The sequence below is a fragment of the Pirellulales bacterium genome, from assembly GCA_035546535.1.
Classification (GTDB): Bacteria; Planctomycetota; Planctomycetia; order Pirellulales; family JACPPG01; genus JACPPG01.
Window position 1 is genome coordinate 1 of record DASZWQ010000088.1, and the last position, 53,454, is coordinate 53,454.

A 53,454-nucleotide genomic window follows, 5' to 3' on the forward strand; every position below is an offset into this window, starting at 1 on the left:
CAACGGGCTGCGACATCGCAGGGATGCGATGGCAAAATATCGACGTAAGTCGTTATTTTGCGAGCCGTGCGAAGCTTTGCTTCGCACTTGGCGAGGTTGAAAAAAGCCACGAGGGCTTTTTTCAACAGGCTGCTAGACCGATCGACGTGGCGGTCGGGCCTACCGCGAAGCCGCCGTCTGGGCACGCTCCATCACGGATTGCAGCGTCACGGGTTTGCCTCCCTGGCGCTTGCTTTCGTCGGCCGCTTCCATCATGGCGTAGATCTCCAAAGTCTCGGCGGCACTGACCGGTGGCTGGCCACTTTTGAAGAATTTCGCGATCTCGACGACCAGCGGCTGGTATCCGGCGTACGAACCGCTCGGCACGATCGCCTTGCTGCCGAACACGAGCGCGCCGTAATCGGTCTTGCCCGCCCGAATCCCGCGGAACGTGCCGATGCGACCTCCCTTCCACACACCCACGACAAGCTCACCGTCGGGCGTCTGGGTGCGCGACACCGATTCGCAGCCCGTCCCCATGATGGTGCAGAGGATTTCCATGCCGTGGATGCCGTACCAGAAGAGGTCGGGGTGATGCTCTTCGAGGGCGCACGGTCCGAAGGCATCGCAGCCCAAGACGTCTCCCACGCGGTCGTCGTGGCGCATGCCCAGGATGCCAGGGCTGAAGCGCAGCGAGGAGCTGGAAAAGCAAGGCACCTTGTGCTCTTCAGCCAGCTTGTAAATTGCGACGGCGTCGGCCAGGGAGCCGGCCACGGGCTTGTCGATGAACAGCGGCTTACCGGCCTTGATCACGGGAATCGCCTGTTGCAGATGCGGCCGGCCGTCGACGCTTTCCAGCATCACGGCATCCACTTTCGGCAGTAGCTCGTCGATCGAACCGACGATCTCGACCCCTGCGTCGCGCAGCTCCTTGGTATAGCCCTCGACACGATCGTGACTGGCGGGAATGTCGGGGCTGCCACCGGGATAGGCGGCAACGACCTCGACCGCGGCCAGATCGCCCGTTGCGTTTTTGTCGTTCATGGCCTTGGTGAAGGCGCTAACGTGCGACGTATCGAGCCCGATGATTCCGACCTTGATCGGTTTGGCGTCCTGGGCGTGCGCAGCGGAGGCAAGCGACATGAAAATCGTGGCTCCTAAAAGGATCGGGCGTATTGCGTGTGCGATATTCACGGAGTTTCTCCAGCGGTCGCTTTGAGAGTCGGCCTGCTCGCGGCAAACCCAAACTGAGGGGCATTATAGTCACCGGTTTCGTGACGTGCCGCGCAAACCCGAGTCGTGGAAATCGCCGGGGCTGCGGCGATCACCTGTGCCGGCGGTCCGCGGGTCGCGCTAGCGGGACAGCGGACTAAGAGACTCCGCGCCGCGACAGGCCGCGGCAGAATCGCTACGAACGAGCCAATCGTTCAATTGCCGGCGTTTCTCCTGCGGCCACGGCACGAAGCTCGTTTTCGCTGCGGCCTAATCTTTGACAGGGCCACGACAGCCTTTCTCGGTGTAGGCAGCCGCGGCCGAAGGTTTATATCATCAACGAGACTCGTGTGGGTGTGCGCTCATGCTGAAAGCTGTTGCTATGTCGGAAATGGCAAGCGATCCGCTGCACAATCATCTGGTCTATCCAGCCGATCGTCGCCCCTGGTTTTCTGTCCGCTGGCCGTACCTGGTCGCTGGCGTAGTACTCGCGCTGGGGCCGGTGATCGCCGCGTGGATCTACTATTTCGCATTCGGGTTGCCCGAGCTGCCGGCGAGCCCGCGTGTGGTCGAGCCGTACGCGAGCAATCCGCACGGGTTTCCGTTGTGGCTGCGCGCGTCGCATTTCATCAATCTGTTTTTGATGGTGCTGCTGGTACGCAGCGGCCTGCAGATTTTGCACGACCATCCGCGGCTGTATTGGAATGATCACAGCACCCCGGGCTCGGATTGGTTGCGCGTCACGCCGCTTGACGTGCCGCGCGACCGCGTCTGGACCGCCAAGGATGACAGCCGGTACTTGAGCCCCTGGATTGGACTGCCCGGTTTTCGCCACACGATCGGGCTGGCGCGGCATTGGCATTTCCTCTGCGCGGCCTTCTGGCTCGCCAATGGCCTGATCTTCGTGGGACTGCTTTTTGGCACTGGCCAATGGCGCCGCCTGATTCCCACGGACCTGATCATCTTCCGCCATGCCTGGGCCGTGATGGTGCATTACGCGACGTTTCACCTGCCGCTGGAGCCCGATGGCTTTTACCATTACAACCCGCTCCAGCAATTGGCCTATGCGGGCGTTGTTTTATTGATCGCGCCCGTGACGTTGCTGACGGGTCTGGCGATGTCGCCGGCGATCGATAGCCGGTTCCTGTGGTATCCGCGGCTGTTCGGCGGGCGGCAGAAGGCCCGGTCGCTTCATTTTCTTGCGTTGTGCGGCTATGCCGCGTTCCTGGTGCCGCACGTCACGATGGTCGTAATCACGGGCTTGCGACAGAACATGAACCATATCGTTGTCGGCACGGATGACCGGCAATCGACAGGACTGATTTGGGGGCTGGTCGGATTGTCCGGCGTTGCCGTCGCGTGCTATGCGGCGCATTGGATTTCGTGGCATCGACCGCGGTGGCTGCAAATGACCTTCCGCCGCGTGCTCGGGCCGTTCCAGAAGAACGTGGTCAACCGCCTGCGCAGCCGCTATCGGTTTACGAAGGATGACATTTCGCCTTACTTCTGGCCAAACGGCAAGATGCCGACCTCCTCCGAATGGTCTGCGCTGGGCAACGGCCGCCGCGAGAGCTTTTCACTGCCGGTTACCGGCCTGGTGCAAAATCCGGTCACGCTTTCGATCGACGATATGCACGCTCTCGGTCGCCAAGAGCAGATCACGATGCACCATTGCATCCAGGGATGGTCCGGCATCGCGCAATGGGCCGGATTGCCGATGGCTCGCCTGATCGAACTGGTGCAGCCGCTGCCCGAGGCGGGGGCGGTCGTCTTTCATTCGTTCGGCGAAGGGCACTACGGCGGCCCGTACTACGACACGCTTACCATGCAGAATGCACTGCATCCCGAGACGCTCTTGGCCTACGAGATGAACTACGAGCCGCTGCCGGACTTGCACGGAGCGCCGTTGCGTCTGCGCGTGGAAAACCAGCTCGGCTACAAAATGGTGAAGTGGATCCGCGCCATCGAGTTCGTCGCCTCGGAAAAAGATGTAGGGCGCGGCTACGGCGGCAAGAACGAGGATGACGAGTATTATCCCGTCGTCGCCAACATCTGAACGCGGCTCAGCCCAAGATGCACGGCAGCTTTCGGCCGGTGAGCCAGAATCCCGATCGCGCGAAGGTCGAACGTAGCGGCTCGCATCTTGTCCGGTAGGCGGTCACTCGGCGATACTACAAGCGGCCGTTGGCGGGAACAACCGTCGCACGTCGATCGGACGGGCCGAAGGCCGCACGTGCGGAATGGGTACTGCCGACGACTGTGCCGCGCGCAAGTCCGCGGCGTACATTTCCATGATGGTCCAAGTCAGCCGGGCGACAGCTTCCGACGCAGCTCCTTCGCGGATCACACTGCGCGAGCTGGAGCGTGCCGTGCGCGCGGCGGATCCGGCGGCCGTTCTGGTCGCAGCGCGAATCCTGCGGCGCGTGATCAAGCAGCATGCCCGGCTCCCCGGCTTCGGCCTGCGCGTGCCGCACCGCAAAAGCTACATCATTTCGCGCGCCGATTTGCTCACGATCGTCGACCCGGACGAGCTCGATCTTAGTTCCCGCGACGAACTGCCCGAGACCGTGATATTGCTCGCGCGCCCGGCAGCCGAACGTCTGGTGGTCAACACCGCGGCCGACAACCTGACCATCTGCTGGCGGCTGCTGTTTCACGCCCGGCTCCATCAAGCCTTCGACCGACAGATCACCACGGGGCAACTCGACGCAAGGGCAATTCGCGAGCGGATCGCGCGACTCGGGGCCAGCGAATTCGCTGAAGCTCGCGCGGTGCTCAAACAAGAGAACTTCCTGATCCCGCCGGCCAGCGACGAGTCGATCTACGTCGAGTTCGCGGCGCTTTATCTGGAACTGCGTTATTTCGCCGAGGCGTTTGTCGGATCGTACTTTCCGGGGCTGGAAAACTTCAAGCGCATCGACGACCTGCTGGCCGAGGATGTCGACGCCGCGGCGCTGTTCGAAGCCACGCGCCCCCCTGGCGCCCCCGAGCGCCCTGCCCGGCGTGACACGACGTCGGAAGAAACGGCGGCGCCGCTGGCCGAACCGCTGGCCGCCGCGTACGCGACGCCGTCGATCCGCGCGATGCGCCGGCTGCTCGACCGCGCGGCGCGCGTCAGCGTGCGCGGCAACCTGGTGCGGGCGGCCATCCTGCGCGTCTCGGCCGCCGCGCGCGGCAATGCCGAGCAAAGCCGTCTGGCACGCTCCGAAGCGCGCGCCGATATGGACCGGCTGGCCGAACGCTTACAAGGAGCGCTTGGATTCGATGACGAGGAGCGCGAGGACTGGGCGCGGCTCCTGGCCTCGCTGACGACGCCCGCGGCGCGCGGCTTTTGGACCGCCGAGGCGCGGCTCCTGTACGATCTGCAAAAGGTGTGCGTCGACCATGAACGCGGCGTCTTCACGTTCGACGTCCGCCGCTGGATCGGCTCTGGCTTTCGCGCACCCTTGAAGCGCGTCCTTCCCGGCCAGAGAAACGTCCTCTTTTCGAAACATTTGCGCAGCGCCGCTGGCCGACTGGCGGCGATCCGCGTTTCGGAGCGTGTGCGCGCCCGCATGGCCGCGTTACTGCAAACGGCGGTGCTGCGCGCCGAAGAGAATCTGCGCAGCCGCTTTCGCCCGACGATCGCCTCGGCGCTCGATCGCGTGCAGCTACGCCCGCAGAACTTGCCGGAGCGCGTGGCCCGCGAGAAGTTGATCGACGAGCTATTGGACCGGGTCGTGGAGCGTGGGTTTCTCACGATGGGCGATTTGCGCGACGCGCTCTCGCGCAACAACCTGAAGATGCCCGACGTCGCCAGCATCAAGCAGCTCGTGCTGGGCGACCAGTTGCTGCAAACGAATCGGCAATTGGCCGAGCGCATGGACGGCGTCTACCATCGCGGAGAAATTTATCTGACCCTGCCCCAGCGACTCAGCTCGCTGGCCTTTGGCACGCCGCTGGGACGGTTTCTGACGCAGTACGTGGTGCTGCCGTTTGGCGGCGCGTTTTTGATTCAGAAGGGGGTGCAGCACATCATCGCGCCGCACTCCGAGCAATCGGCGTTCGATCCCTGGAACCTGTCGGCGCTTGTATACATGGGCTTGTTCCTGCTCGGACTGTTGCACATTCATCGCTTTCGCATGATCTGCCTCGACGTCGTCTGGCTGGCGGGCCGCACGGCGCGCACGATCTTTATCGACTTGCCGACCCGACTCGTGCAGCTGCCCGTGGTACAGGCGATCGTACACAGCGTTTATTTCCGCTTGCTGCAACAAGGCTTGTTCAAGCCGCTGCTGGTGACGGCCCTGATCGCGCCGGTGGCTTCGTACCTTTTCCGATTCTCGATCACGACCTGGCGTGGCGTGTTGCTGTTCCTGGCCGTGAACCTGGTTCTCAATACGCGCATCGGCCGCGATGTCGATGAGCTGGTAACCGACTGGCTGACGCAGACGTGGCATCGCTTTCGCATCCACGTGCTGGCCACGTTCTTGCGCTTCATCATGGACGTCTTCAGCCGGTTGCTGCAGAACATCGAGCGCATGCTGTACACCGTCGATGAATGGCTGCGGTTTCGCACGGGCGAAAGACCCTTGTCCGTGGCGGCAAAGGCCGTGCTGGGTGGCCTGTGGTTCTTTGTCAATTACTTCATTCGCTTTTGCGTAACGCTGCTGATCGAGCCGCAAATCAATCCGATCAAGCACTTCCCCGTCGTTACGGTTTCTCACAAGATCCTGCTGCCGCTGACGGTGCCGTTCATTCACTTTCTGCGCGGCCCCCTGGGCAATGTATGGGCCGACACGATTGCGCCGACCGTGGTGCTGTTGCTGCCGGGCGTGTTCGGCTTTTTGGTGTGGGAATTGAAAGAGAACTGGCGGCTGTACGCGGACAACCGTCCGAAGCTGGTGAGTCCGGTCACGATCGGCCATCATGGCGAGGCGATGTTGCAGTTCATGCGCGTCGGCTTCCGTTCCGGCACGCTGCCCAAGCTGTTCGCCAAGCTGCGCCGCGCGAATCGCAAGGCGTATTGGACCGGCAAGTGGAAGACCGTAAGCAAGCACCTGGCCGGTTTGCGCCACGCCGAAGAGGAGCTGCGGCGGTTCGTCGATCGCGACCTTCTCCTGCTCTTGGCGCATAGCCGTGGCTGGAAGGATCGGCCGATCGAAAGTGGCCATGTGGTGCTTGCCACCAACCGCGTGCTGTTCGAGCTGCGTTCGCCCGAAGCGCCGGGCGGCAGCCTGTGGCTCGCCTTCACCGAGCGCTCGGGATGGCTCATTGCCCAGGTCCATCGCCGCGGCTGGCTCGACACGTTGCAAGCGACTCAACGCACGACACTCGATAATGCCCTGGCCGGCTTTTACAAAATGGCGGGCGTGGACCTGGTGCGCGAGCAAGTCGACCGTGAGCTCGATCCTCGCGAGGTGGATTACGCTGTTGATGAGAACGGCTTGCAGGTCTGGCCCGTACGATTGCCTGAGGATCTGACGCGTGTGTCGTTGCGCGATTGGCCGCCGCAGCAAGAGCAACGATTGCCGGCCATGCTGCCGGCCGTGCCTCTCTCGCGACCCGAGCGGTTGGTCTTTGCACGTGCCCCGATCTCGTGGCAGCGCTGGGTCACGATCTGGGATCATGATCAATCACACGTCGGCACGAGCGAACATGCCCTTCATGGCGTGTCGCAGTTACCGCCACGCGAGGCTACGTAGCCGGCCGCGCAGCGAGGAGAGGAGCCCCAGCGCGGGGCTGGCGGTCGCCCGCCGGCCTGCTTATTCTGGTCTTCTGCCCGCGCATCTTTCCTCGCCCTGACGGACATTCCTGCCATGCACTCTTCAAGGCCTGCGTTGTGTAGTTCACTTCTGGTAACCGCTTTCACATTCGCATGCGCGACTGCGGCGAAAGCCGACGAGGCCGTCGATCTGTCGCGAGCCGTGATCGTCGTCGCGAGCGACGCCACGCCGCGCGAGCGCAAGGCGGTACAGATGTTCGTCGAGGAGGTCGGCAAGCGCACGAACCTGCGCCTGCAAGTCGACAAGGCCTGGCCGCAGAAGGGGACGCCGGTGATCGCGGTCGGCCAGGAGACGGCGCTCAAGGGACTGTCCGGACGCTTTGCCGCGACGCTCTCTGACGATCCGGCGGCCGTTGGCGGCAAGGAAGGATATCGCATCCGCGTTCGCCAGGATGCGGGTGGTGACGCCGTCTTCGTTCTCGGCAACGACGAGCGCGGCGTGCTCTTCGGCCTGGGGCGCCTGATGCTCGCCCTGCACATGAACCCGGGCAAGGCCACGCTGGAGCGCGACTTCGACGTGGCCACCGCGCCCGCCTATCCCCTGCGCGGTCATCAGTTGGGATATCGTCCCAAGACCAACAGTTACGACGCCTGGGACCTGAAGCAGTGGGAGCAATACTATCGCGACCTGGCCGTCTTTGGCAGCAATGCCGTCGAGCTGGTGCCGCCGCGCACCGACGACGCGCCCGACAGCCCTCATTTCCCGTTGCCACAATTGGAAATGATGACCGGCATGTCGAAGCTGGCCGACGATTACGGCCTGGACGTGTGGATCTGGTATCCGGCCATGGATCGCAACTACGCCGACGAAAACACGGTGGAGTATTCGCTGCAAAAATGGGCTTACGTATTTCAACACTTGCCACGCATCGATGCCGTGTTCGTGCCGGGCGGTGACCCAGGGCACACGCAGCCGAAATACTTGATGGCGTTGCTCGAGAAACAGGCCGACATCCTGCACCGTACACATCCGCAGGCGCAGATGTGGGTTTCGCCGCAGAGCTTCAACGACGTGTGGTTCGCCGAGTTCATCGAGATTTTGCGCCGCGATCAGCCGAGCTGGCTATCGGGCGTCGTGTTTGGCCCGCAGGTGCGCGTCAGTCTGCCCGCCTTGCGCGAGGCAGTGCCCGAGCGTTACCCGATCCGCCATTACCCGGACATTACCCACAGCCGGCAGTGCCAATACCCGGTGCCGAACTGGGATGCCTCTTACGCGGTGAGCGAAGCGCGCGAGTGCATCAATCCGCGTCCGCTTGACGAGGCGGCGATCTTCCGCCTTTTGCAGCCGTACACGATCGGCTTCCTTACGTACTCCGAAGGCTGCAACGATGACGTCAATAAGTTCATCTGGAGCGGGCTGGGATGGGATCCGCAAGCGCCGGTGATCGATATTCTGCGTGACTATGCCGGCTACTTCATCGGCGACGAGTATCGCGACAGCTTTGCCCAGGCGCTTATGGCCTTGGAGCGCAATTGGCGCGGACCGCTCGTCGCGAACGAAGGCGTCGACACGACGCTCGCACAGTTTCGCACGATGGAACGGGACGCCACGCCGAGCGTGCTCGGCAACTGGCGTTTTCAACAGGCGCTCTATCGGGCGTACTACGACGCCTACATCCGCGAGCGACTGATCGCCGAAAACACGGCCGAGGATCGGGCGCTCGATCGCTTGCGCGCGGCAAAATCGGGCGAGACCGAGCAGGCCATGAAGGAAGCCGAGGCCATTCTCGATGCCGCCGAGGCCCCTAAGTTCGCCCTCGACTTGCGGAAGCGCGTGTTCGAGCTCGGCGAGGACTTGTACAAGAGCATTCGCATGCAACAGAGCGTGCCGCTTTATAAAGCGATCGCCGTCGACCGCGGGGCATCGCTCGATACGATCGATTACCCGCTGAACAATCGGGCCTGGTTGAAAAATCGCTTCGCCACGATTCGCAAGAAAGCGGACGAAGCAGCCCGGCTGGCCGACTTGCGCGAAATCGTCGAATGGACCAATCCCGGGCCCGGCGGTTTTTACGACGACCTGGGCAACACGGCGCGGCAACCGCACCTCGTCCTGGGCGAGCCGTTCGACCGCGATCCGGCATCGCTCGCGTCGGCGCGGTGCGGCTTCGCGGGGCCGGAAACGCGCCAAGGCGCGAATGCCAATATCACCGGCCCATGGCGCACCAGTTGGCTCGACCATGCCGAGTCGCTTTTGGATGCGCCGCTGACGATGCGTTACACGGATCTCGATCCGGCGGCCCAGTACAAGCTGCGCGTGGTGTACGCCGGTGATGGGCTGGAAAAGAAGATTCGCCTGCAGGCCAACGACGGCATCGAGATTCATCCCTACATCGCCAAACCGCGACCGATCGCGCCGGTGGAATTCGACATTCCGCCCGAGGCGACCCGCTCGGGCCAGTTGACGCTGCGTTGGAATCGCGAGCCGGGACGCGGCGATAATGGCCGCGGCTGCCAGGTCTCGGAAGCGTGGCTGATGAAGAAGTAGGCAGAGGGCAGAGGGCAGAGGGCAGAGGGCAGAGGGCGGCCGGCAGTGAGCAGTAATCGGTGGTCAGTAAGAACGCGACGCCACTCTGATATTTAGCCGCCGGGCTCGCCCGGCGGTTTACCCGGTTCGAACGCGTAATGGAGTGCTTCTGCGATGCTGCTTTCATCGCGGTTTGATCAGGCTTTGCTGTACGCCGTCGCGATCCATGCCGGGCAGACGCGCAAGGCGTCCGAAGTCCCTTTTATCGCGCATCTGCTGGGCGTGACTTCGCTGGCCTTGGAATACGGCGCGAACGAAGATCAAGCGATCGCGGCCCTGTTGCACGACGCGGCCGAGGACGCCGGCGGCGAGGGGCGCCTGGCCGACATTCGCGTGCGCTTTGGCGAAGCCGTGGCCGGCATGGTGCGCGACTGCACCGACACCTGCGAATCGCCCAAGCCCGCCTGGCAGGCGCGCAAAGAGGCCTATATCGCACACCTGCCCCACTCCTCGGCCGGGGCGCTCCTGGTTTCCTGTTGCGATAAGCTCTACAACACCCGGACGATCGTCGCCGAGTTGCGCGAGCGCGGCGCCGCGACCTGGGAGAAGTTCCGCGGCGGACGCGATGGCTCGCTGTGGTATTACCGCACGCTCGTGAATTTCTTCATGACCACGGACTTACCGCGCGGGCTGGTCGACGAGTTGAGCCGCACGGTCGAAACGATGGAGGCGCTCACAGGCGTTTCTTCGTAAAGCTTCTGGTTGCCGTGGCGGTCCGCTCGCAAACGTCGGCCACGTGCATCGTCCCTTTTGGCTGGCGCGGTCTTCATGAATACCAGGCCCGAATTGATTGCATTCATCGCGCCGGCGTTCTAGAACGTGGGGCACCGGGGCGCGACGGGGACGATCGACCAAGACGCCGTCGATTCGCGACGCCGCTTTCTTTCGACAATTCTCGTAGTCTTCCAAAGACCATGACGCACACCCCAATCAGCTCCGACCGCGCGACGCAGGATGATAAATACGAGCGCGACCTGGCGCGCGTACCGGCCAACTACATGGCCCTGTCGCCGCTGACGTTTTTGGCGCGCTCGGCCCTGGTTTACCCGGATCACGCCGCCTGGATTCACGGCGAGCGTCGCGCGACGTATGCCGAGTTCTTCGCCCGCTGCCGCCGCCTGGCCTCGGCGCTTGCGGCGCGCGGGATGGGCCTGGGCGATACGGTGGCGGTCATGGCTCCCAACGTGCCGGCCATGCTCGAAGCACATTACGGCGTGCCGTTGGCCGGCGGCGTGATCAATGCCTTGAATTACCGTCTCGATCCGCCGGCGATCGCCTTCATTTTCGACCACGGCGAGGCCAAGGTCCTGATCACGGATCGCGAATTCTCGCCGATCATCCGCCAGGCCTTGAAGCTGTGCCGGGCCCGACCGCTGGTGATCGATATCGACGATCCCCTCGACGAGGGCGCCGGCGAGCGGTTGGGAGAAATCGAGTACGAGGATTTCATCGCCGCGGGCGACCCCGACCATCCGTGGGAGCTACCGGCCGACGAATGGCAGGCGATCGCCTTGAACTACACCTCCGGTACCACCGGCGATCCCAAGGGTGTGGTGTTTCATCATCGCGGTGCGTATCTCAACTCGGTCGGCAATGTGATCGTGTGGAACATGCCGCCGCACGCGCGTTATCTGTGGACCCTGCCCATGTTCCATTGCAACGGCTGGTGCTTTACCTGGGCCTTGAGCGTGAATGCGAGCACGCACGTCTGCCTGCGCAAGACGACCGCCGAGGGGGCCTACGCGGCGATCGCGGCTCACGACGTCACGCATTTCTGCGGAGCGCCGATCGTGCTGAACATGCTGGCCAATGCCCCGGCCGGAATCCGCCGGCAAGGTGGCCGTACGATCGAAGTGATGACCGCCGGCAGCGCTCCGCCCGCGGCCGTGATCGCGTCGATGGAATCGCAAAGCTTTCACGTCACGCACTCCTACGGTCTGACCGAGACCTACGGGCCGGCCGTGACGTGTGCCTGGCACGAGCAGTGGAACGAGTTGCCGCCAACCGAGCGGGCGACGCTCAAAGCCCGGCAGGGCGTGCCTTACCCGGTGCTCGAGGGATTGATGGTCGCCGATCCGGAGACGCTCGCTCCCTGCCCCGCCGACGGCCAGACGCTGGGCGAGGTCTTCATGCGCGGCAATATCACGATGAAGGGTTACCTGAAGAATCCGCGCTCGACGCAGGCCGCGTTCGCCGGCGGCTGGTTCCATTCAGGCGATCTGGCCGTCATGCACCCGAACGGCTACATCGAGCTCAAGGACCGCTCGAAGGACATCATCATCTCGGGTGGAGAGAACATCTCGACGATCGAAGTCGAGGGCGTGCTGTATCAGCACCCGGCCGTGCTCGAAGCGGCCGTCGTCGCGCGCCCCGACGAGACCTGGGGCGAAACGCCCTGCGCGTTCGTGACGCTGAAAGAGAATTGCCAGGCGTCGGACCGTGAGATCATCGAATTCTGCCGGCAGAACCTGGCGCACTTCAAAGCGCCGCGGACCGTCGTGTTCGGCCCGCTGCCGAAAACGTCGACCGGCAAGATTCTGAAGTATGCGCTCCGCGAGCAAGCCGCGGCATTGAAATAGTGCGCGCCGCACGCGGAGGGATTCTCACCTCCCTCCCTGTCAGGGATGAGAATGCACGGTGCTCGCCGAGCAGCGTGTGTTTGGAACCTGGCACCCTGCGCGTCACGCGGCGAAGAATTCGCTAGCGGCGATATCGTCAGCGTGGCACGAAGAACATGCCGGGATTGACGCCGGGCGGTGTCACGTATTGGCGGACGCGGTCTCCACGCGTGCCTTCTTTGTGCTGTTTTTCGAGCTCTTCGAGATCGATTTCCGTCGTGGTCACTTGCGTCGTGTCGAGCGTGCCATCGGCTTTGTAGGTGCGCACCACGGTCTTCGTCGGCGCGTGCGGTTTGCCGGTGGCCAGGTCGATCACGGTCATCGTAAAGCGGGTCAGCCCATCGAGCCCATCCGGCGTGACCCACACGTACATCGGACCGCAGTGGCCGACGTAGCAAGCGTTCGGCGGCACGTCCTCTTTGCAGCCGGCGCGGAACCAGCCGGTGGGAATGACGCATTCCAGATCGTCCTGCTCGCCCAGGTAGAAGCGCTCGAGCAGGTCGCGACACTCGATGCAATGCGTCGCTTCGCCCTCGCCCATGACGACCATCTGAAACGCGCAGCGGATGCGTCGCAGATTATCGACGTCGGTCACGGGGGCGAGCGACCAGTTCTCGGTGAGGTTGCGCGAGGCGCTAGGATTGAAGAGCATGCTCAAAATCGGCAGGCCCGCGCCGAACTGCATCCCCTGCGTGAGCGTTGGCGAGTACGTGCCGTTGGCGCTCACGCCTTTCTGGTCGGCGACGTTTACGGTGCCGGCATTGACGATGGCCAGCGAGGGCATGACGGCGGGGTTGGCCACGAAGCGGGCCAAATTGTCCATCACCTGCTGATAGTTCAAGTCGGTGAGGGTCTCGGTCGTGGCCACGGTGTTATCGCGCAGGCTGAGATGCGTCCGGCAGCCGCCGGCGAGCATCGAGACCGCGATCAGTAGCCCGGCGGCCCGCATCCGTTCGCCGCTTTCTGGCAGGGTTTCGCGAGCCCGCCGCCCGCGGTACTCGCCACGAAATGTGCCCCTGCGAAGCAAGGTGAAATTGGCAAAGTTTGAGAAATGTATCGGCTTTTCGTGCCGCGGAACTTTGGCGGTTGCCCGGATTCCGTACAATGAAGAGCTTGGCCCGAACGCTAGCAGGGACGCCTGTCACGGCGACTCACGCTGGCATGGCAGAGTTACCGGCCGCACACGGAAGGGAACCCCCAGCGTGGAATTTCGACTTGTCAGCCCGTTTGAGCCCGCCGGCGATCAGCCGCAGGCCATTGCCACGCTCACCGAGGGACTGCACGCCGGACGCAAGCAGCAGGTGCTGATGGGCGTCACCGGGTCGGGCAAGACGTTCACGATGGCCAACGTCATCAAGAACATTCAAAAACCGACGCTCGTGCTGTCGCACAACAAGACCCTGGCGGCCCAGTTGTACAGCGAATTCAAGGATTTCTTTCCCTATAACGCGGTGCACTATTTCGTCAGCTACTACGACTATTACCAGCCCGAGGCGTACATCCCGCAGCGCGATATCTACATCGAGAAAGACGCCTCGATCAATCAAGAGATCGACCGTTTGCGGCTGGCTTCGACCAGCGCGCTGGTCAGCCGGCGCGACGTGGTGATCGTGGCCAGCGTCTCGTGCATTTACGGCTTGGGATCGCCCGAGGACTATCGGGCGATGGTCATCGCCTTGCGCCGGGGCGAGCAGCTCGACCGCGACGAGATGCTGCGCAAGTTGATCGACGTGCAATACGAGCGCAACGACATCGAATTTGCGCGGGCCAAGTTTCGTGTGCGCGGCGACTGCGTCGAGCTGTGGCCCTCCTACGAGGAATACGCCCTGCGGATCGAGTTCTGGGGGGATGAGATCGAAAAGCTGTCGATCATCAACCCCACGAGCGGCGAAGTGATCTCGGTCGAGGACGAGCTGTACGTCTATCCGGCCAAGCACTTCGTCATGCCCGAGGAGCGTATCGAAGCGGCGGTGAAATCGATTCGCGAGGAATTGGATTTCCGCCTGGCCGAATTGAAGGATCAGGGCAAGCTGCTCGAGGCGCAGCGGCTGAACGCCCGCACGCGGTTCGATATCGAAATGCTGATGGAAGTCGGCTATTGCCCGGGAATCGAAAACTACAGCCGGCCGTTGTCGGGCCGCGCGCCGGGCTCGACGCCCGATACGCTGTTCGATTATTTCCCGGACGATTTCCTGCTGTTTGTCGACGAGTCGCACGCCACGGTGCCGCAAGTGCGCGGCATGTTCGCCGGCGACTACAGCCGCAAATCGACGCTCGTCGAGCACGGCTTTCGCCTGCCCAGCGCGCTGGATAACCGCCCGCTGCGGTTCGACGAGTTCGAGCGGCGAATTCGCGACGTGGTGTATGTTTCGGCCACGCCCGGCCCTTACGAGTTGCAGCAGACCGGCGGCGAAGTGGTCGAGCAGGTGATTCGCCCGACGGGGCTGTTGGATCCGGTGATCGAAATCAGCCCGGCCCGCGGGCAGGTGCCGCACTTGCTCGGGCAGATTCGCGAGCGCGCCGCGGTCGGCGAACGTGTATTGGTGACAACGCTGACCAAGCGCCTGGCCGAAGACTTGTCGTATTACCTGACCGAACAGGGGGTGAAGTGCAAGTGGCTGCACAGCGAGCTCGACGCGTTCGAGCGCGTGGAGCTGCTGCGCGAGCTGCGCGAAGGGCGATTCGAAGCCCTGGTCGGCGTGAACCTGCTGCGCGAAGGGTTGGACCTGCCCGAGGTCTCGATGGTGGCCATTCTCGATGCCGACAAGGAAGGCTTCTTACGCAGCGAGACCTCGCTGATGCAAACCATCGGCCGCGCCGCGCGCAACGTGAATGCGAAAGTCGTGCTGTATGCGGACTCGGTGACCGAATCGATGCAAAATGCCATCGACGAGACGTTGCGACGCCGGGCTTTGCAGGAAGCGTACAACCGCGAGCACGGCATTACCCCCGAGACGGTGCGCAAGAGCATCAAGTCGGGCATTGAGTCCGAAGCGGCCGCGCATGCCGAGGCCAACCGCGCCGTGGGGCGCACGACCGAGGCGGAGTACATCACCGAGGAATACATTCAGGAACTCGAAGGCGAAATGCTGGCCGCGGCCGAATCGTTGGAATTCGAGCGCGCTGCGGCGCTGCGCGATCGCATCTCGCAACTGCGCGACTCGATCGGCAAGAAGCGCGACGAAGTCGAGATTCATGCCACCCGCGCCAATCGCGGCCGCAGCCGTGGCCGCCGGAGCAAAGGGGCGGGAGGCCGCGTGCCGCGCCCCAAGCGCTCGTGATGTAATCTTGGCAACGCGGACCGACGCCGGGGACGCGATCGCACCATTGACCATGGCAGGGGGGGCGGAAGCCGTCCCCCCCCCCGCCCTCTGATCCCGGTCGAGAAATAGCGGCATTTCCGGCTGCATGACACTTTCCTTTGACAGCGGGAAATCTTGACCTAGTGTTTTCACTAGAGGCGAGAAAACGCCTCCCTTTTCGCAACTGACTTGTCTTGGCGACCGCTGCTGCATTCCAATCGCGTCGGATGTTCTTCCGACCAGGCCGCGGCCCCACAGCTCGTGGAGATGACAACCATGAAGCCCTTCGCAACCAAGTGCTGGAAGTTCATCAAGTCCGAGGATGGCCCGACCGCTGTCGAATACGCGGTAATGCTGGCTTTGATCGTGATCGTCTGCTTGACGGCGATTCAATCGATTGGCACGAATGCCAACGCCACGTTCAATAGCGTCGCCGGCCAACTGGGCGGTGGCGGCTCGTAATTTGCCGCATATGCGTGCCGGCGAGGGTGTCGGCTAGCGGTCGATGCGTGCATCCGACGGCCAGTTTAGCGCGGTCGGATGTACGCCCTCGACCGCCTTTTTTTTGCGTCCGTGCGCCGGCTCTCCGTCGCTCACCGCGGCGGCAGCTTTCTGACCTCGGCCTGCATCGTGAACGTCAGCTCTTTGTCGGGCCCGGCGCCTTCGCTACCCACCTGCGGATAGAGGAACAGCCGGAAGCCGGAGCCGGCTTTCGTACACGGTCCGAACATGACCAGATCATGGTCCGAGCCTTCGGGACTCCAGCGCTGCGACAAATAGGGGGCTGTTCCCGCGTTGCTCCCGGCGCCGAACAAGAATTGCACCTTCTCGTTCTTGAGGAACCAGGCCCGGGCCGCGGCATCCGGCACGATCTTGATCGACACGACAAAAACGTCGCCTGGTTGCCAGGTGCCTCCACAGTCGTCGCGATCGGCCGGCTTGAGCTCGATCCAGTTCGGTTGGCCGCTGGGGGCGCTATAAGCCTGGAAAGTATCGGGGCGAATGGTCAGCGTTTCGCCAGCCATCTCGACGCCTTTGGGAAATTGCGTGCGGCCGGGAACGGCCTTGGCCACTAACTCGCCAAGGCCCGTAAGAACAGTGGGAGAGGACGTCACCTGGTTGCCGAGTCGGGACAAGGAGTCGTCGTCCCAGGCTTCATTGGAATCGGTTTGCATCATGCCGTAGAAGACGTTTCCCCAACACAGGCGGCGGCGGCCTTGCATGCGATCTTTGTTGTTCGCTTCGAGCCACCAGCAGAGGTTCGAGCGGCAGAGGCCGTTCAGCACGATGCCCAGCCCGGAATTAGCCTCGCAGTACACGCGCCCGGACAGCGCGCCGCAGTCGTCCATGATGCCGCCCACCGTGTTGATGCGACTGGTGATGTCGAGCTGCACCTGGTGACAGCCAATGAAGTGAAAGCCTGTCGCACCGGGGTTGTTGTGAATGTTCGCCTCGAGCAGCCCGCCGTCGTAATTGGTGACCGTCAGAGCGGTGCCGCGTTCGAGGCCGTAGATGCGCACGCCGCGCAAAGAGAGGTATTTGCCCCCCCCGTCGAGTTTCACGGCGCCGCCGCGAATGCCGATATTCTCGATGCGCTGACGGACGTCCAGTCCCGGCAGATTGGCCGGAGCCTTGGGCTGCGGTACGTCGATCAAAACGCCGCCGTTAATGGCGTACAGCTCGGCATCGGCCGTGCCGCGAATCGCGAAGTGCATGGGGAAGCCGGGCGTCTTGGCATAAACCGCCGTGGGCCAGGGAATTGTCTTCGAGAGCGCCAGCGACCCGGTAATCACTAGCTCGCCGCCGCCTTGACTGATCAGGCGGCGCATGGCTTTGACGACCGCGGCGTCATTGACCGCGGCGGACGCCGCGTCGGCGGTACCGTACTTCGCGCCGAAGGAGGCCGGATTGTAAGAATCGGCGCGGGCCGCCGCGGCAATCGACCCCAGCCAAGTCACGACCACCACAACCCTCGAAAAACGCGAGCGCAACTTCTTCGACAGAAAACCGTGCTGGCTCATAGTCATACCTAGGCAGCCCTGTGGAGCATGGGTGATTCGTTTGTAAGGGGCCATCAAGCCATTCATGAGCGATGGGCCAAGCCGTCGGACTCTGGCACAGGGGCGTCGTGCTGCGGCCGTCTCCCGCGATTGCTGCCCACGCGGGGCGCCGCAGAGATCGACGCAGCCGAATCAGGGGCGTGCTGGCAGGGCCTCAATCCCTCAAGCTCCTGTTACCGCTACCCCGCGTACGAAGACGGGTAATGGCCCGAGAAAACCACGGATGCTCGAAGAGAGCACCGACCGACTAGATATTGTCCCTGAAAGGAATGCCGAAGAGAGGACTCGAACCTCCACGACCTTACGGTCACAACGTCCTGAGCGTTGCGCGTCTGCCAATTCCGCCACTTCGGCTGAAGCTTCCTTTATAGGTCAAGATAGGGCGGGGTTCAAGCCGCGCGAGGCCGTTCGGCGAACGCCGAACCGATCTTTTTCGCACGGCACTCCATAGCGCGGCGCTTAATCTTAATAACGGGGCGCTCAATAGCGAGGTACGGTGCGATCGATCTCTTCGGCCCAGCGGTCGATGCCGCCCACCATCGTGCGCGCTTGGGCGAATCCTTGTCCGCGCAGCCAATTGGCAACCCGTTCGCTGCGGCCGCCATGATGGCAATGGACGACGATCTGCTTGTCGCGATATGCTTCCAGCTCGGCGAGACGCGAGGAGAGCTCGCTCATCGGCAACAGCCGCGCGCCCTCGATACGCGCCACGGCATACTCGTCGGCCTCCCGGCAATCGAGCAGCAAAAACACCTCGCCCGTGTCCAGCTTTTCCTTGACGCTGCGACAGGTCACTTCCAGAGGGAGATCATTGGCCGCTGTCATAAGGCACCGATTCCACGCCCGTCGAAAAAGCCCGTTGCCGGTCAAGAAAGTGAATTTGTACTCGCGAGACGGCGACGCAGATTCTACGTCGTTCGTCGCAGAACGTGAAGCGGCTGCGTCAGCCCGCCTGCGATCGTCAGCAAGCCTTGAATCCCCCGGTATTTAGCCGGACAATGAAGATCGCCACGGCCGCGCAGCTACCATTGCAAACTCAGGGGCCCGGCACGATCAGGGAGGGGACTTTCGACATGCCGGGACGCACGGTCGTCATCGCAGGGCCTTCGGGGAGCGGCAAGACCGAGCGCTTGCTCGCCGGCTATCGCACGGCGTTGCGGGCTGGCCCGATCGGCAGTGTGCTGTGGATCGCTCCGACGCATCGCAGCGCGGCCGAGGTCCGCCAGGCCATTCTCCGCGACGAGCTGCGTGCCTGCTTCAAGCCGGCGGTCATGACCTTTGACCAGTTCGCCGAGCAAGTGTTGGCGGCGAGCGATCGCGTCGTGCGGCCGATTTCGGATTTGGCCAAGCGGCAAATTCTGCGGCGCCTGATCAAGGCCGAGGCAGTCGCCGGCCGTTTGGACCATTTTCGGTCGATCGCCGAAACCGCCGGGCTCGCCGACCTGGTGACCGAGTTCATCAGCGAGCTGAAGCGCCAGGAAATCTGGCCCGACGAATTCGAACAAGCCTGCCGGGCGCGCGGCCGACAGCGCAAGGATCAGGAGCTGTCGGCGATTTACCGCGCGTATCAGCAGCACCTGAACGACAACGGTTTGTACGACGCCGAGGGGCGGTTCTGGACAGCGCGCGAGTTGTTGCTCAAAGGGCAGCGAAGGCCGTTCGAGCAATTGCGGCACGTCGTGGTCGACGGCTTTACGGATTTCACGCGTCCGCAGTTGGAGATTCTGGAGCTGCTCGCCAAGCGCGTTGCCAGGCTCGAATTTTCGCTGCCGCTGGAAGCCGAGGAGGGCCGCCCTGATCTGTTCGCCAAGCCGGCGAGCACGCTTGCGCAGTTGCGCTGGCGCATACCGGCAGCGGTGGTGGAAACACTTCCGCGCAAGGAACAACCGGCCTGGCCGGCGCTGGCCCACGTCGAACGCGAGCTCTTTAAAAACCCGCGCCACGTCGTGCGCGCCGCCCGTGCCCCGGGAATTGAAGTCAGCGAAGCGGGCCGGGCGCTTGACGAGGCGTATCTGGTCGCACGGCGCATCAAGCGTTTGCTCGTTTCCGGCGATCCGGCGACAGGAAGCAAGGTCAGCCCTGCCGACGTGGTGGTCGTCGCGCGTTCGCCTGCTGGACTCGCAGAGATCCTGCGCGAAGCCTTCGACGACCTGGGCATTCCCCATGCATTCGAGTCGGGCATTCCGCTGGCGCGCATTCCGCTGGTGGCGGCACTCGTGGCGGTGCTGCGCCTGCATGTCGAGGACTGGCCCTTCCGCGGTTTGCTGCACGTTCTGGGGAGCAATTATTTTCGGCCAGCGTGGCCCGCATGGAACGACGGCGCCGTCACAGCATCCGTCGATCAGGTGATCAGGTCGCAACAAGTGTCGCGCGGCCGCGAGACGTTGCTGATGGCGCTGCGCCGCGCCGCCGATGCGCCTGGCGTGACGGCCGCCGGCGTCCTGGACCGAGATCGGCGCGAGGCACAAAGCACGCTTGTCCTTCTCGAACAACTGGCGGCGGCATTGGATCGCCTTCCGCGGCGAACCACTCCCGGAGCGTGGCTCCGCTATCTCGTGCCGTTAGCAAATGAACTGGGGCTGACGCGCGACTTGCCGAGCAATCCGCAGGAGGCGAAGCAATCCATCGATGCCGAGGCCTGGCGCGTGCTGCGCGAGGCTTTCGCCGCGGTGGAAAAGTTTGCGACGGGGCAAGGCGCCGCCGCCGAGGAACTCGATGCGGCGGGCATTCTCGATTTGCTCACCGATATCGCGGCCACGGAAGAGCTACGGCCGACCGGCGACGAGTCGGGCTGCGTGCGTGTGCTGTCGGCCACGAGCGCCCGCGCGCTGTCGATTCCTTATCTGTTCTTCGTAAGTCTTTCGGAACGCGCGTTTCCACCCCCGGAACGGTCCGACCGCTTGTACAACGAGGCGGAGTACGAGCGCTTCGCCGACGCGGGATTGCCGCTGGTCCTGCGTGCCGAAGCCAGTCAGCGCGAGATGCTGCTGTTCTACGAAGTCATCACCCGCGCGCGGCGCCGCTTGTATCTCAGCTACCCGGGGCTGGACGAAAAAGGTCAGCAGCTATTGCCGAGCCCTTACCTCGGCGAGCTCGAGGATGTTTGCGGCGGTCGGATGGATCGGTATCGCGTCGAGGATTTGCGACCGCTGCCCTACGACGGGATCGCCGCCAGCGCCACGGAGCAGCGAATACTTGCCGTGGCGCAGGCGGCGGGCATCGAAATATCGCGGTCCGACCATGGCGCGAACGCACGGCCGCCGGCCGAACCGGGGCCGGTGCTTGCGGGCCTGACGGCTCGGCCCGAGACGCGCCCGGTATTCGAAAACATCCTGGCCGGTCTGGCGGCGAATAGCAGTCGCGCGGGCCGCGAGGAGTTCGGGCCCTACGAGGGCCTGCTCGGCGCTGCCGTGCGGACGTCGCTGGCGACGCGCTTCGGAGCCGAGGTTCGTTTCAGCGCCAGTCGCCTGGAGCAATATAAGCGTTGCCCGTTCCGTTTCTTCTTGAGCGACGTGCTGCACCTCGAGCCCGTGGAGGAGTTGAGTGTAGCGATCGACCCGTTATCGCGCGGCTCGGAATTGCACGACGCGCTGGCGCGATTGCATCGTGAAGTGAATCAGACGCTGGGGCGCGCGGCATCACCGGCCGACCCGGCGGCGGCGCCGGTTTTCGAACAAGCGCTGGCCCGGCTTATGAGGGAGCTGGAACGACGCGCAAAGGATCGGGCGCAACCTTTTCAAGCGGCGTTGGCCGAGATCGAGCGGCGGCAGTTGCGCGATTGGCTCGCCGATTACACCAGGCAGCACGCGAAGTACGACGCCTTGTGGGAGAGTCTCGACCGGCCGCTGGTGCCGGCCTATTTCGAGGTCTCGTTTGGCGACGACCGTCTCACCGATGATTCGCTTTCCACCGTTGAGCCTTTGGTGATCAGCGATGGCGCGCGCCAGGTTCTGGTGCGCGGCCGGATCGATCGCGTCGACGTGGGGCACGCCGCGGGCCGGCCCGTCTTCGGAGTCCTGGACTATAAATCGGGAAAAGCGAAAAGCTACAACCAAGAGGCCATCGAATCGGGCGAAGCTTTGCAAGTCTTCTTGTATGCTCTGGCCGCCGAAAAGTTGTTCGCCCGCGAACAGCGGATTCCGTGGAACGCCGGCTATTGGTTCGTCACGGATGAGGGATATCCCGAAAAAACCTCCGTGCAGATTCACGAGGTCGAGGCCAACCAACTGCGGGCGACCAAGCAGTGGCAAGAACTGCGTGATAAAGACACGGCTCTGGTGCTTGACCTGGTCGAGGGGATGCAGGCCGGCAAGTTTCCGGTGTTCAACGACAACGATCGATGCACGAGCTTTTGCGACTTTCGCACGGTGTGCCGGGTCAACCAGGTCCGCGCGACGGGGAAGAAATGGCAGCCACAAACGCGTCAGGATTAACCGAAGAACAGCGCACTGCCATCGAGCGGCGCGGCGTTTCGATCGCGCTCTCGGCCGGGGCCGGCTGCGGCAAGACGCACGTGCTGGTCGAGCGGTTCCTGGCCGCGCTTACGCCCGCCACGAACGGTGACGAGAGCGGCGCCAAGGGATTGTCCGGGCTGATCGCGATCACCTTCACGGATCGCGCGGCGCGCGAGATGCGCGATCGCCTGCGGCGCAAATGCCGCGAACGGTTGCGCGCGGCCGACGATCGTCACGCGGACGATTGGCTCGGCCTGTTGCGCGAACTCGAATCGGCACGCGTCAGCACGATTCACGCCTTTTGCGGATCGCTGCTGCGGGCCCACGCCGTCGAGGCCGGCATCGACCCGCACTTTCAGATCCTGCAAGCTGGCCCGTCGGCGACGCTGTTTTCCGAGGTGGTCGAGGATCAATTGCGCGAACAGCTCGGCCAGATGAACGAAGATTTGCTGGACCTGGTCGTCATGTTCGGGCTCGTGCCGCTGCGGCAGATGATGCAGAAACTGCTCGGCCGCCGGCACGCCATCGATTTCGACGAGTGGGTGCTGGTCACGCCTGAAGAATTAGTCGAGCGCTGGCACGAGGTCGAAGTTAAGGAGGTGCTTCCGCAGCTGCGTGCGCAGTTTCTCAAGCTGCCAGAAGTGGCGTCGTTACGAAGGATCATGGCGAACTGGACGCCAACCAATAACGTCATGCGGGATCGATTTGTTTCGCTTACTGCGGCACTTAACGACCTCGCCTCGGGCGAGGAGTTTTATCGGACGATCGACGCCATTCGCGATGCGGCCCGAGTCCAGGGAGGGGGCTCGCGTAAAGACTGGTTCAGCGACGAAATCTACAACGAGTTTCGCGACGCCGCCACGGCGGTACGAGATTGGGCCAAGGATGCCGAGAAGCGTTCGAGAATCGAGGCCAAGGGGGCCCTGCCCAGCGCCGCGGCCGGGCTGGCGCTGTTGCGGGTGGCGCGGCCAGTCATCGCGGCGTATGAGGATCGCAAGCGCGAGCTGAGCTTGCTGGATTTCGACGATCTGCTGGCACGCACGCGCGATCTGCTCCATGGCGCGCACGGCGAGACGTTGCGGCGGCGGCTGGCGTCGCGGCTCGATCTGCTGTTGGTCGACGAGTTTCAGGACACCGATCCGCTGCAGGTCGAGCTGGTGAAAGTTCTCTGCGGTGGCCAGTTGCAGGAGGGGAAGCTTTTTTTTGTCGGCGACGCCAAGCAATCCATCTATCGCTTCCGCGGCGCCGATCCGCGCGTCTTTCGCGAATTGCAAGGTGAAATCCCGCGTGCCGGCCAACTGCCGCTGACGCGGAACTTCCGCAGCCAGCCGGGCGTGCTCGATTTCGTCAATGCTCTGTTCCGCGATCGACTGGGCGGGACGGAGTACGAGGCGCTCGTCGCACATCGGCCGGCGCTCGCCGAATCGCCGATTGTCGAGTTCCTGTGGGCCACGCCGCCGGCCGACAATACCGAAAAGATCGACGCCGAGTTTCTACGAAAACAAGAGGCCGAGTGGATCGCGCGGCGCGTCGCGCAGATTCTCGCCACGGGCCAGGTGACGGTTCCTGCTGACGCGCGCGGCCCGGCGCGCTCGGCCGGACCCGGGGACGTGACCATTTTGTTCCGCACGCTGTCGGACGTGCGCTATTACGAAGAGGCCTTGCGGCGCCACGATCTCCCTTATTACACCGTCGGTGGCGGTGCCTACTACGCGCAGCAAGAGGTGTTCGACCTGCTCAATCTGCTGCGTGCCATCGACGCGCCGGGCGACGTTGTGAGCCTGGCCGGCGCGCTGCGCAGCCCCTTCTTCTCGTTGACCGACGAAACGCTGTACTGGTTGGCGCAGCACGAAAAAGGATTGGCGGCCGGGCTGTTTGCCGCGGCGCTGCCGGCACAAATCGAAGGCCAGCAGCGGCGCCAGGTGCAATTTGCCGCGAAAACGCTGCACGAGCTGCGCGCGCAAAAGGATCGACGGTCGGTCGTCGCTTTGATCCGCCACGCACTGGCCCGCACCGGATACGACGCGCTGCTCTTGGCCGAGTTTCTCGGCGAGCGCAAGCTGGCCAACTTGCGAAAGCTGATCGACCAGGCGCGTATTTTCGATGCGTCGGGCATTTTCACGTTGTCCGATTTCATTCACGAGCTGAGCGAGTTCGTTGCGCGCCAGCCCGATGAGCCCCCGGCGCCGGTCGAGCTCGAGACGAGCACGGTTATCCGCCTGATGACGATTCACCAGGCGAAAGGCTTGGAATTTCCGATCGTCGTCGTGCCCGACCTGATGCGCAGCCAGAATGGCTCGCCGGTGATCGCGGCGTTCGATCCGCGGCTGGGACCGCTCGTGCGCGCGAAGGACGAGGATGCCGGCGCGTGTGGCTTTGACTTGTGGCGCGCGCTGGAAGAGCAAGAAGAGGCCGACGAGGGAATTCGCCTGCTGTACGTGGCCGCCACGCGCGCCGCGGATTACCTGATCCTGTCGGCCGGTATCAAAGATTTCGACAAGCCGTCGGGTTGGCTCGAATTCCTCGGCGAACGTTTCGATTTACGATCCGGATCGCTGCAAGCCCACTTACCTGGCGGATGGTCCCAGCCGCGCGTCACGGTCACGCTCGAGCGTCCGCCGACTCCGCACGGGGCGGACAGCAAGCCGCGCGTCGAATGGGATCGGGTGATCGCCGAGGCGCGGGAGTGTGCGGCGGCGGGGCGGGGCGTTTCGTCGCCGCTCGTCGAGCCCGTTCCGCCCGATCACGCGGCGCGGCGCGTCTTTTCGTTTTCACGCCTGGCGGGCCAGTTCGAGAGCGAGGAGTTGCCTGCCCGTGACAAGGACGCATTCGCACGGCTTGCAACGGAGGAGATTACCGACGAGCCGGCAGGGAGTGCCACGGAGTTGGGCGTTCTGGCGCACGCGGTGCTCGCGCAAATCGATTTCGCGGCGCCGGGCGATGTGTTAGAGCGCTGCCGCGACGAACTCGCGCGCCGGTTCTCGTCCTCAGAGACCAGGCCTGAAAGCGCCGCGGCGATGATCGAGCGCTTTTTGCAGTCCCCGCGCGCGACAGCGCTGCGCGAGGCCGCCGCGGTGCATCGCGAGTTGGAATTCTTGCTCCGCTGGCCGCCGGGCGGGCCGGCGGATGGTCGCCTGATCCAGGGCTTTATCGATTGCCTGTATCAGGATCGTGACGGCCGCTGGCACCTGTTGGATTACAAGACCAATCGCGTGACGGCCGCGGCGGTGCCACAACTTGCGGCGCGTTACGAATTGCAAATGTCGCTCTACGCGATCGCCGTGGAAGAAGTGTTGGGCGAAAGCCCGGCCACGCTGACGCTGTGCTTTTTGCAGCCGGGCGTGGAACATGTGGTGCCGTGGAATGGGGAGGCGCGCAAGCACGCGATCGAGCAGATTAACTCCGCACTCACGGCGGCGATCGCGAAGTCCACTTAAGTGCGCGAAAGCGGCTGCCGCGCTGCGGGCGAAACATGCGCCCGTCCACTGCGGGTCGACAGTTCGGCGGCAAATGCAGGACCCCGGAGCACCCAATCGACCACGCGCCAGTCGAGCCAGCGTCGGTCAGCATCGTTTCCTCGGGCGCCAATGAATCCCAAGTGCCCGCCGTGCCGTGCGACGTGCAGGCTCGTGGCGGGGGACAGGCGCAAAGCCTCGAACATGTGCCGCGGCACGAGGGGATCGTCGGCCGCCGCAATGATTTGCGTCGGAATGCGAACGTCAGCCAACAGCGGCGCCGAACTCGACTGCTGGTAGTAATTCGCCGCGTTGCCAAAACCGCAGACCGGGCCGGTGAACCAATCGTCGATCTCGATCAACCGTTTCGGCTGCCGCGCGAAATCGACCGAGACGGCATGCGGCGCCCGTCGCCGACGCTCGAGTAGCTGCCCGCTGAGCAAGCGAGCGAAATAACGATCGTAGCCGCGGTTTTGCCAGCGGCCGATCCAGGCCGAGCACGCGGCCAGGTCCGCCGGCGGGCAGACGGCCATCACGCGGCACAAGTTCTCGGGCGGGCGATCCGCCGATTCCCCGGCCAGCTTCAGCGCGATATTTCCTCCCAAGGAATAGCCGATCAGCGTTACGGGCGAATGCGGACACAATGCGCTGATGAAACGCAGCGCCGCCGCCGCGTCGGCCGATCGGCCGCTGTGATAAGGTAACCGCGCCAGCTCGATGCCCGCCCCGCAGCCGCGGAGATCCATGCGAAACGCGCGGACGGCGTGGGCACAGAGCTTTTGCGCGGCGCGGCGCATGTAGACGCTCTCATGGCTGCCGCCGAGCCCGTGCATCAGTAACGCCACCGCACAGCCCGGCTGCCATTCCTCGGGGCAATCGTCGTGCAGCACCAGCCGGTCGCCATCGTCGAGCGCGACCTGGTGCTGCCGCGCACGGTAGTCGTTCAACTCGCCCGGGAAGTAAACGCCGGCCAGCGTTTGCAGGTGCCCGCTGCGCAGCAGGGGATGCGGCCGAAACGGGGGAAGGTCGTGAGCGGCGTTCGGCTGGGCCAAGCAGACACCTCGAGGAGTATGTTCTTCACGCTGTCGCCCGCGGCATGGCTTTGAGCCGGCGCCACGGTGACTCTAGCTTAGACGTGCGCGTGGATTATCGATAGCTACTTGCACGCCGCTCGTGAGGCGGGGGCAAAATGGCTCAGTCGACGGCCGGGTCCAGATCCGGCAGCCGCTCTCGTCCGGGATCCGTAATGTCGAGCAGGCACTGACCCGTCAGTTCGGCAAGCGCGGCGTTCGCAACGAGAAAGACCCGAGCGCCGAAGTCCGGCACCGGCAGCGACTTTCCGTCTAAATCCAGTGCTAACGTGGGCGCATCGCCATACGGCGCCCCGATCGCTTGCGCGTAGCCGAGCGGGTGCCAGTCGGCATCGATCGAGCCGATATGATCGAGCACGGAGCAGCGGGCGGCGCGGATTTCAGCGACCGCCGTGGCATACTCGTGATAAAACCGCTGATAGCTTTTCCAGGTTCCCGCCGTGGGACTTGTGTCGTCGAGCGCGGCGCGGGCCGGCTCGCTCAGACGCTCGTCGAGATTCGCGGGTAAGAAATTCGGCCCGCGCGCCGCGTCCTCAAGGAATTTCTCCACCCGAGCGATGACCTGTAGCAGTCCGCGGGCACTGGCCGCGAACAGCGGTCGCTCGCCGGCCGGAAAAATAATGACCGAAACGTGCTGGCCGGGATCGAGATTTCCACCCAGCTTGTAAATGGCCTCGGCCACCGTGCAGCCGCGCAGTTCGTCATAGTCGCCCACGAAGGTGAATTGCTGGCCAGGCTTGCCCAAGGATTTCAATTGCGCGATCGATAGTTGCGCTTGTGTGGTCGGGTCGTACGCGACCATCCGCAATAATCGCCGCGGTTGTTCGTTGGCCAACAGGGCAGCGAACGATTCTCTCGCCGTCGGCCGTCGATGGCGCGCGTGATCTTGCTCGGACTGCGATCCCGCATTGCCGCCGGATACTCGTCCGCCGATCACGAAATGGCGAATCGCCACGATCGTTGTTACCGCTGCGGCCAAAAGCAGCAGTGCGATGATGCGGCGCAGCGAGAGTGCAGACGACCGGCGTGCATCCATACGCAAACGCCTAGGACAGCCCCGGAATGGGCCGGCCCCCCTCGGTGACGATCGGGATCGGCCGTCCCTGACGATTGACCCACTGCGCGTCGAGGTCGATGTCGAGATGGCGAAACACGGTCGCCGCCAGATCGGCCGGCCGCACGGGAGCTTCGGCGATGTCGTAGCCGCGCCGATCGGTGCTGCCGATGACCTGGCCCATCGGTAAACCGCCGCCGGCCACGATCATCGACATGCAGTTCGTCCAGTGGCCGCGTCCGGCCGTGGCGGTCATCACCGGCGTGCGGCCGAATTCTCCCATCATCAAAACGAGGGTCGAATCCAGCAGGCCGCGCGCCTCGAGATCGTTGATCAAGGCAAACAGCGCGCGATCGACGACGGGCAGGATCGGCGTCAATCCCTTCTGAATGCCGCCCCATACGACCTCGTCGCCGTGATGGTCGAAATATCCCCACTTGCCGCTGACGAGGGTGAACGTGACGCCGGCCTCGACCAGGCGCCGCGCGAGGAGCGTCTTCTCGCCCAGGCTGCCCGGCCCGTAGGCGTCGCGCGTCTTCTGGTCTTCTTGCGATAGATCGAAGGCCCGTTGCACGCGTTCGCTGGTGACCATGTCGACGGCCATCTGCGAAAAGCGATCGGCGCTGTCCATCGCCCGTGACAAATCGAGGTCGCGGCGAAAGCGGTCGAACTCGTGACGCAGGGCGTCGCGATGCCGCACCCGATCGACCGCGATTCCCTTGGGCATGGCGAGTCGGCCCGGCAGCTCCTTGCCGTTGACCGGTTCGAAGTTGTTGCCCATGTGCCCGGCGCCCCACACGTCGGCCTTCCAGCTATCGGCCAGTCCGACGAAGGCGGGCAGATTCGGCGCGTTGGGGCCGCGCAGCCGGGCGACGATCGAGCCCATCGACGGATAGCCTTGCCCATCGTTGCCATCGTCGCTGCGGCGCGCCAGCGCATTGCCGGCTTGCATCGTGATGGGCGTATGGTTGCTGGCCGAGCAATCGACCGAGCGAATGATCGACAGCCGCGGCATGAGCTGCGCCGTCAGCGGCAGATGTTCGCACACCTGGATGCCTGGCACGCGCGTGTCGATGGCCTGATAGGGGCCGCGAATTTCTTGGGGAGCGTCGGGCTTGGGGTCCCACATGTCGATATGGCTGGGACCGCCCGAGAGCCAGAGAAGAATGACGGATGTTTTGTCGCTGCGACCCGCCGGCGCTGCTGCATTCGTTGCCGTGGCGGCCGCCGCGCGATGCTTGAGCAAATCGACGAGCGAGAGCCCCGCGAGGCCGGCTGTTCCCGTCTGTAAAAACCAGCGGCGCGAACCACAGCGGATTGTGTCGGCGCGCGGCGGCAGCATCGGGTTGGCCGTGTTGGCACGTTGGTGCTCGTCAGCGTGCAAACGGCCGAAAGGCGGACGACTCTCGGGCATGGTCGCGCTCCTGGGGCGGGAATCGGTCTGTCGCGCGGCAATCGTCGGGCAGGATCCAAGCGGCCCCCGGATTGTACCCATAAACGGACGAGAATGCATCAGGGAGGCGCGGTCGCTGGTTGGCACAAAGACCGTGACGAGCTACAAAGCGATCTCCTGCCGAAACATCCGAATCAAGCTTCTTTCCCTCCCCGAGTTTCGTAATGCCTTGTTTTGTCACACATCTGGAAAGTGCCATCGATGGCACTCAGCTTCCGGCCAACGAGCCGCAAACGTTGCACAAGGATCGCCCGCTGTGGGTTCGTTACGACCTGGACGCCGTGCGACAGGCCGTGACGCGCGAAGATCTGGCCGAGCGCCCACCCACGATGTGGCGCTATCGCGAGCTGCTCCCCCCGGCTGATGAGAAGTGGATCGTCTCGCTCGGCGAGCAGATGACGCCGATCTTGCGCTGCCGCCGGCTGGGGCATCGTTTCGGATTGGAAAACTTGTACATCAAGGACGAGTCGCGGCTGCCGACCGGCAGCTTCAAGAGCCGCGGCCTGGCGATGGCCATCACGATGGCCGGCCAGTTCGGCTTGCGCCGCGTGGCGATTCCCACGGCCGGCAACGCCGGCGGCGCGCTGGCCGCTTACGCAGCCCGGACAGGCATGGACGCTTTTGTCTTCATGCCGCAAGACACGCCCGTGATTAACCAGCTCGAATGCCGGCTGGCGGGCGCCAAGACCTTTCTCGTCAACGGGCTGATCACCGATTGCGGCCGCATCGTGCGCGAAGGGAAGGAGCATCTTGGCTGGTTCGATATGTCGACGTTGAAGGAGCCGTACCGCATTGAAGGAAAAAAGACGATGGGGCTCGAACTGGCCGAGCAGTTCGGCTGGCGCCTGCCCGACGTGATTGTCTATCCCACCGGAGGCGGTACCGGCCTGATCGGCATGTGGAAGGCCTTCGAGGAGCTGGCAGCGCTGGGTTGGCTGGAAGAGACGCGCCGCCCGCGCATGGTGGCCGTGCAATCGTCGGGCTGTGCGCCGATCGTGCGGGCCTTCGAAGCGGGCGCGCGCTTCGCCGAACCATTCCCCGATGCCAAAACCGTGGCGAGCGGCATTCGCGTGCCGGCGGCGGTCGGTGACTTCATGATCCTCGATGCCGTTCGCTCAAGCGGCGGTCTGGCCGTGGCCGTCGATGAAGCACGCTTGCGCTATTGGATGGCGCTAGGCACCTCGAGCGAAGGGATCGCGATCTGTCCCGAGACGGCGGCTTGCCTGGGCGCGGTCGAAAAGCTGGCCGCCGAGCGCTGGATCAAACGGGACGAGCGCGTGGTGGTCTTCAACACGGGCGCGGCGCAGAAATATCCTGAAGCGATGGCTGTGGAGCTGCCGCGCATCGACAAGGACGCACCGCTGGACTGGGAGCGAATCGCGCAGGGATAGCCGTCTGCTATCCACGCTGATTGTGTAGCCGTGGCGAGAGCGATCGTTCACACGGTGCCCGATGGCGGCCCTTCGCTGTCGCGTCGTCGGCGGTCGGCGGGGCGGACCGCCACGGCGACCGACAGGGCAACCATGATGCCGACACCGAGGACGATGGCCGCGGCAATGAACGTTCCTGAGAGCGTTCCCGACATGATTCGTCCCTGGAAGCCGAGGCGGGCGTCGGTGCCCAATTCCTCCGGCCGCAAAAGTCTGCAAGCAAAATCAAGGTAGCTCCGCTAGCATAAGCCTATACCACCGGCGGACCGGCGGCCAGCAGCTTTGTGGATGGTTTTTGCCTCAGCCGGCGGCCCCAGATCGCTAATTGCTCGAAAGCACAGAATCATGGAACCTATCAAAATCGGCCTGATCGGAACCGGACACTCGCACGCCGCCGGCAAGCTCGCGGCGTTGCGCGCAAACGCTGATTTCGAGGTCGTGGGCGTCGCCGAACCGGATCAAAAGCTCGCTGCCGCCGCGCAAGGAGCCGCCGCGTATCAAGGGCTGCCGTTTGTTGCGGAAGAGCAGTTGCTCAATACGCCCGGCCTGACGGCGGTGGCCGTCGAGACCAACGTGCCCGACTTGTTGGCGGCCGGCGAGCGCGTGATCGAGGCCGGCAAACATCTGCACTTGGAGAAGCCGGGCGGGGCATCGCTACCGCGCTTTCGCCGTCTGCTCGATATGGCCGCGCGCAAGCACCTGGTCGTGCAACTGGGCTACATGTATCGCTACAGCCCCGCGATCCTCCTCATGCGTGATTTGGTCAAGCAAGGCGCGCTGGGCGAGCCGTTCGAGATTCACGCCGTGATGAGCAAGGTTGTGAACCCGCCGTCGCGGCGGGCGTTCGCCGAATTCGCCGGCGGCATGATGTTCGAGCAGGGTTGCCACTTGATCGACCTGGTGATCGGCCTGATGGGGCGGCCGGCGCGGGTCACGTCGTTCTTGCAGCATGTGGCGCCGATCGACGATCGCCTGGCCGATAACACGCTGGCGGTACTCGAATATCCGCGGGCGATCGCCTCGGTGAAAAGTAGCGCGATGGAAGTCGAAGGGGGCGCGCGACGACACTTCGTCGTGTGCGGCACCGAAGGAACCTGCCACGTCCAGCCGCTCGACGAGCCGAATGTGCAATTGGCACTATCCCGGCCGCGCGGCGATTATAAAAAGGGGTACCAGGAAATCCGCTTCGGCGAGTATCCGCGTTACGTCGGCGACATGGCCGACCTGGCGAAGCTCATCCGCGGCGAGAAAGAGCCCGACTTCTCTTACGATCACGACATCACGGTGCTGGAGACGATGCTCACGGCATCGAAGATGCCGCTCGACCGGTGAGAACACGAGGTGGCACACGGACTAGAAACGCTCTTGCCGCCTCGACGCTTTACCCTCCCCTGGCCCCTCCCTGAAAGGGAGGGGAATTATGCGCGGCCGGCGATGCGGTCGTAGTTCCTTTACCCCTCTCCCTCCCAGGGAGAGGGTAGGGTGAGGGTCAAGGCGTGACGCAACGACGAGTGCATTGTGAACGACGCGCTTTGCACTGGTCTGTTGCGGAAGCGACCGGCGTGGAAACGCTCTTGCCGCCTCGACGCTTTACCCTCCCCTGGCCCCTCCCTGCAAGGGAGGGGAATTATGCGCGGCCGGCGATCTGGTCGTAGTTCCTTTACCCCTCTCCCTCCCAGGGAGAGGGTAGGGTGAGGGTCAAGGCGTGACGCAACGACGAGTGCATTGTGAACGACGCGCTTTGCACTGATCTGTTGCGGAAGCGACCGGCGTGGAAACGCTCTTGCCGCCTCAACGCTTTACCCTCCCCTGGCCCCTCCCTGAAAGGGAGGGGTATTATGCGCGGCCGGCGATGCGGTCGGAGTTCCTTTACCCCTCTCCCTCCCAGGGAGAGGGTAGGGTGAGGGGCAAGGCGCGACGCAACCACTAGACTAGTAATACGACAGCGTTGTCCCTTCGGAGAGCCGCGCGCAGGGTTGTGGGCCACGCTGCTCGATACCGAACAGCCAACGCTGATCGGGCGTCCGCGAGCGCAAGTATAAGAGCCGCGACACGGGCGGATTGCCGGCCGCTTGCTCGCATTCGGTTTCGTTCCAACCGGATAGAATGCGATGCCACACCTCGGGCCAGGCGCTATAGCGGAAATGGATCGGGTCCCAGCCGTACCAGGCGGTGTTTTGCTCGATCTGCGCGATGCCGCGGCGGGCCGCCAGTTCACTCAACCGCTGGTCCAACTCATGGGCACGTGCCGCAATCGTGGCGTACGGCAACCGCCCGAGCGGAAACATCAAGCGGCGCAAGAAACGAAATTTCCATTCCGGCACCTGATCGATATTGGCCACCGGCAGCCGCGTCATGACGATTCGCGCCTCATGCCGGGCAAGCTGATCAAGGCAGGCCGTCACCCACTCGACGATTTTGTCGACCGGCGCCTCGTACATCAGGTCGTTGCCGATATCGGTCACCAGCGCCGCCGTGGGCGCGGCGGGCCGCTCGTCGAGCGCCGACCACAGCCGTGAATTTTGAATGCTCGGCAGCGTCCGCCCCAGCACGGTGCTACGCGTGCCGTACGAGCGACCGTGGCCTAGCGCCGCCAGGCAGTCGAGCGGCCGGCCCCACTGCCGGTGGCAAGCATCGACGACGGTGGCGATGCCGCGGGTGAGATTGCTCGCGCCCAGGAGAACGACACGCCGCGCCGGCAGGCCCGGAGATGCAATCGAATCGCCGTCGGCTACCATCGCCCCCCGCCAAAGCCGCCGCCCGAGATTTGCTGTAGCAGCGTGTAATTCTGATAAGCCATGTAGCCGAAGAAAATGGCGGCGAAGTTGGCGTGAAAGCGCAGCAAGCAAAGCGCCGCCATGCCGGCCGCGGTGACGATCGAGATCATTAGCGATTGCTGCAGGCCGTGATGCGGATCGAACCGCCCCAGCACGGCCCGGCACACCTGGCCGCCATCGAGCGGAAAAACGGGCAGCAGGTTGACGATGCCCCAGAAGATGTTGATGAATTGCATGTACCAGAGGAGCACGTTCACGTTCCGCGCGGGAAAGGGCTGCCAGAGCATGTAAATCAGTCGGTCGGGATCAACGGCTATCTCGGGCGAGCGGCCCCCCAGCGCGAGTCCGAGGAAGATCACGCCGGCGAAGAGAAAGCCGGCGCACGGCCCGGCCAGCGAGATCACGGTATCGGCCAACCATGTCTCGCGCGTGCGGCCCGCGCCCCCCCACCGTCCCGCGCTAGGAATGGCCAGGCCGCCAAAGCCGTGCAAGACGACATGCGCGCTCATGCCGTAATATTGGAACGCCAGGACGTGCCCCAACTCGTGGACAAGAATGCACGCGAACACGGCCACGACCCACATCAGAACCTCGACCGGATCGCCGTCACGGCCCAGGCCCATCAGGACGGTCACCAGCCAGAACATCGGATGGACGCGCACCGGCACGCCGGCCACACGAAAGTGCAAATCGTACTGTGACGGGGGCGGTTCGACAAAAAACACGTGAGCCTGTCCTGTATGTCAGAAGGTAATTCGTTGCCGGGCTTACGTCCTTGGGCGGTGTGGCGTCCTCGGCCGGTCTCGGCCGCGTTTCAGCATACTGTGGGTTGTATCGCGGCGCAAGGGCGGAATTCGTCGAGGGTTAGGCGACGTTATGGAACTATCTGGTCAGGTTTGACTAAGCCCTGGAGCGTCCTATGTTTGCTAAATTGCTCGTTGGCCTCCTGAAACGATCCATCAGGATCTCGCCTGCGGCAAACATACCGACCGTGGGCGAGATCGCGACATGGCCAATGCATTGATTGTGGATCAGCGCGAGGACCGGCACGAGCCGGCGCCATTGGCCACCTGCCCCCGCCAGAATTGCATGACCACGTCCGACGCCCCTCGTGACGAACTGTTGCGCTGCGACAAGGTCGCCAAGATATACCCTGACGGTCAAGTTGCGGCACTCGCAGACATCGACCTGTCGATTCACGGCGGCGAATTCGTGGCCATCATGGGCCCCAGCGGCAGCGGCAAGTCGACGCTACTGCAAATCCTCGGGCTTTTGGATACGCCGACCACCGGGGAGCTGCATTTCGAAGGCCTGCCCACCAGTCGGCTGCGCCATACCGATCGCGTGCGGGCGGCGAAGATCGGCTTCGTGTTTCAGTCGTTTCATTTGCTGCCCATGCTGACGGCGCTGGAGAACGTGCAGGTGCCGATGTTCGAGAGCGAACTGCCGGCGCAGCAGCGCGCCGCGAAAGCCGCGGAGCTGTTGGATCGGGCAGGCATCGGGCATCGCGCTCGCCATCTGCCGCAGCGCATGTCAGTCGGTGAGCGGCAGCGCGTGGCGATCGCTCGCTCGTTGGCCAACGATCCGGTGTTACTTTTGGCCGATGAGCCGACCGGAGCGCTCGACACCAAGACGGGCGAAGACATCATGGACTTGTTCGTCGATCTGCATCGTCGCCAGCAGATGACGATCGTGGTCGTGACGCACGATTCGCGCGTGGCCGAGCGCGCCGAACGATTGATTCACATCTGCGATGGACGCATGGTCTCGGACGAGCGTCGCTCATGAGCCCCCAGACACATTCGGACACGAGCCGAAAACGGACCCCGCGGCGGGTGATCGGTATACTGGAGGCACGCGCCCGGCGCTTCCGGCGCGCGGATCGTCAGCCGGAGCTGGCCATGCCCCTCAGTCGCAAAAAATCCCTGATTCTGGCGGTGCCGGTTTTGTTGCTGCTGGCCGCGCTGGTCGGCGGATACTCGCTGTGGCTGAAGCTGGCCCGACCGACGCCGGATTCGCGTCGCGAAATGCTGACGGTATTGCCGGCCGCTGCTGAGCAAGCCCAGGCGGCCACGCCCGGATCAGTCGATCTGAACGTGCACGAAATGCCGCGGATCGAGCCGGGGACGATCATCACCAAACGTCCGGCCGGCTGGAGCAACCTGGTTTTGCACGGGGTGCCGCGGGTGGCCGAGGGAGACACGGATCGCGTCTCGGGCATGCTGTCGCGGCTGGTGTCGATGTTTCATCTGACGATTCTGGCCAACGTCGTGCAGGATCACGCGCAGCCGCCGCAGTTCCAGCTCGGCGAGGTCGCCCTGGGGCTGGCGATGGATATCAAGGGCCGCGAAGTCATCGTTTCCAGCAAGACGCAGCAAAAGCTGGGCGCCGACTTGCGACTGATGGAAGAGAACGCACTCTCGGGCAACGAGGCCTGCCTGGACCAGGCCTTACAGGTAGCACGCACGCCGACGATGATGGTCTTCGACGCGACCGCGATCATGCGCCTGGCGGGAGAGAACCGCAACGTCTTCCATCGGCATGCGCTACTCGTTTCGCCGAGCGATGGGCGGCTGACGACGTTCATCTGGGCGCTCCAGCGCGACGCCCAGGGCACTTATCATTTGGCCGCCGACGAGATTCGAAAGCTGTCGCCGGGCGTGCAAGAGGATCGGAAGCTGTATGTCGATCGACGGCGGTTCGTTTTCGGCCTGCCGGCGCAAGAGGCATTCGCGCTGATCGATCTTCCGCCGGGGGAAACCATTGTGCCCAGCGCCGCACTTCAAGAGTCCGCCGAAAGCGCGCTTAAGACTCCGGCCGACGTTACACACCTCGAAGAATTGCTGCGCAACGCGAGTACGCGTGGATCGGACCAACCGTCGGCACAAATGCGCAATCGCCGCGCCCAAGCACGAGACCTATAGGAAGCAGCCATCGCATGAAGCGAATGACCAGCAGTTTCTGGCCGTGCTTTCTGATCGCATGGCTCGCGGCCGGTTCGTGCTGCGGGCCGGCTACCGCCCTGGCCAGTGAAACCGTCGAGGAACTGATCGGCCGGGGCGTACGGCTTGAGTCGGGAGAAATTGCCACGCTGCCCGCGCCGCAGATGCCCGACGGACTCAGTCCCGACGAGCAGCAAGCGGCGCTGCGCAAGGCGGCGGGCAAGTATCCGCTTGATCGCTTCGTGCGGAAATCGGTCGTGGCGCCGTTTTCGCTGGAGATCGGCGCCGTCGACGACGCGGCCGGCCGCCGGCGCGGCCAGCACGTCGATTTTTGCTTTGTTGCCTACGGACAATTGAGCACGGTCATCGAAGAAGACCTGTTCGGCCAGTTGGCGGGCGCGCAGGAATCGGGCCGCGCGGACGACGCGGACTCGATGGCGCGGGCTCTTACCAGCGAAGAGTTGCAGTCACGCGGTTTGAAACCGGTAAAGAACGCTCGGCGCGAAGAAAGCTACGTGCGGTTCGATCTGCCGATACTCAATCGCGTGCAACTACGCGGCGTCGGCTTTGCGGTGCGCGAGAAACGCGCGCACTCGGTGATCGCGGCGCTAGTGCTCGACGACCACTTTCGCGACGACAAGCAGTTTCCGAATTCCTGGAGTCCGCTGGCGCGCGATCCGCAGGGGAAGTTGACCGTCGAAGCGGCAAAGCCCTATTCCGGCCTGGGCGGGTATATGAAAATGACCGAGCTGGCCGAACCGGCGGGCGCGCTGTTCGTCGAATGCCACATCGCCTTTGACGAGCCCGAGGCCTGGTTCCACGGCAAGAACTTTCTGCGCTCGAAATTGCCATTGGTCGTGCAGGACAACGTGCGCACGTTCCGCCGCAAGTTGTCAAAGGATGCGAGCGCCAGCGAGGAGGAATGAACCCGCGCGGGGCGGTTATCTTTCAGCCGGCCAATAAAGGCGCGCAGCATTCCGGCCGAGGATCTTATCGCGGTCGGCCGCGCTGAGGCGTCCGCAAAACAGGTCGACGCTCGCATCGGATTTTGCGGCATCATGTGCCGCTGTCGCGATCTGACCCTTCGGCGCGCTCCCGACGAGCCGCAAACTGCGCGCGTAGCCCGATTTTAAGAGCACGTGCGGAAAATCGCTTCCCCACAGTAATCGGTCCGGGCCAAAGGCATCGAAGACCGCGGTCACCAAGCGGCGACAATCGTGATACGGATAAGGCTCGTCGCTGAAATAGTAGTGGCCGCTCGTCTTGATGTGTACGTTCTGGAGCCGGGCAAGTGCGAGCAGCCCGGCGATTTCCGGCGCCGGTTCAGCCAGGCGTGGATGAGCGAAGTGATCGAGCACGATGTTCACAGGCGCGAATCGCTCGGCCAGCGTGCCGATCGTCGGCAAGTGCTCGGGTCCGGCCAGCACGCTCACGACGGCGCCCAGTTCGCGCGCCGCCTCCCACAGGGGCCAGGTCGCCGCATGGCCAAATGCCGCGGCTTCGTCCGCGACGCGCGGGCGCATGCGCAGGCCGCGGCAGCCGCGCTCGGTGACCCAATAGCGCAGCTGGTCGGCCGCGTCGGGCCGGCGCGGATCGACGACGCAGACCGAGGCCAGGCGGCCGGAGTCCGCGGCGGCGGAGTTTGCCACATACGAATTGTCCGTGCCCGGGTAAACCGGTTGGACGAGAACGGCGCGGTCGATCTGGTGCTCGTCGAGATACGCGCGCAGCAACTCGACCGTTACGTCGCACTGGCCGCTGACGATCGTCGCGGCCTGCGGCGCAGTTACCGCGCGCCAAATGTGCGTGTGGGCGTCGATGCGCATGGTCAGTTGGCAACAGGGACTGCGCCCAGTGCCTTGTTCAACCGCGGCATCAACTCACGGGCAAACAACTCCTGGCTGCGGACCCAGCTGGCTTTGTCGTCCCAATCGTAGCCCATCAGAACCAGCGTGCCGAAGGGTCCGGTCTCGTCGATCAATCGCAGCAGACGATCCAGAACATGGTCGACGTCGCCGGCGATGATCTGCTCCTGCATGAGATAGTCGAGATTGCAGTCGGCGTCGCTCATGTCGAGATCGCGCTTGTAGAGCTTGCGTCCGAGCCCCTTGTCGAACAAGCGGCCGATGTACTGGTAATTGCGACCGAGGGAGTTGGTTCGTGCCCGTTCTTGCGCCTCGCGGGTGGTCTCGGCCAGGAAGATCGAGCGCGAGACTTTCCAGTCGGCGCGATCGGCAACGCGGCCGTGCTGCTCGGCGGCCTCGGCATAGGTGTTCCAGATGTCGGCCACGACATTGCCGGCGATCAGGCAATGGGCAAAGGGCTGATATCCGCGCCGCGCGGCCGATTTCATGCTCGGCGAGTTGCGGCTCATGCCGGGAACCGCGATCGGCGGCGCGGGACGCTGAAACGGTTTGGGAATGTAGCCGATGGCCGTCTCCTCATCGACGGTTTTGTGCAGGTCGATCTTCCAGTACTTGCCGTCGTAACGGTACGGAGGCTCGTTCGACCACAGGTAAAGCACGATGTCGAGCGCCTCGTCGCTCATCTCGCCGCCTAGTTTCGGTTCGACGCCGTACAATTCCTGATCGCTCGTGACGCTGCCGGGACCGAAGCACAGATTGATCCGGCCGCGCGACATGTGGTCGAGCATCGCCAACCGGCAGGCGACGTGCGCGGGATGATGCTGCTGCAAACAGACCGGCGCCGGACCGAGGCGGATCGTACTCGTCTCGGCCAAGGCCCGGGCGATGAAGATCTCGGGCATGGTGATCGGCTCGTATTTCATCGTGTGATGCTCGCCGATCCAAAACTCGCTGAACCCGAGCTCTTCGGCGCGGACCACGAGCTCCAGATCCTCGTCCAGGCATTGGCTCAAGGACTTGGTGGGGGGATGAAACGGCATGATGAACATGCCGTATTTCATGGGAATCGCGGCACTCGCCATGTATCAGTCTCCTGGAAAAAGTTTCGCGTAGGAGCCCGCCGCCAGAGCGAACATGTCGGACACGAACCTGGCAACGCATCATGGCTCGCGCAGGGGGTGCCAAACAATTCCCGTTATTCTCTCGTTCCGGCGCGCGCGATGCTAGTACAGAGAGGGGATTTTGGTAAGCCGGCGGAGGCGAGAGGGGGATCGCAGCGAAGTGGCCGTTTCGATTCGCGGCGAGCACCGCCCCACGGTCAAAAGGCTGGATTGGCGCGCCACTTGCGGGCTGGCGCCCTTCACCGCTTCTGCGCACGATGGCCAGTCGCGCCGGAGCAAGGCGATTGTCGGTAACTAGCGTTAGTTGCAGGCGTGCGAGAGTCGTGTTTTCCGTCTTTTGAATGGAGTGTATGTCATGTTGTGTCACACGAAATGGCCGATCGTCGCAGCGATTTGTTGCCTGGCCCTGCCCGCGATCGCTGTCGCCCAGTTGGCCCAACGACAACCAGGTCGCGCAAACCCGAATCAACCGGTTCGTCAGCCACAAGCGCCGCAGCAAGGCCAGAGGGAAAATCACGATGCTTTCCTCGCCGAATGGTTGATTCTCGATAACGAGAACGAAATCGAGGTGGCAAAACTCGCGATGCAAAAGGCGACCAGCGAGGACGTCAAGCAATTCGCCCAGAAGATGATCGCCGATCATGAGAAGTTGAACGATGCCTTGCGGCCGTTTACGGGCGGTCAGGCGCAGCGCGAGGAGGGCGCTCAGCGGACAAGTGCGGCGACGAATAATCAGACGCCGCAGCAGGCTCAAGGTAACACTGTTCCGCGCGCCGGACAGTCGGAGCCCGTTCGCCGTACAGTCGCCCGCGTCACCGAGCAGGGTGAGATTCCCGGACAAGCGCCTGCGCTGGGAGCTGGTCAAGGGCGGCCTCAGGGGGGCATGTTGGGGCTCAAGCGCGAGCTTGCCGACCAGTGCCTCGCCTCGGCGCTCCAGGAACTCGATCGTAAGAGCGGCAAGGAATTCGACGAGTGCTATATCGGCATGCAAATCGGCGCGCACATGTACGTCGTCGACGCCATGACCGTGTTTCAGCGCCACGCTTCGCCTGAGCTAAAGCAGACGATCGCCGCAGGCGAACAAGCGGCCCAGGGGCATTTGCAGATGGCGAAGAACCTCATGAAGCAACAAAGCCAGGGCGCGGAGCGCTAGTCGCGGTACCCCCCTTTGCGCCTGCGTTCTGGTTCACACGCAAAGGGCTGCCCACGGTGCAGGGCGGCCCTTTGCCTTTTTGCTTTGACCGCGGCGTCCCGAACGCGCCGCGTCGCCTCTTGAATCGAATGGCCGATCAATCAACCAGTTCGAACAGGCCCGCGGCCCCCTGACCGCCGCCGATGCACATCGTGACGACGCCCCACTGGGCCTGGCGGCGCTGCATCTGGTTGGCCAGCGTGCCGACAAGGCGCGAGCCGGTCATGCCGAAGGGATGTCCGATCGCGATCGAGCCGCCGTTGACGTTCAGTTTCTCGGGATCGATGCCCAGCCGGTCGCGGCAATAAATGACTTGAACGGCGAAGGCCTCGTTCAGCTCCCACAGGTCGATATCCTTGACGGCCAGGCCATGCCGGGACAGTAATCGCGGTACCGCGAATACAGGGCCGATGCCCATTTCGTCCGGCTCGCAGCCGGCCACGACGAAGCCGCGGAAAGCGACTTTGGGCTTGATGCCGAGGGCTTGCGCTTTTTCGCGCGTCATGAGCAGCGTGGCGCTCGCGCCGTCGGACAGTTGCGAAGCGTTGCCGGCCGTCACGGTTCCCTGGCCGCTATTGGGATCGAAATAGGGCTTCAGCCCGGCCAGTCCTTCCAGCGTCGTGTCGGGCCGGTTGCACTCGTCACGGTCGATCGTGTGCTCTTCGCGGCCGACGACCTCGCCGGTTTTCTTGTCGAGGATGCCGCGCGTGACTTTCATCGGCGCCAGCTCTTCGTCGAAGAAATGCTCTTGCTGGGCGCGAGCCGTGCGCTGCTGGCTGAGCAAGGAATATTCATCCTGCGCTTGCCGGCTGATTTTGTAGCGCTTGGCCACCACCTCGGCCGTGTCGCCCATGACCATGTACAGTGCCGGCTTGTGCTCGACGATCCAGGGATTCAGGTCGGGCTTGATGTGCGCGGTCATGGTGATGCTTTCCACGCCACCGGCGATGGCCACGTCGGCCCCTTCGTGCAGGATCTCGTGGGCCGCCATGGCCGTCGACTGCAAGCCCGACGAGCAGAAGCGATTCACCGTTGCGCCCGCCACCGTGACGGGCAGGCCAGCGCGAATGGCCGCGATGCGGGCGACGTTCATGCCCTGCGCCGCCTCGGGATAGCCGCACCCCAAGACGACGTCTTCGATGTCGGCCGGCTTGAGCGCCGGCACTTTGGCCACCACATGGCGAATGACGTGCGCCGCCAGGTCGTCAGGGCGGGTCAGATTGAACGATCCGCGAAACGATTTGGCCAGTGGCGTGCGGCTGCTGGCGACGACGACGGCTTCTCGCATTTTGGCACCTGGGCGTGAAGGTGACTTGCAGGAACGCTCGGTGCCTGCGCCAGTTGGCGAGGCCGAGACGAAATATCGTACGAAACCGCCAGCCTAACGGGGCCGCCGACGTGGTTCAAGCGGCCCGCAGCGTCACAAGCTGCGCAGGAATGCCAGAAGTGCCGCCAGTTCTTCGTCCGACAGTGCCGAGTTTTGCCCGTGACGAAAGCGTCGCAGGACGTCGTCGAGCGACGCGGCCCGATTATCGTGAAACAGGGCGCTGCGAAAGCGCACTCCCCGCAACGAAGGTGGATTGAAGCGATCGTGCCCAAGTTCGTCGGTCATGCCGACCTCGTACGAACCGGCCGATGTGTAGGTCGGAGGTTGATGGCACGCGGCGCAGCCGGCCGTATCGAACACCAGCGCGCCGCGGTCCGCGAGCGCCGCGTCGGCCTCGGACAGCTTCGGGCGTGGCGGCGCTGGCAGTGTGCGCACGAAGGCCCCCAGCGCCGCCACAGTTTCGGCCGAAGCTTTCGGCGAACGCATCGTGCGTTCGAGTGAGCTGTGAATCTGCTCGTTGAGCTGCGCGACGTGCCCGTTCCAGGCCCAGGGACCGGTTTCCGCGGCGCCAAAGAGTGACAACACACGCTTGGGCGCTCCGGCCGAGCCGTCGCCGAAATTGTCACTCGTGAGGCCATTGGTATGCCCATCCGTGTGGCAGCTGTGGCAACTGTACCAGCCGTCGAACGACAGCCGGGCGTCGTAAAACAAATGCTCGCCACGCTCGGCGGAGGTCAGAGCCGGACGAGGGCCGAGGGAAATCGTTCGTTCGACGCGGAAATCTTCAACGTCCACGATCGATACCGAATCGCCGAACGTGTTGGCGACGAACGCGCGGCTGCCATCCGAGGAAAGGGTGAGGGCCGTGGGGCGGCGACCGACGCGCTCGCGCTGCCAGCCAAACTGGCCGGCACGCCGCAGCGCCACCTCGTGCACACCGGAGAGCGCGACGATGGTATCTCCCGCGGTGGTGCTGATGATGCCGGCCGGATCGCCGGCGCCCGCTCCCAATCCGCCGATCGTTTGCGTGCCGGCCACAGGCAGCGGCTCCGTGGCGGCGGTCGTGACGGCATCGATCGGCACGGCGCGGACCACGTTCGTGAGAACGGCGCCCCAGAAGACGTTCCGCTGCAAGGTCTCGGTGTGGCTGTTCAAAATCTGGTGCGCCACGAGCAGCGTGCGCCCGTCGCTCGAAAGCGCCAGGCCGCGGATGTTATGACCAACCATCTCGCGCACGGAGACGATGCGCAGCGACGCGACGTCGATCACCGCGAGCGACCCGCCGCAGGCATCGGCGACGACCAGCCGACCGCCGTCGTCCACCAGGCATTGGCAGCGGGCGTTGAATGGCAGCGAGATCGCGGCCACGGTTTTCGGGTGCGCGAAGTCTGCTAGATCGACGACCGTGACCGCTCGCCCCCAATGCGACGCGACAAATGCGCGCCGACCATCGGGCGAGAGCCGCACGCTTTGCGGCGCTGCGGCAACCGCCACGCGCGAGGCAACCTGCGGGCCATCGGCCTCACGAGTGAGCACAAGCAATTCGCCGGCCGCCTCATCGAGGGCCAACAGGAACTGTTCGTCGGGCGAGATCGCGAGATCAACGAGCGATCGGCCGACGTCGGTTTCAGCTACAACCTCGCCCGCCGCGACATCAATCGTCGCGATGCTGCCGCTTGCGCGATTGGCAACGTACAGGATCGTGTCGTCCTCCGCCGTGACCAGCGCCGTGGGCCGCCGCAGATGCGTCGCCAGGTCGGCGGCGGCACGAGCGCCGCACGCGGCCAGGCCGGCCAGCGAAACGAGCATCGCGCGAAGAAAGACTTGCCAACGCATTTCAGCTTTCTGGAGTTCGGCACTGGTGGCGAGCCACCCGTGGCACCCGATTCAGATTTCAAGACCGCGTCTCAGGCAATGATCCCCGCGATCGGACTCCCGGCCGCGATCACTAGCGGTCGATCATTTGCGTCGTGTACCTCGGTTTGCGGATCGATTCCCAGCAGGTGGAACATCGTGGCCGCCAGATCGTCGGGGCGGACAGGATCGCGATCCGGGCGGGCGCCATTTTTGTCGCTGGCCCCGTAGACAAAGCCGCGCCGCACGCCGCCGCCGGCCAAGAGCACCGTGTAGCAGCCGGGCCAGTGGTCGCGGCTGATGTTTTCGTTGATCTTCGGCGTGCGCCCGAATTCGCCCATCCACACCACCAGCGTGCTATCCAGCAGGCCGCGCTCGTCGAGATCCGTCAGCAGCGTCGGCAGAGTTCGATCGGTAAGCGGCAGATGAAACTGTTCGATGATGGGGAACATGCGCGTGTTGTTGAAACCGTGCGTATCCCAGCCGCCCGACTTGTTGCTTTGCCCGCCGATCGTGTTCGAGAAATAGACGTTGACGAACTTCACGCCCGACTCGACCAGCCGCCGAGCCAGCAGGCAGCTTTGGCCGTAGGTGGTGCGGCCGTAGCGCTCGCGCACGTCGTCCGGTTCGCTCGCCAGATCGAAGGCCTGACGCACACGCGACGAGTCGAGCATCGCCAGCGCTCGTTCGTAATAGGAGTCCAGCCCGCGGGCTTCGGCCGAGTAATCGAGCAAGTGCGACTGGCGATCGATCAATTGCTGGATTTCACGGCGGTCGTGCAATCGATCGACCGACAGATTCTTGGGCAAGCTGAGTTCCGGCAGGCGGAAGCTCTTGCGATTCGGATCCTCGGTGATCAGCAGTGGATCGTGCCCCTTGCCCAGGAAGCTGGCGTGCTGACCGGGCGTGATCTCACCGTCGCGCATCACGTACGGGTAAGCGACGAAGGAGGGCATCTCGTCGCCGCCAGGCAACAGGCGATCGACCACCGAGCCGTAAGCCGGAAACAATTCGAGCGTGTCGCGCAGGCGGATATCGTCCGACGGCGGCGCATGGCCGGTCAGCGCGTAATACGATGCCGAGTTATGGTTCTTCATCGGGTGGTGAACGCTGCGCACCAGCGTCACTTTGTCCATCACCTGGGCCAGGCGGGGCAAATGCTCCGAAATCGTCAAGCCCGGCACATGGGTCGCGATGCCGCGATGCGGACCGCGAATGGCCTCGGGAGCGTCGGGCTTCATATCGAACATGTCGATATGGCTCGGTCCGCCGAACTGGTAGAGAAAGATCACGCTTTTGGCGCGCGCGGGCGGGCCGGCCGGCTTATCCGCCGCGCGCAGCACGCGCCGCATGTTGAGGCCGAGCAGCCCCGCGCCGCCGATTGCGAGCGCCTGACGGCGCGAAGCGCGCAGGGACTGGAAACCGCCGCAGGCGAAGCTCGCGCGTTGTTGAGATTCGTTCATTCGTCCGACGGTCCGTTACTGAGAGCCAAAGCAATTTGCGAATGGCGAGCTGTCATTCTGTTCGGCACTGGTGGACAAGCCACCAGTGGCACCCACTTCTCACACGCACTAGCTGGTGGGGATCGCCGGGCAAGCCCGGCGGCTAAATCCTAATACAACGAGGCGTCTTCTTTGCTGACTACCGACTACTGACTACTGACTACTGACTACCGACTACCGACTACCGACTACTATTTTCTCTTCACTGCCCTCTGCCCGCTGCCGACTGCCCGCTCGTTAGTGCCTGAGCAAGAATTCTTTCGCGTTCACCAGGCTCCAGGCGATATCCTCGATCGCCTGTCGCCGATCGGCGGCAGCTTCGACGTATTTTACCGTCGCCTGTAGCTCTTCGTCCGCGGGGGCCCGGGCTAGCGCTGCCCAATAGAGCTCGGTCACCTGCTCGGCCGCGGTCCGCCCATCACCGGCCAGGTGGGCCAAACGCCCTTCGTCGCGCGAAAACAGGTCGTTGACGAGCGGGCCGCTGATCATCTGGAAGGCCTGGCCGAGCGTCGTGCCGGTCGAGCGCTCGCATTCGCAGGAGAGCAGCCGCGGCGGCTTGCCGAAAACCGTGAGAAAATGGTCGTCCATGCTGGGCCGTTCCTCGCGCACACGCACGGCCAGCACGCCGGGCATTTCGCCGGCCCGAATGCCAAGGGGGTAGCCGTTGAACTTCGGTGCGACACCGGCCACCTGGTGCATCGCGTCGAGCAATTGTTCGGCCGATAGCCGGCGGACAAGCGCGTGCGAGAAACTGCGCTCGTCGTCCTCGTTGGTCTCGTTCGGCCGGCTGGCGAGCTGATAAACGCGCGAGTTCATGATCGTACGAATCGTGTGGCGCAGGTCGAAGCCGTGCGCCACGAAATCACGCGCAAGCTCGTCCAGCAGCGGCGGGTTGCTCGGCGGGTTCGTGTCGCGAAAGTCGTCGATCGGTTCCACGATGCCGCGCCCCACTAAGTGGTACCAGATGCGGTTCACCTGCGCGCGGGCAAAGAGTGTATTGTCCGGCGCGGCCACCCAGGCGGCGAGCGCTTCGAGCCGGTCCTGATTTGCGGATTCACCAAGCGCGGCCGCTTGTCCCAGAAAGCGCGGGGCGGCGGCACTGTCGGTACGCGGGTTGGTCACGTCTCCCTGCGCGGCCATCCACACGATCTGTTCGCCATCGAACTCGTGCGAGTCGTTCCGATCGCGGCGGTCGTTGTCGAGGATCTTGTACTGCACGCGGGCAAACAGCTCGGCCCAGTCGTAGTAGTCGTCTTGCGTCCAGCGCTCGAAGGGATGGTTGTGGCACTTGGCACACTGAAGCCGGACGCCCAGGAAGACTTGCGCCGTCGCCTCGGCCCGGCTGATCGGGTCGCGCAGCGCTCGATAGAAGTTTGCAGCGGGCGACTGATACGTGCTGCCGCGGGCCGCGATCAGCTCGCGGGCGAACTCGTTCAGCGGCTTCCCCTCGGCGATCGATCGTTCGATCCAATGATGAAACGCCTGCACCCCCTTGCGATCGAGCGTCTTTTCCTCGTTGCGCAGCAGGTCCGACCACTTGAGTGCCCAGGCTTGAGCGAACTCGGGTCGTGCGAGCAGCCGATCGATCAGCACGCGGCGCTTCTCGGAATGCTGGTCTTCGACGAATGCACGGGCTTCTGCCGCGGTGGGCAACACGTTCAACACGTCGAGAAACGCCCGCCGGACGAAGGTACTGTCGTCACACAACGCGGACGGCGTCATGCGCAATCGCCGCAGATTTTCCCACACGCGCTGGTCGACGAAATTCGCAGCCGGCGGGTCAGGCCATGCGAACTCGGGCCGGGCCGGCACGAACGCCAGCGGCACCGCCACCTGGCGGTCGAGATAGCGCACGACCAATGTGGTCTCGCCGAACGCCTGGCGCTCGACGAGTCCGTCGTGGCTGACGGTTGCGATGCGGTCGACCGGATCGTAGACCGCCAAACCCGTCACGTCTCTCGTCGAGCCTTCGGCAAATTGCGCGACGACACGCAGTTGCACGCTTTCCTGTGGTTCGATCAGCACTTGTTCGTGCGGCGTGACTTCGATTTTTTGCAAAGGCGGAGAAGTGGCGTCGTCGTCAGTTCCGCCGGCGCGGATCCACGCGCACAGAATCTTGTATTCGTCCGAGTCGACGGCAAACCGCCGGCCTCCTTCGTGCGCCACTTGCATGGTCGGCTTCGCGAGGAGCAGGCTTTGCTCAGGGGCGATCCGATCGACGCGCCGCCCGTCTTGATCGCGCAGGAGCGCCGTGAGATCGAGTTCAGGATCCTGGCCGCGCAGCGAGAGCTTGAAGCCACCCTTGCCGTGCTGGTTGCCGTGGCACACTCCCTGGTTGCAGCCCGCCTTGGAGAGCACGGCCATCACGTCCCGGCGAAAGGAGATTTCTTCGCCCCGGGCGTGGTTGCCCAGCAGCAGTCCCGCGCACAGCAACGCCAACGCGCAAGCCGTCAGGCCGCGAAACGCTGTGCAAGGGCACGTGCGAATTGGCAGAGCGCGGTTAAGCATCAGTTCTTGGCCAGGGCCGATTCGATGGCTTCTTCGACGGTACCCGGTCGGTCGTTGTTCCACACGATCCGGCCGTTGCGGCCGACGACGAACACGGCAGGAATATAGGTCACGCCCAGCTTGCCGATGGTTGCCACGGCCCCGTATCCGTTGGGATAGGGGACGTGAGCGCTGTCGATCACCGCACGCGTGTCTTCGATTTTGTCGCCCCCTTCCATCGTAAGGCCGATGAATCGCACGTCGCGATCTTTGTATTTTTCAAAGGCGGCCACCATCGCGGGCAATGCCTCGCGGCAAGGGCCGCACCAGTAAGCCCACACGTCGACGACCACGATATGATCGCGCAGTTCTTCGGCCGTGGGCGCTGGCTCGTTGAGCCAACCATCGGTCACGATCTCGGGCATCATTTCGCCGGGCGCGAGCAACTTACTGCTCGTCTCGATCGGGCGGCGAATGAGCAGGAAAAACAGCGCGGCGAGCACGACGACCGTGAGCAGCGTGCGGACGCTGAAGTTGCGTCCCATGGTCTCCTCCTCGCGCAATCGGTGGGGTGCAGGGCGGGTTCCTTGATCGTACGTTCCCGGCCGGACGATCACAAGAACAAGTCGTCGTCGGCCGCGGAACGCAATGGGGCTTGGGCCGTGAAAAGCACCGCTGCCGCCATAGCTTTTACTTCGCCGGAATGACCGGCAGCACGATGTGCGAAGGATGCTCCGCGTCGTGATGGATGGTATTGGTCGCCGTCACGTAACGGCGGTGATCGTTGAGCGGCTCGCCCGTGTTCGGATTGACGTCGAACCGGGGGAAGTTGCTGCTCGAAATATCAACCCGGATGCGATGCCCGCGACGAAAGACATTCGAAGTCGGATAGAGCCGGATCGTGACCGGGTAGATCGTGCCGGGCTGCATCAACTCCTCGCGGGCAAGTGAATCGCGAAAGCGCGTCCGCAAGATGCCGTCGCCGATGAGCATGTCGATCCCGGCGGGAAAGTCCGTCGTGGGCGGATGCACGTCCACGAGCTTGGCGGTGAAGTCGGTATCGACGGCCGACGAGGAAATCCACAGGCGTACGGTCAGCTCGCCGGTGACTTCCGTGTCGGCCTCCAGCGGTTCGCTTTGAAACACAACAACGTCATTGCGCGCCGATAAGGGGATCGGCTCAGGCTCATTCCAGAATTGCTTGCCGCCGCGCTGGTCCCAAGCGCCGGCCAGCAATATGCCGTCGCCCGACGAAATATTGCCGCCGATCGTGGGCACCGGGTGGCGTGGATCGAACTCGAAACTGGTTGACGCCGCTTTGGTCTCGGGGGCGACGGTCGATAGTTTGCCGCCGGCTGTCAGGTAGTAGTTGGTCGGGCGCGTGCGCGCGAGTGGCCACTCGTGCTCGTCGCGCCAGGTACCGCCGTGATGGACGCGGCCGTCAGCGGTTTTGTGCCCGTCGCCTGTACCCATCACGAAGATGCGCACGGGCGTGGCGAACGGCGCGTCGTGACCGACGGCGTTCTCGCGCCCTTTGAGCCAATGATCGTACCACTCGCAGCGCCACGCCAGGGGGTCGGCAATAGCGGCCTCGGCGCCAAAGTCGACCTGCCCGTGGGCGTGGGAACCCTGTCCACCATGCGTCCACGGACCCATGATCAAATAGACGGGACTCTTCAACCGCTTGCTGAGCGTCTGGTAATTGGCCGTGGTGTTGCTGGCCCAGGAGTCGTACCAGCCGCCGACCAGGTAGACCGGCATGTCACGATAGGTCTCGGGATGATCGATGATGTTGTTTTGCGCCCAGAATGCGTCGTTGGCGCCATGCTTCATCGCCTCGACCAGCCAGTCTTCGTATTCCGGGATGAGCTTGAGCGGGGTGGCGCCGCGGCGCAGCGGCAGATTCAGCAGGTAGTGCCGCCGGTCGGCCATCATTTCCTTGAGGACTGCCGCCGTGGCCGGATCGCGCGCTTGCCGGCTGCCGCTCGGGCCGCCGATCGAAAAGATCCAATTCCAGAAGCGCAGCTCGAAAGCGCCGCCGTTGCGCATGCTGGCATAGCCCAGGTTCGACATCGCATCGACCGGGATGACGGTTTTCAGCGCCGGGCAATCGGCCATCGCCAGGGCGTGCTGCGTGCCGCCCACGTAAGACGTGCCGAACATGCCGATCTGACCGTCGGACCACGGCTGGTCGACGATCCATCGGGCCGTATCGACGCCATCGGGGCCGTCGTCGGTGAGCATGTGCCAGACCCCTTCGGAATCGTAGCGGCCGCGCGTGTCTTGCGCGATCACGGCATAACCGCGCTGGGCGTAGTATTTCCCCAAGCCATCCGACCCGGTGCGACCGTAGGGAGTGCGCGTGAGAATCGTGGGGAGTTTCTCGGCGACCGGTTTTCCGTCGCGTGCTGGCAGATAAACGTCGGTGGCCAGGCGGACGCCATCGCGCATCGGCACCATAAACGTCTTGGCCGGCGCGGCATCGAACTCAGCCTCGCGCGCTGGCGCACTTGCCGGCACGATCGTCAGCAATGCGGCGAGATAAACCAGATCGCGCACCCCCCGTCGGTGTGTGTCGTGCAATCGGTAGCTTCGGGGCAGCATCTCAGCGACTCCGCGAATGGGGACCGAAAAAACGGGAGTGAGAACGGCAGGGACCGTCCGCATCAATCGTAGTTGCACTTCCTGCGGGACGATACGCGCGGGCGATCGCGAGGCACGAGGAATTACTTCGCACTCAAACGAATTGCCGCAGCGCGAGCAATGTCAAACAGGGGAATTGCAAGCGTTTCATTCGTGATGCGTGACACGCAAAGCGGCTCGCGATCGTCCTGCGGCGAATTGTCAAAAATCTCGCAAAGTTTTCATACCGCGCCAGGCAGTGAGCCGCTACACTTACGGCGGGGGATCTCTCTCAAAGGGCAGGCTCTCTCGTGGCCTGACCTCTCGTCGGATTTCGTTTCGTGCTCGGCGTGTTCGTTCAGATCAGGCGTATTGGTTTCGGGCTCTGCGTCTTTATCTTTATCGAGCTGGGGGTTGGATGCGCGGAATCAAGGGAGTGATTGCAGCCTTAGGAGTGCTTTGCGCGTCTTGGCCTCAAGTATCACACGCGGATCACGCCAGCCGGATGGCGTCGATCGGGCGCGCGATCAGCAACTTCGAGCTCTCCGACTACCGGGGCAAGAAGTTTGCGCTCGCGGAGCTGGCCGATAAGGACGTGATCGTCGTTGCCTTCCTCGGCAACGAATGCCCGCTATGCCGGCAGTATGGACCCCGTCTCGAGCAACTTTCGCAGGAGTTTGCCAACCGCGGCGTGGCCTTCTTGGGCATCAATTCCAACCAGCAAGACGCGCTGGCCGAGATGGCCGCGTACGTGCGCACGTGCTCGATCACGTTTCCGCTGCTAAAGGACCCTGGCAATGTCGTGGCCGACCAGTTCGCCGCCGAACGCGTGCCCGAGGTCTTCGTGCTCGATAAAGCGCGGAAGGTTTGCTACCGCGGCCGGATCGACGACCAGTTCGGCTTGAGCACCGGATCGGGCTACGCGCGGCCGAAGGTCAGAAGCCGCGACCTGGCCAGCGCCATCGAAGAAATCTTGGAAGGCAAAAAAGTCAGCCATCCGGTGACCGAAGCGTCGGGCTGCTTGATCGGCCGCGTCGCTCAAGTCGCGCCGCATGGCGAGATCAACTACAGCAAGCACATCGCGCCCTTGCTCCAGCAACATTGCGTCGAGTGCCATCGGCCCGGCGAAGTCGCACCCTTTTCACTCTTGGAGTATGACGAAGTTGCGGGCTGGGCGGCGATGATCCGCGAAGTGATCGACGAAGGGCGGATGCCGCCGTGGTTTGCCAATCCCGAGGTCGGACATTTCGCAAACGACGCGCGACTGACGAGCGAGGAAAAGGCGCTATTCGGCAAATGGGTCGATAACGGCTGCCCGCAAGGCGACCCGAAGGACTTGCCGCCGCCTCGCTCGTTTCCCACCGGCTGGCAAATGTGCGAGCCCGACCAGGTGATCTACATGCGCGACGAACCATACACGGTGCCGGCCGAGGGGGTCGTGGAGTACCAGTACTTCGTGGTCGACCCGCAGTTCACGGAAGACAAGTGGGTGCAAGCCGCCGAGGCGCGGCCGGGCAATCGCGCGGTGGTGCACCATATGATCGCCTTCGTGCAACCGCCGCCGCGCCGCGAAAAAGTCGGCTTGGATTTTCGTCGCGGCGGAGGCCTGGCCAGCTACACGCCCGGCGACCGCGCGCGCGTCTACCCGCCGGGGGTGGCCGCCTATGTGCCGGCCGGCTCGAAGCTCATCTTTCAAGTCCACTACACGCCCAACGGCACCAGGCAAGAGGATCGCAGCTACATCGGGTTGAAATTCGCCGATCCGAAGACGGTCAAGCGGCGCGCCCGGGGTGGGGCGGCCGCCAACCGCCGCTTCACCATTCAGCCCGGCGCGGAGGACCAACGGGTCGTGGCCCTGCACACGTTCGATCGTGATACGCTGCTGGCGACCATGCTTCCGCACATGCATTTACGGGGTAAATCATTCCGCTACATCGCCAAATACCCCAACGGCAAGACCGAGACCTTGCTCGACGTTCCGCATTATGATTTCAACTGGCAGTTGCGGTACGAACTGGCCGAGCCGAAACTGATGCCGCGTGGCACGGTACTGGAATGCACGGCGCATTTCGACAACTCGGAGAATAACCTGGCCAATCCTGACCCGAAGGTTGCAGTACGCTGGGGAGACCAGGCCTTCGAAGAAATGATGATCGGCTTCTTTTCGACGCTGCCGGTGTACGACGACGTGTCGACGGGTGACAAGTAGAGCCGGCGGCAGGTAGAGCCGGCGCTAAGCAGGGCGCGCTTCACGCGCCGCCGGCGAACAACGGCGATCCTGGCCATGGCCGATAACGAACAGGACATCTTCCGCGAGCTGCGCGCGATGCTCGCGGATCCGGCGTCGTACCCGGAAGCACCTCGCAAGGTTGAGGTGATCGAAACGCACATCTCGTGCGTGTTTCTGACAGAGATGGTCGTCTATAAGCTGAAGAAGCCGGTCCGCTTCGAGTTCGTCGACTTCAGCACGGCCGAAGCGCGGCGGCATGCCTGCGAAGAAGAGGTGCGGCTGAATCGCCGACTGGCCCGCGATACTTACTTGGGCGTGGTGCCGATCATGCGCGACGCCACGGGCCGGCTGGCGCTAGGTGGCGACGGCGAAGCAGTGGATTGGGTCGTCGCGATGCGCCGTTTGCCGGCCGAGCGCATGCTGGACATGCGGATGCGCGACGGCTCTGTGACGGAGAGCGACGTCACAGACCTCGCGCAAGTGCTAGGGGATTTCTACGCGGCGGCGCCGGCCATGGCCGTGGATCCTGAGGACTATCGTGAGGAGCTCGAAGCGCACGTCCGCGCGAATTGCGCCGACCTGTCGGCCGCTACGAAAAACGATGAGCTCACGCGCGTGCGACGATCGCATGCGGCGCAGTTGCAGTTTCTTGCTTTGCACGCGCCCGCGCTGAATGCGCGCGTTCGATCCGGGCGCGTCATCGACGGTCACGGTGATCTGCGGCCCGAGCACGTGTGCCTGACTGAGCCGCCGGTGGTTTTCGATTGTCTGGAGTTCGATGCCCGGCTCAGGCGGTTGGACGTCGCGGACGAGTTGTCGTTTTTTGTCATGGAGTGCGACCGGTTGGGAGCGGGACGGATCGGGCGGCAAGTGCGCGCGGCCTGCCTGGTGCGCTGCGGCGATGCGCCTCCCGCGCAGCTTCTGCATTTTTATCAAGCCTATCGCGCCTGCGTACGGGCCAAAGTCGCGGCGCTGCGAGCAAAGCAACTCAGCGGCGACGCGCGAACCGAAGCGCGGCGCGAAATGGCCGATTATCTCCGGCTGGCCGACGAGTACGGTCGCGATTTTTCTCGGCCGCTTCTCGTGGTCGTCAGCGGTTTGATGGGGAGCGGCAAGTCGACCTTGGCGCGCGCGTT

Annotated in this window: 35 protein-coding genes and 1 tRNA gene; 17 read left to right on the forward strand and 19 right to left on the reverse strand. The window is 63.8% G+C overall.

The window, feature by feature from the left end; genetic code table 11:
* Positions 1–159: 159 nt before the first annotated feature.
* Positions 160–1,122 carry a Gfo/Idh/MocA family oxidoreductase gene (locus VHD36_11495; protein HVU87937.1) on the reverse strand — a complete coding sequence of 321 codons (963 nt, stop codon included), beginning with the start codon at positions 1,120–1,122 and terminating at the stop codon, positions 160–162.
* 433 nt (positions 1,123–1,555) lie between these two features.
* On the opposite strand from VHD36_11495, the gene VHD36_11500 reads away from it, so the two are divergent.
* The 5 genes from VHD36_11500 to VHD36_11520 all read left to right on the forward strand — a co-directional run bounded on the left by VHD36_11500 (position 1,556) and on the right by VHD36_11520 (position 12,061).
* Positions 1,556–3,247 (forward strand): molybdopterin-dependent oxidoreductase, encoded by a 1,692-nt coding sequence (locus VHD36_11500; protein HVU87938.1) that lies wholly within the window; start codon positions 1,556–1,558, stop codon positions 3,245–3,247.
* Between the two features lie 235 nt (positions 3,248–3,482).
* Positions 3,483–6,875, forward strand: a complete 3,393-nt coding sequence (locus VHD36_11505; GenBank protein ID HVU87939.1) for a hypothetical protein — start codon at positions 3,483–3,485, stop codon at positions 6,873–6,875.
* A 135-nt stretch (positions 6,876–7,010) separates the two neighbouring features.
* On the forward strand, positions 7,011–9,443 hold the full coding sequence (locus VHD36_11510; GenBank protein ID HVU87940.1) for a hypothetical protein: 2,433 nt from the start codon (positions 7,011–7,013) through the stop codon (positions 9,441–9,443).
* A gap of 153 nt (positions 9,444–9,596) precedes the next feature.
* On the forward strand, positions 9,597–10,175 hold the full coding sequence (locus tag VHD36_11515) for an HD domain-containing protein (protein ID HVU87941.1): 579 nt from the start codon (positions 9,597–9,599) through the stop codon (positions 10,173–10,175).
* Positions 10,176–10,396: 221 nt separating this feature from the next.
* Entirely contained in the window at positions 10,397–12,061 is a 1,665-nt protein-coding gene (locus VHD36_11520; protein HVU87942.1) for an acyl-CoA synthetase, read from the forward strand.
* A 136-nt stretch (positions 12,062–12,197) separates the two neighbouring features.
* Here the strand turns inward: VHD36_11520 and VHD36_11525 are convergent, their stop codons facing one another.
* The gene (locus VHD36_11525) at positions 12,198–13,049 is read right to left on the reverse strand and encodes a hypothetical protein (protein HVU87943.1); all 852 of its coding nucleotides are present in this window, start codon (positions 13,047–13,049) and stop codon (positions 12,198–12,200) included.
* Between the two features lie 253 nt (positions 13,050–13,302).
* On the opposite strand from VHD36_11525, the gene uvrB reads away from it, so the two are divergent.
* Positions 13,303–15,381 carry an excinuclease ABC subunit UvrB gene (uvrB, locus tag VHD36_11530; protein ID HVU87944.1) on the forward strand — a complete coding sequence of 693 codons (2,079 nt, stop codon included), beginning with the start codon at positions 13,303–13,305 and terminating at the stop codon, positions 15,379–15,381.
* 297 nt (positions 15,382–15,678) lie between these two features.
* Complete coding sequence (locus tag VHD36_11535) at positions 15,679–15,864, forward strand: Flp family type IVb pilin (GenBank protein ID HVU87945.1); 186 nt, start codon at positions 15,679–15,681, stop codon at positions 15,862–15,864.
* Between the two features lie 131 nt (positions 15,865–15,995).
* Here the strand turns inward: VHD36_11535 and VHD36_11540 are convergent, their stop codons facing one another.
* From VHD36_11540 to VHD36_11550, 3 genes are all read right to left on the reverse strand, one after another.
* Entirely contained in the window at positions 15,996–17,423 is a 1,428-nt protein-coding gene (locus tag VHD36_11540; GenBank protein HVU87946.1) for a hypothetical protein, read from the reverse strand.
* Positions 17,424–17,732: 309 nt separating this feature from the next.
* Positions 17,733–17,816, reverse strand: a tRNA-Leu gene (locus VHD36_11545).
* Between the two features lie 126 nt (positions 17,817–17,942).
* Entirely contained in the window at positions 17,943–18,287 is a 345-nt protein-coding gene (locus VHD36_11550; GenBank protein HVU87947.1) for a rhodanese-like domain-containing protein, read from the reverse strand.
* A gap of 173 nt (positions 18,288–18,460) precedes the next feature.
* Between VHD36_11550 and VHD36_11555 the strand changes: the two genes are divergently transcribed.
* Both VHD36_11555 and VHD36_11560 read left to right on the forward strand, forming a co-directional pair.
* Entirely contained in the window at positions 18,461–21,895 is a 3,435-nt protein-coding gene (locus VHD36_11555; protein ID HVU87948.1) for a PD-(D/E)XK nuclease family protein, read from the forward strand.
* Positions 21,868–25,353 (forward strand): UvrD-helicase domain-containing protein, encoded by a 3,486-nt coding sequence (locus VHD36_11560; protein HVU87949.1) that lies wholly within the window; start codon positions 21,868–21,870, stop codon positions 25,351–25,353. Before VHD36_11555 ends, VHD36_11560 begins: the two co-directional genes overlap by 28 nt.
* Here VHD36_11560 and VHD36_11565 read toward each other — a convergent pair.
* The 3 genes from VHD36_11565 to VHD36_11575 form a co-directional block, all read right to left on the reverse strand.
* Complete coding sequence (locus VHD36_11565) at positions 25,350–26,423, reverse strand: alpha/beta fold hydrolase (protein ID HVU87950.1); 1,074 nt, start codon at positions 26,421–26,423, stop codon at positions 25,350–25,352. The genes VHD36_11560 and VHD36_11565 overlap by 4 nt on opposite strands.
* A 142-nt stretch (positions 26,424–26,565) precedes the next feature.
* The gene (locus VHD36_11570) at positions 26,566–27,498 is read right to left on the reverse strand and encodes a hypothetical protein (GenBank protein ID HVU87951.1); all 933 of its coding nucleotides are present in this window, start codon (positions 27,496–27,498) and stop codon (positions 26,566–26,568) included.
* A gap of 10 nt (positions 27,499–27,508) precedes the next feature.
* A complete protein-coding gene (locus tag VHD36_11575; protein ID HVU87952.1) occupies positions 27,509–28,930 on the reverse strand; it encodes a DUF1501 domain-containing protein in 1,422 nt (473 codons plus the stop codon).
* A 203-nt stretch (positions 28,931–29,133) separates the two neighbouring features.
* Between VHD36_11575 and VHD36_11580 the strand changes: the two genes are divergently transcribed.
* A complete protein-coding gene (locus VHD36_11580) occupies positions 29,134–30,360 on the forward strand; it encodes a threonine synthase (protein HVU87953.1) in 1,227 nt (408 codons plus the stop codon).
* 47 nt (positions 30,361–30,407) lie between these two features.
* Here VHD36_11580 and VHD36_11585 read toward each other — a convergent pair whose 3' ends face one another.
* The gene (locus VHD36_11585) at positions 30,408–30,554 is read right to left on the reverse strand and encodes a hypothetical protein (GenBank protein ID HVU87954.1); all 147 of its coding nucleotides are present in this window, start codon (positions 30,552–30,554) and stop codon (positions 30,408–30,410) included.
* Positions 30,555–30,744: 190 nt separating this feature from the next.
* Between VHD36_11585 and VHD36_11590 the strand changes: the two genes are divergently transcribed.
* A complete protein-coding gene (locus VHD36_11590; GenBank protein HVU87955.1) occupies positions 30,745–31,731 on the forward strand; it encodes a Gfo/Idh/MocA family oxidoreductase in 987 nt (328 codons plus the stop codon).
* A gap of 599 nt (positions 31,732–32,330) precedes the next feature.
* Here VHD36_11590 and VHD36_11595 read toward each other — a convergent pair.
* Together VHD36_11595 and VHD36_11600 are read right to left on the reverse strand one after the other, a co-directional pair.
* Positions 32,331–33,137 carry a hypothetical protein gene (locus VHD36_11595; GenBank protein ID HVU87956.1) on the reverse strand — a complete coding sequence of 269 codons (807 nt, stop codon included), beginning with the start codon at positions 33,135–33,137 and terminating at the stop codon, positions 32,331–32,333.
* The gene (locus VHD36_11600; protein HVU87957.1) at positions 33,131–33,901 is read right to left on the reverse strand and encodes a site-2 protease family protein; all 771 of its coding nucleotides are present in this window, start codon (positions 33,899–33,901) and stop codon (positions 33,131–33,133) included. Before VHD36_11600 ends, VHD36_11595 begins: the two co-directional genes overlap by 7 nt.
* Positions 33,902–34,184: 283 nt before the next feature.
* On the opposite strand from VHD36_11600, the gene VHD36_11605 reads away from it, so the two are divergent.
* The 3 genes from VHD36_11605 to VHD36_11615 all read left to right on the forward strand — a co-directional run bounded on the left by VHD36_11605 (position 34,185) and on the right by VHD36_11615 (position 37,044).
* On the forward strand, positions 34,185–34,964 hold the full coding sequence (locus VHD36_11605; protein ID HVU87958.1) for an ABC transporter ATP-binding protein: 780 nt from the start codon (positions 34,185–34,187) through the stop codon (positions 34,962–34,964).
* A 113-nt stretch (positions 34,965–35,077) separates the two neighbouring features.
* On the forward strand, positions 35,078–36,100 hold the full coding sequence (locus VHD36_11610; protein HVU87959.1) for a hypothetical protein: 1,023 nt from the start codon (positions 35,078–35,080) through the stop codon (positions 36,098–36,100).
* Positions 36,101–36,114: 14 nt separating this feature from the next.
* Positions 36,115–37,044 (forward strand): hypothetical protein, encoded by a 930-nt coding sequence (locus tag VHD36_11615; GenBank protein HVU87960.1) that lies wholly within the window; start codon positions 36,115–36,117, stop codon positions 37,042–37,044.
* A gap of 15 nt (positions 37,045–37,059) precedes the next feature.
* Here the strand turns inward: VHD36_11615 and VHD36_11620 are convergent, their stop codons facing one another.
* Together VHD36_11620 and VHD36_11625 are read right to left on the reverse strand one after the other, a co-directional pair.
* Positions 37,060–37,944 carry an amidohydrolase family protein gene (locus VHD36_11620; GenBank protein HVU87961.1) on the reverse strand — a complete coding sequence of 295 codons (885 nt, stop codon included), beginning with the start codon at positions 37,942–37,944 and terminating at the stop codon, positions 37,060–37,062.
* 2 nt (positions 37,945–37,946) lie between these two features.
* Positions 37,947–39,065: an LLM class flavin-dependent oxidoreductase gene (locus tag VHD36_11625; GenBank protein HVU87962.1), complete on the reverse strand. Its 1,119-nt coding sequence runs from the start codon at positions 39,063–39,065 to the stop codon at positions 37,947–37,949.
* Positions 39,066–39,459: 394 nt separating this feature from the next.
* Between VHD36_11625 and VHD36_11630 the strand changes: the two genes are divergently transcribed.
* Positions 39,460–40,257 carry a DUF4142 domain-containing protein gene (locus VHD36_11630; GenBank protein ID HVU87963.1) on the forward strand — a complete coding sequence of 266 codons (798 nt, stop codon included), beginning with the start codon at positions 39,460–39,462 and terminating at the stop codon, positions 40,255–40,257.
* A gap of 136 nt (positions 40,258–40,393) precedes the next feature.
* Here the strand turns inward: VHD36_11630 and VHD36_11635 are convergent, their stop codons facing one another.
* The 6 genes from VHD36_11635 to VHD36_11660 form a co-directional block, all read right to left on the reverse strand.
* Positions 40,394–41,584, reverse strand: coding sequence for an acetyl-CoA C-acyltransferase (locus VHD36_11635; GenBank protein HVU87964.1), 1,191 nt, complete (start codon positions 41,582–41,584; stop codon positions 40,394–40,396).
* 132 nt (positions 41,585–41,716) lie between these two features.
* Positions 41,717–43,459, reverse strand: coding sequence for a cytochrome c peroxidase (locus tag VHD36_11640; protein ID HVU87965.1), 1,743 nt, complete (start codon positions 43,457–43,459; stop codon positions 41,717–41,719).
* 71 nt (positions 43,460–43,530) lie between these two features.
* Complete coding sequence (locus tag VHD36_11645; protein ID HVU87966.1) at positions 43,531–44,940, reverse strand: DUF1501 domain-containing protein; 1,410 nt, start codon at positions 44,938–44,940, stop codon at positions 43,531–43,533.
* A gap of 276 nt (positions 44,941–45,216) precedes the next feature.
* Positions 45,217–47,418 (reverse strand): DUF1549 and DUF1553 domain-containing protein, encoded by a 2,202-nt coding sequence (locus VHD36_11650; GenBank protein ID HVU87967.1) that lies wholly within the window; start codon positions 47,416–47,418, stop codon positions 45,217–45,219.
* A 68-nt stretch (positions 47,419–47,486) separates the two neighbouring features.
* A complete protein-coding gene (locus VHD36_11655) occupies positions 47,487–48,011 on the reverse strand; it encodes a TlpA disulfide reductase family protein (GenBank protein HVU87968.1) in 525 nt (174 codons plus the stop codon).
* Between the two features lie 145 nt (positions 48,012–48,156).
* Complete coding sequence (locus VHD36_11660) at positions 48,157–50,070, reverse strand: CocE/NonD family hydrolase (GenBank protein ID HVU87969.1); 1,914 nt, start codon at positions 50,068–50,070, stop codon at positions 48,157–48,159.
* Between the two features lie 523 nt (positions 50,071–50,593).
* Here VHD36_11660 and VHD36_11665 point away from each other — a divergent pair.
* Together VHD36_11665 and VHD36_11670 are read left to right on the forward strand one after the other, a co-directional pair.
* Positions 50,594–52,297, forward strand: coding sequence for a redoxin domain-containing protein (locus VHD36_11665; GenBank protein ID HVU87970.1), 1,704 nt, complete (start codon positions 50,594–50,596; stop codon positions 52,295–52,297).
* Positions 52,298–52,372: 75 nt separating this feature from the next.
* On the forward strand, positions 52,373–53,454 hold a 1,082-nt coding region (locus VHD36_11670; protein HVU87971.1), incomplete at its 3' end, for a hypothetical protein.

What these genes read in the sequence shown, in the direction of transcription:
- VHD36_11495 (HVU87937.1), bottom strand. Translation starts at nt 1,122, where the DNA reads ATGTCGCTTGCCTCCGCTGCGCACGCCCAGGACGCCAAACCGATCAAG.
- VHD36_11500 (HVU87938.1), top strand. Translation starts at nt 1,556, where the DNA reads ATGCTGAAAGCTGTTGCTATGTCGGAAATGGCAAGCGATCCGCTGCAC.
- VHD36_11505 (HVU87939.1), top strand. Translation starts at nt 3,483, where the DNA reads ATGATGGTCCAAGTCAGCCGGGCGACAGCTTCCGACGCAGCTCCTTCG.
- VHD36_11515 (HVU87941.1), top strand. Translation starts at nt 9,597, where the DNA reads ATGCTGCTTTCATCGCGGTTTGATCAGGCTTTGCTGTACGCCGTCGCG.
- VHD36_11520 (HVU87942.1), top strand. Translation starts at nt 10,397, where the DNA reads ATGACGCACACCCCAATCAGCTCCGACCGCGCGACGCAGGATGATAAA.
- VHD36_11525 (HVU87943.1), bottom strand. Translation starts at nt 13,049, where the DNA reads ATGCGGGCCGCCGGGCTACTGATCGCGGTCTCGATGCTCGCCGGCGGC.
- VHD36_11535 (HVU87945.1), top strand. Translation starts at nt 15,679, where the DNA reads ATGAAGCCCTTCGCAACCAAGTGCTGGAAGTTCATCAAGTCCGAGGAT.
- VHD36_11540 (HVU87946.1), bottom strand. Translation starts at nt 17,423, where the DNA reads ATGAGCCAGCACGGTTTTCTGTCGAAGAAGTTGCGCTCGCGTTTTTCG.
- VHD36_11550 (HVU87947.1), bottom strand. Translation starts at nt 18,287, where the DNA reads ATGACAGCGGCCAATGATCTCCCTCTGGAAGTGACCTGTCGCAGCGTC.
- VHD36_11555 (HVU87948.1), top strand. Translation starts at nt 18,461, where the DNA reads ATGAAGATCGCCACGGCCGCGCAGCTACCATTGCAAACTCAGGGGCCC.
- VHD36_11560 (HVU87949.1), top strand. Translation starts at nt 21,868, where the DNA reads ATGGCAGCCACAAACGCGTCAGGATTAACCGAAGAACAGCGCACTGCC.
- VHD36_11570 (HVU87951.1), bottom strand. Translation starts at nt 27,498, where the DNA reads ATGGATGCACGCCGGTCGTCTGCACTCTCGCTGCGCCGCATCATCGCA.
- VHD36_11575 (HVU87952.1), bottom strand. Translation starts at nt 28,930, where the DNA reads ATGCCCGAGAGTCGTCCGCCTTTCGGCCGTTTGCACGCTGACGAGCAC.
- VHD36_11580 (HVU87953.1), top strand. Translation starts at nt 29,134, where the DNA reads ATGCCTTGTTTTGTCACACATCTGGAAAGTGCCATCGATGGCACTCAG.
- VHD36_11585 (HVU87954.1), bottom strand. Translation starts at nt 30,554, where the DNA reads ATGTCGGGAACGCTCTCAGGAACGTTCATTGCCGCGGCCATCGTCCTC.
- VHD36_11590 (HVU87955.1), top strand. Translation starts at nt 30,745, where the DNA reads ATGGAACCTATCAAAATCGGCCTGATCGGAACCGGACACTCGCACGCC.
- VHD36_11595 (HVU87956.1), bottom strand. Translation starts at nt 33,137, where the DNA reads ATGGTAGCCGACGGCGATTCGATTGCATCTCCGGGCCTGCCGGCGCGG.
- VHD36_11605 (HVU87958.1), top strand. Translation starts at nt 34,185, where the DNA reads ATGGCCAATGCATTGATTGTGGATCAGCGCGAGGACCGGCACGAGCCG.
- VHD36_11610 (HVU87959.1), top strand. Translation starts at nt 35,078, where the DNA reads ATGCCCCTCAGTCGCAAAAAATCCCTGATTCTGGCGGTGCCGGTTTTG.
- VHD36_11615 (HVU87960.1), top strand. Translation starts at nt 36,115, where the DNA reads ATGAAGCGAATGACCAGCAGTTTCTGGCCGTGCTTTCTGATCGCATGG.
- VHD36_11620 (HVU87961.1), bottom strand. Translation starts at nt 37,944, where the DNA reads ATGCGCATCGACGCCCACACGCACATTTGGCGCGCGGTAACTGCGCCG.
- VHD36_11625 (HVU87962.1), bottom strand. Translation starts at nt 39,065, where the DNA reads ATGGCGAGTGCCGCGATTCCCATGAAATACGGCATGTTCATCATGCCG.
- VHD36_11630 (HVU87963.1), top strand. Translation starts at nt 39,460, where the DNA reads ATGTTGTGTCACACGAAATGGCCGATCGTCGCAGCGATTTGTTGCCTG.
- VHD36_11635 (HVU87964.1), bottom strand. Translation starts at nt 41,584, where the DNA reads ATGCGAGAAGCCGTCGTCGTCGCCAGCAGCCGCACGCCACTGGCCAAA.
- VHD36_11640 (HVU87965.1), bottom strand. Translation starts at nt 43,459, where the DNA reads ATGCGTTGGCAAGTCTTTCTTCGCGCGATGCTCGTTTCGCTGGCCGGC.
- VHD36_11645 (HVU87966.1), bottom strand. Translation starts at nt 44,940, where the DNA reads ATGAACGAATCTCAACAACGCGCGAGCTTCGCCTGCGGCGGTTTCCAG.
- VHD36_11655 (HVU87968.1), bottom strand. Translation starts at nt 48,011, where the DNA reads ATGGGACGCAACTTCAGCGTCCGCACGCTGCTCACGGTCGTCGTGCTC.
- VHD36_11660 (HVU87969.1), bottom strand. Translation starts at nt 50,070, where the DNA reads ATGCTGCCCCGAAGCTACCGATTGCACGACACACACCGACGGGGGGTG.
- VHD36_11665 (HVU87970.1), top strand. Translation starts at nt 50,594, where the DNA reads ATGGCGTCGATCGGGCGCGCGATCAGCAACTTCGAGCTCTCCGACTAC.